The organism is Arthrobacter sp. NPDC093139, assembly GCF_044754165.1.
Taxonomy (GTDB): domain Bacteria; phylum Actinomycetota; class Actinomycetes; order Actinomycetales; family Micrococcaceae; genus Arthrobacter.
Map to the genome: position 1 here is coordinate 32,453 of NZ_JBIVOO010000004.1, position 57,177 is coordinate 89,629.

The window sequence follows — 57,177 nt, forward strand, 5'->3', positions numbered from 1 at the left end:
GCGAGGGGTGGGTAGTTGTTGCTCGGGGCGGTGGGGGGGTCCCCCATCTGGGTCCCCTGGCATATATTGGCACCCCCGGAAACCGCGCGGGGGGCTTGGTTGCCCCCCGGCCGGGGGGGGCGGGGCCCGCCGCGGCCGAATCGCTTTTCACGGCACCGGAGGGTTTGCGGGGCCCGACGGTCCTGCGTGGAACAGCCAGGTGCGTCCGGTGCATTGCGAAGGCCGGCACGAGCGTGATGGTCAGCGCCGCGGCAAGGGCCAGCGGCAGCCAAGGCGCCACCAGGCTGGCGAGCATCCCCACGAGGGCCGGCCCGAGGACAAAGGTCAGTTCGTCCGCCGTGCCTTCATACGCCAGCGCCGTATCCAGATCCTGGCCGCTGCCTTTGCGGCTTCCGCCTGACGTCAAGCCCACCCACCGGACGCGGGCCAGGGGGCCGACCTGGGGACAACTGAAACCGGCGAGCAGCGCGGCCGCAAGGACCGGCACGGCTGCGGCGGAAACCCCGGCAACAACACTGCCGGCAGCGGGACTGCCTGTGCCGGGAAGCGCATGGGCCAGGGCAATCAGCGTGAGGACAGCCACGGCATTCAGGACGGCGGCCACCAGCAGCACGGCGCGCTGACCCCGGCGGTCGGCGAGGGCGCCCAGGACAGGCGCACCGACGGCTGAGCCGATCCCCACCGCTCCTGCCGCTGCGCCGCCAGTGGCATATGAGCCGCTCACGGATGTGACCAGGGTCAGCGTTCCGACAGTCAGCATGGCAAGCGGGAGGCGCGCGAAAAGGCCGAGCGGAAGGAAGCCCTTACCGGCCAGCTGCGCCAGCCGGGCGAACCTCCCGCCAGAAGGGGCAGGTACAGGGCCCGCAGGCGCGGTGTCCGCGTGGACATTCCGGGAGTCGAAATTTTGGGAGGGGCGCTTGGGCGCTGTGGAAGTCGTCATGTTTCCGGGCTCGTTCAGTCGTGCGCACCGTCCCCCCTCCCGATGCGCGCAACCCGGTGACTATCCGATTGTACTGGACCGGCTGCGCTGGGCCGGTTGCGCCGGACCGGCTGCGCTGGGCCGGTTGACCGCGGCTGCGTCAGGCCGCCATGACGGCATCGGAGATGTGGAGGGTAGAACCGTTGCGGCCCTTCACCACCTGCAGCTGGGTGCCGATCCGCTGCTTCATTTCCGCCACGTGGCTGACAAGCCCGACCACGCGCCCGCCATCGCGCAGTCCTTCGAGGGCGTCCATGACCTGCTCAAGGGCCTGCTCATCGAGGCTGCCGAAGCCCTCGTCCACGAACAGCGTCTCAATGTCCACGCCGCCCGCCTCGTGCTGCACAACGTCTGCCAGACCCAGCGCGAGCGACAAGGAGGCCATGAAGGATTCCCCGCCCGAGAGGGTGGACGTGTCGCGCCGCTGGCCGGTCCACGCATCCACCACTTCGAGTCCCAGCCCGGATTTTGCGCCGCGCGCGGCTTTCGCATCCGTGTGCTGGAGCGTGTACCGGCCGTCGCTCATGGCGACCAGCCGCTCTGACGCAGCGACGGCAACCTGTTCCAGCCGGGCTGCCAGGACATAGCTGTTGAGGCTCATGCGGTAGCTGTTGTCGCCGCCGCCCCGGACGGAGTCCGCCAGTGCCGACAGGCGCTCTGCCCTATCACGCGGAGCCCGTCCTGATTCGGCCAGCTCCTCGTAGTCTTCCCGCAGACCGCGCAATGCTGTGCACTTCTGCGCTGCCAGCCCGGCGGCGAGCGCAAGGTCTTTCGCCTGTCCGGCTGCCCGTTCGGCCTCGGCCCGCAGACGGTCAATTTCCCCCGCCTCGGCTGTGATGCCGGCTGCGTGCTCTTCCTCGGCGAGGATCAGCTCGTCACTCGCGAACAGTTCCTCCAGCCGCGCCTGTTCGTCCCTTCCCGCCAGGACTGCCGCTTCCAGTCGCGCAGCGTCCTCCGGGTCCAGCAGGGCCTCATGGGCTTCGGCGGCGGTGCCGAAACCGGCTTCCGGCAGGGCAAGCTCGAGCTGGGCGTGCGCTTCATCCAGGCGGGCAGATGCCAGCTCCCACGCGGTGTGGGCAGAAGCAGCCCGTTCCAGAACGGCAATCGTTTCGCCGATGCCGGCGGAGCGCCGGCGCAGACTGGGGTACCCGGCCCGCAACGCGGCAAGCGCGGATTCAAGGGCTGTTGACTGCTGGTCCAGTTCGGCCAACGTGGATTCCAGCTGCGCGATGCGCGACAGGCACCCGGTTCGTGCCTGCTCTGTGGCGGTGACGCGGTCCTCGAGACCTTCGTACCGTGCCCTGGCCTCGGCCAGTTGCACCTCCGCGGCCTCCGCTTCCGCTGCCGCTGCGCGGGCAACCCTGGCGGCTTCGGCTGCGTCAGCCGGATCAGTGTCGCCGCCCTGCCCCGCCAATACGGCAACCTCCTGCCGGGCTGCAGCAAGCTCGGCATCCAAGGCAGCGAGACTCAGCTCTGCGGCATCGCAGGCCTCCCTGGCCCGTTCCTCCTCCTCGGCAAGGCCCCGGACCGAGGCTGCGGCGGGCACGGGATCCGGATGCTCGGTGCCGCCGCAGACGGGGCATGGTTCCCCGGCGTCCAGACGGGCCGCCAGTTCCGCGGCGGCGTTGGCCAGCCGCTGCTCACGTATGTCAAGCCATCGTTGACGGGACTCCTGGTATGCATCACGGCCTTTGAGGTGCCGCTCCGTGGCGGCTGCACATTTTCCGGCCGCAGCTCCGTAGCGCCGGACCACGTCCACGAGCTCGTCGGCGGCCATCGACTCCTTGGTCCGGAGCACTGCCTCACTTGCCAGCTGTGCCAGTGGCTGCAGCCCGGCATGGAGCCGCTCCATTTCAGTGCGGAGGGCGGTGAGGGTTTCGGCCTGGTTCTCGGTGGTACGCAGCAGATCCTGGCGCCGGGCGGTGAGGTCTGTGCTCCTCGCAGCCAGCGCTGTGAGCCGGTCTTCGTCGGCCGCGCGCTCGTTCACGACGGCCAGGAGCGCCCGCAGCCGGCCGAGCTCGGCGGCGGTGTCGACGTCTGCGTGATCTGTGTGCGCCAGCTCAACGTCCGTGCGGGCCGCCGCTTGAAGGTCAGCTGCAGCCCGTGCCATGGCGCTGGCTGACCGCTCCACGGCTGCCTCGGCCGCGGCCACGGCCTTGAGCTGCCCCCCGAGGGTTTCTGCTTTTCGGTGCAGGGCAAGCCGGGCAGCATTCTGTTCCAGAACGGGTGCGGCCGCGCATGCTGCTGATTTTCGGCGCATCGCTGCGGCGAGTTTCAACTGCCGGCTTTCACGGGCCAGTTCGGCTTCGAGCCGGGCGGCGTGCTCGCGGCGGAGGGCCTCGGAGGATTCTGCCGCGGTGCCCAACTCCGCTGCCCGGCGCGAGGCGGCATCCTCGAGCCAAACCAGAAGTTCCCGGGCTTTGCCGGCAGCCGGGGCATTGTCGAGCTCAAGCCCCAAGGCCTCAGCCTCGGCCCGCGCCCGCTCCACCAGAAGCGCAAGCCTGCCGTTGTGCCCGCTGACTTCCTTGGCGGCTTCCGCAGCCTTCAGGGCCAGTTCACGCTCAACGGCTTCAAACCGTTCCGTTCCAAAGAGCTTCTGCAGAAGGTCCATCCGGTCTGAGGCCTTGGATCGCAGGAACGCTGCGAAGTCTCCCTGGGGCAGCATGACCACCCGGGTAAACTGCTCCCTGTCCATGCCGAGAATCGCGGCGATCTCACCGCCGGCTTCGTCGTTTCTGCCGGACTTCTCAATCCATTCCCCGCCGACCCGCTCCCGCAGGAGCGTTTTGGCCTTCTGCGCGGTGAAGCCGTTCCGGCCGCGGGCGCTGGGCTTGTCCCACGCCGGAAAGCGCGAGACCTCGAAGCGCCGGCCCCTGGCTGTGAACTCACAGGTGACGCTGGGTTCTGTCGCTGCCTCGGCGTGGTCGCTGCGGAGTCTCTTGCCGTCCTGCCGCGCCCCGGGCACTGAGCCGTAGAGGGCGTAGCAGATCGCGTCCAGCACGCTGGTCTTCCCGGCACCGGTGGCACCGTTGAGGAGAAACAGCCCGTGGGCGCTAAGCCTGTCAAAATCGATGGTTTCCGTGCCGGCGAAGGGCCCGAAAGCACAGATTTCCAGCCGGTGAATCCTCATAGCGACACTCCTTGCAGGCGGACAGTTTCCAGCGCCTCGGCCAGCAGGCTCCGCTCGGCGTCGTCGGGCTCACGGCCCCGGACGTGCTCCAGGAACCCGCAGCAGATCGAGAGGTCGTCTTCGGCCGCGGCGAGGCGGCTGCTGTAGCTGACAGTGGCCGACGGCGGCGCGCCCTCGGGGTCAAAGCCGAGCACGAGGGTATCCGGGAACCGCGCCCTCAACCGTTCCATTGCCTGGGCCGGGCGTTGGGCGTCAGTGAGGGTCACCTGGCAGTAGGCGTCCTCGGCCCAGGCGTGGCGGCCGGACTCAAGGAGTTCGGAAATGGTTCCCCGGAGGACGGCCAGTTTTCTTGGCGCATCCCAGAGAACCGCCTCCACCGCCGTGACACCCGATTCGTCAACGTCAATGAGCCAGCCGCCCTTTTGGTGCTGTGCCTCAGAGAAGGAGTAGGCCAACGGAGATCCTGAGTAGCGCACCTCAGGCGACAGCGCCTGCCGTCCGTGCAGATGGCCCAGGGCGGTATAGCTAAAGCCTGCAAAGAGGTCCAGCGGAACGGCACCGACTCCGCCGATGCTGAGGTCCCGCTCGCTGTCCGAGCTGATTCCGCCACTGGCGAAGGTGTGCGCCAGCACCACGGAGTGGACGTCCCGCGACCTGCTGCGCCGGGCAATGTCTGCCCGGATGCGGTCGGTGGCCGCGCGGGTGACCTCGAAATGGCTGGCAGTCTCCACGCCGAGCTGGTCGGCGACGAGCCGCGGTTCCAGCCACGGTATGCCATAGATCGCCAGCGCCGGGCTCCGACCATCGTCCGGCCGGCCCCCGATCGGAAGCAGCAGCGGCGTATCCAGTTCGGCGAGCCGGGTGCGCAGATGCACGCCGCCCCGCTCCATGAGCCGAGAGGCAAAGCCGAGCCTGATGGCAGAGTCATGGTTCCCGCTGGTGAGCACTACCCGGGCTCCGGCGCCGGTCAGCCGGACCAGGGCGTCGTCGAGCAGGTTGACAACGTCCACTCCGGGCAGCGCGCGGTCGTACACGTCGCCGGCGATGAGGACGATGTCGACGGACAGTTCCTCGACGCGGGCCACCAGCTGGTCGACAAACCCGCGCTGGGCGTCGAGCATTCCAACGCCGTGGAAGGACCGGCCAAGGTGCCAATCGGAAGTGTGCAGTAACCGCATGTTTTTAAGCTATCCGTAGGGACTGACAGTTTTGCCGACCACGCCCGGGCGCGTCCGAAGCCCACGGCGGCCGCTACTGGCGGCCAGGGCCGTCGAAGAAGTCGCGGGCCTCGTCGGGTGCACTCGCAGGCCGGGCTTCAGCCGAGGCTGAACGGCCGGGTGCCTTACTGTCCGGGGTGTCCCTGTCAGGGGTGTGGCTGTCCGAGATGTCCGTGTCAGATGTGCCGCTGTCAGATGTGCCGGTGACAGTCTCCTCAGTGGCCTCTTCGCCGCTGTCCGGCCCTTCACTGTCCGTAACGTCAACACCGTCCTCCGTACCCGTTGCAGCCTTGCCGGCCGTGCTGCCGGAGAAGCCCCGGAAAACCAGACCGGCAATGGCCGCACCCACCAGCGGGGCGATCCAGAACAGCCACAGCTGCTCCAGCGACCAGCTGTTGCTGAACAGCGCTGACGCGGTGGCCCGTGCGGGGTTGAACGGAGCGTTGCCGATGGCCTGGCCGAACTGCAGGAGCACCGCCAGCGACAGGCCGACGGCGAACGGTGCCGCGGCCGCGTGGACGTTGCGGCGTGCCGTGGTGCCGAGGAAGACGGCGACCAGCAGTGCGGCGCCGAGGACCTCGGCCAGGAGGACACCTGCCATGGACGCCTGAATGACGGAGTGCTCGCCGAAGCCGGCGGTGACCGTATCGAAGGCGGCCCGGGTGTCCGGGATGTTGGGGATGGTCCGGAGAACGCCGAACAGCGCCAGCGCGCCGGCGGCGGCACCCGCCAGCTGGGCGCCGACGTAGGCAGCGGCGTGGCCGGCCCTGATCCGCCCCGCGACGAGGTTACCGAGCGTGATGGCCGGATTGAAGTGCCCGCCTGAAACATAGCCGACGGCGAGCATCGCGGCCGTCACGGCGAGACCGCCAGCCAGCGCCGCAGGAAGCGGGTTCGATTGCGGGAGGGTAAACAGCGGCACGCCCAGTCCGCCCACGACCAGGAACAGGGCTCCGAACGCTTCGGCCGCCAGCCGGGAAAGCAGTCCGGGCCGGAAGCCAGGGTCATCCGGGTGCGGCTCGGCGTCGGTCGTGGATGCGGACACAGGCGTGGTCATGTTCGGAGAATCCTTTGTTTTGTCGGCCGGGAACACCGGCATGTGCCGGGTCAGCCTCTGCAGTCTGCCAGTTGAGTCTGGACGGTTGCTGAATCCGAGCTTAGCGTCCCGCGGCCGGGGCCGTTCGGGAGTGAGGAAGACCACACAGCGGAGGGCCCGTTTGGCGGTCGGAACCATGACGTCCCGGACGGGTAAATTTACCTTCATGAGCAATGTTCCCGGCACCGCCGCCGTGCCGTCCCCGAAGTCCCGCATCCACGGCTGCCTGTTGGGCGGCGCCCTTGGAGACTCCCTCGGCTACGCCGTCGAGTTCGACTCCATCGCTGCGATCCGGAGCCGGTTCGGCCCGAAGGGGTTGCAGGACTTCGCGGCGCTCGACGGCGGCAGCCATTTTTCCGACGACACGCAGATGACGCTGTACACGGTGGACGGGCTCGTCGAGGCGCTGGAGTGGGCGAATGCCGGGGTGGGCGCCGATGCGAACGCCTGCGTGTGGCTCGCCTATCTCCGGTGGCTCAACACCCAGGGCATGTCGGCCCCGGATCCGGCACCCAGGCCGCAGCAGCGCTGGATTGACAGCCAGCAGGTGCTCAGGCACCGCAGGGCCCCCGGCGCTGCCTGCCTCAGCGGGTTGGCGACCGGAGAGATGGGCACGGTGCACCGGCCGGTCAACCCCGATTCGAAAGGCTGCGGAACGGTCATGCGGTCGGCGCCGTTCGGGCTGATCCCCCACATTCCGGCCGAATCCGTCTACAAGCTGAGCTCGGATGCTGCCTCCCTGACGCACGGACACCCGTCGGCCCGCCAGAGCGCCGGGGTCTTCAGCCTTCTGATCCATTCCCTGGTCCAGGGGCGGGGCCTGCTGGAAGCCGCACAGCTGGCCGCTGACCACGTCCGGTCCGATGCGGAAGCGGTGCCGGAACTCCGTGCTCGCCTCGACGCCGCAATCCGCTGGGCCGGCGAAGCGGCCGCGCAGGGATCGGAAACCCGCGCACTGCTCGCCCCCGAGGACCTGGTCCGCGAACTCGGCGAGGGCTGGGTGGCGGAGGAGGCACTCGCCGTCGGGCTTTACGCCGTCCTGGCCACAGCGTCAGGTGGCCCAACAGCGCCAGGTGGCCAAGCGGCAGCGCCCGCTCCGGCGGAGCACTTCAAGGCGGCCATTGCCGTGGCCATCAACCACAGCGGAGACAGCGACTCAACGGGATCGATCGCCGGAAATATCCTCGGCGCCTATTACGGCGAAGCGTGCCTCCCGGCGGACTGGCTGGAGGCGCTCGAGGCACCCGAGGTGATCCGTGGCATGGCGGACCAGCTGGTGGCTGTCACAACTGCCTGAGGGAAATGTTGTTGCAGGCTTCGCAGACGTCCTCGGGGATCATGCCCCGGCGCTGCAGGAAGCCGAAAATCGCGCAGCCAAGGCAGAAACCGGCAAAGGCCTCCAGCGAAGCAGCGGCGATGAGGACGGCGAGCAGCACCCAGGCCGCGGGTGCCAGGCCCGCGAAGAACAGCACCGCCGCCGCGGTGGAGACCGCGGCCCCGATCCCCTGGGCGAAGCGCTTGGGCGGTCCGGGGACCAGCTTGGGGCGGCCGAGCCGCGGAGCGAGCACCTTGACTGAGAGCAGCGCCAGCGGGGAGATCCGGGGGCCGAAAAGCACCCGGAGCCAGAAGCCGGCAGCAATGATGGCAAGTCCCCAGCCGAAGCCGGTGAGCAGCGTGGCGACGGCGAGCAGCACCACGAGTCCGGCCGTGATTCGCGCGGCGTACTCATTGACCGGATTGGGAAAGGCGAACACCGCCCGCCAGTCCACCCCGCCCGTTGCGGTGGCCGGGGAAACGCTGGTCTCGCTTGGTCTGCTCATGGAGCAAGGCTAGGAGCGCAGGGCCGCAACGGGGAAGCTTTGTTGCGCCACATGAATACCGGCCCCCGTGGCGTTCATCATGCCGGCATCCATCGTGCCGGCCGCCCCGCCGACCATCTGCAGGAATTCGCCCTCGGACAGCACCTCGATGGCCTGCCCCCGTTCGTGCAACTCCAGCACGCGCCTGGCCTTACCGGTGAGCCGTCCCGACCGGAGGTCCCGGGCGTCGAATCCGTCGCCCACCACAAGGACGCTGGTCCGGGCGGTGACCCGGCTTTCAGGCCGGGCCCCCATCTCGGCGGAGCGGATTTTGGCCTCCGGCCGTGGCATGGCCAGCTGTCCGGTGAACACCACGGTCTGGCCAAAGAGCGGGTTGCCGGGTTCGGCGTCGGGATTTGGCGGGGGGTTGTCGCCTTCCTGGGGCCATCCGGTCCGAAAGGGCCGGGCAGGTCCGTCACTGCCGGCGGCGGCGAGGGCCGTGAGGGTCGCCTTGGACAGGGCGTCTGCGGCCGGGTGAAAGGCCTGCTGCTGCGGTATCGACAGGCCGAGTGACAGGTAGAGCTCGGCAACGCTGTTTGCCCGGTTGCGGGCTGCGATGTCGATCAGGATGCCGGCGCAGGCCCTCGCATCCTCGGCGGCATCGTGGTGGTTGATCAGGGGCACGCCGGCCTCTTCGGCAGCGAAGGGCAGCGAGTTGGAGACCAGTGAGTAGCAGCGCCGGGACAACATGACGGTGCAGACGTAGTCGTATGCCGGCCCGGGCAGGCCGGAGACCTCCAGTCCGGAGCGGATGACGCCCAGGTCGAAGGCGGCGTTGTGCGCGGCGATGATGTCGCCGCCGATGAATGCGCCGATTTCGGCGAAAAGCTCCCCGAAGCGCGGCTGGCCGGCAACCTTTTCGGGCGTGATGCCGTGGATCCGCACGTTGTGGTAGTCGAACGTGTCGTGGTTTTCCGGCGGTCTCATCAGCCAGGACGCTTCCTCGACGATCACACCGCCGCGGACCTTGCTGAGGCCAACGGCGCACGGAGAACCGCGAAAGCCGTTGGCGGTCTCGAAGTCGATCGCCGTAAAGTCCAAACTCACGGGCTCAACATTAGCGCCGCGGGAGCAGTGGCAAGGTCAAGTACCCTTGGAAGGTGAACTTTAATGCCATCAGCGACTTTGCCGTGCCCATGTTGGGAGGAGCCGGACCGGTCCAGCCGCAGCTGGCTTCGTTCCTTCCCGACTGGCTTAATCCCCAGGTCTTCCTCGCCGACCCCGCCCTGGCTCCGTGGGTGGTGCTGCTGGTCTGCGGAATCATCTTCGCCGAAACCGGCCTGCTCATCGGGTTCTTCCTGCCCGGCGACTCCATGCTGTTCACCGCCGGCCTGCTCGTCGCGACCGACACGATCAAGTTCAACATCTGGCTCTTCGCGGCGCTCATCATCGTGGCGGCAATCATCGGAAACCAGACGGGCTACCTCATCGGCTCCAAGGCAGGCCCGGCGATCTTCAACAAGCCGGATTCGCGCCTGTTCAAGCACGAGAACGTCGAAAGCGCCCACAAATTCTTTGAGAAGCACGGCGGCAAGGCACTGATTCTGGCCCGTTTCGTCCCCATCATCCGCACCTTCGTGCCGGTCATCGTCGGCGTGGCCCAGATGGACAAGCGGAAATTCTTCCTCTTCAACGTGATCGGCGCGTTCCTGTGGGGCGGCGGCGTGACGCTCCTGGGCTACCTGCTGGGTGACAGGATTCCGTGGGTCCGCGAGAACCTGGACATCATCTTCATCGTGATCGTCCTGCTCTCCGTGATTCCGATCGGCATCGAGGTCTTCCGCGGAATGGTCGCCAAGCGTCAGGCTGCCAAGTACGGCACGGATGTGGTGGAGGAGTTCATCGAGGAGCACGAACCCGAAGAGGAACGCAAGACGCCGTAAGTCCTCACACACGCGAACGGCCGTTCCCCGCATAAGCGCTGCTGGCCAGCAACGCTTATGCGGGGAACGGCGTTTAACGGGACCTAGCCTGCGGCGAGGGCTTCGACTATGGCAGGCAGCAGTGCGCGGAAGGCCTGACCGCGGTGGCTGATGGCATTCTTCTCCTCGGGGGTGAGCTCCGCGCAGCTGCGGTCGAGACCAAGGGGCTGGAGCACGGGGTCATAGCCGAAGCCGCCCTCACCGCGCGGTTCCCGCAACAGGGTGCCGGACAGCTGGCCGTATTCCACCACCTCGCGTGCCCCGTCCCCGGACGCGGAGCCGGATGCCGACGCCGGCACTGCCAGGGCCGCTGCGCACACGAAGGCCGCGCCGCGGTGGGCATCCGGCACGTCAGCGAGCTGGGCCAGCAGCAACCGAAGATTGGCGGCATCGTCGCCGTGCCGCCCGGACCAGCGGGCAGAAAAGATGCCAGGTGCCCCGCCGAGCACGTCTACCGAAAGACCGGAGTCGTCGGCGATCGCCACCAGCCCGGTGGCCTCGGCCACGGCCCGAGCCTTGAGCAGTGAGTTCTCCGCAAACGTTACGCCGGTCTCGGCCACGTCGGGGCCCCCGACGGCGGACGCGTCCACCACCTGCGTGTCGACGTCCAGCCCGGGAACCTGCCCGCGCAGCAGCTCGCGCAGTTCCCGCAGCTTCCCCTTGTTGTGCGTGGCCAGCACGAGCCGGGGCGCGCCGGGCTGCCTGCCGGCCGTGTTTTCGTTCACGGTTCCCTTGCCGGTCACGGCGCTTCGGCCAGGGTCTCACGCTGGATGGCTGCGAGCTGCTCCGTGCCCAGAAGTGCAAGGTCGAGCAGCTTGTTGAGCTCATCCCGGTCGAACGGGGCACCCTCGGCGGTGCCCTGCACCTCGACGAACTTGCCCGAACCCGTCACCACGACGTTCATGTCGGTCTCGGCCCGGACATCCTCGATGTAGGGCAGGTCAAGCATCGGAACGCCGTCGATGATGCCAACGGACACGGCAGCGATGGTATCCACAAGCGGCTGGGCGTTGCGGGCGATCATCTTGTTCTCGCGGGCAAAGCGGATCGCTTCGGCGAGGGCCACATAGGCGCCGGTGATGGCGGCAGTCCGCGTCCCGCCGTCGGCTTGGAGGACGTCGCAGTCCAAAACGATGGTGTTTTCGCCGAGCGCCTTGGTGTCGATGATCGAACGCAGCGAGCGTCCGATCAGGCGGGAAATCTCATGGGTGCGGCCGCCGATCTTGCCTTTGACCGACTCGCGGTCGGACCGTGTGTTCGTCGCGCGCGGGAGCATGGCGTACTCGGCCGTGACCCAGCCGCGGCCTTCGCCCTTGAGCCAGCGGGGTACGCCCTCGGTCAGGGAAGCCGTGCACAGCACCCGGGTGTTGCCGAACTCGATCAGGGCGGATCCTTCCGCCTGCTTGGACCAGCCGCGGGTGATGCTGATGGGGCGGAGCTGGTCCGGGGTGCGGCCGTCGGCACGGATGACGGGGGCAGTGGTTGCTTCGGAAGTCATGCCTTTAGCTTATCGATTTATCCGCTGGCGGCTGGCCCCCGAAGCCTCAGACGGTGTAGTGAACTCCGGCGACCGCAACCGCGACATCGCCGCCGAAAGCCGGACGTGCCTCGGCCATGACCTTCGTCTGCGATGTCCAGACCGGGATGTGCGTCAGGAGCAGACGGCGGGCGCCGGCCACCGCAGCGGCCTCGCCGGCCCGCTTGCCGGTCAGATGGACGTCCTTGATGCCGTCGTCACGGCCCTCTTCGAAGGCCGCCTCGCACAGGAAAAGGTCAGCGTCCTTGGCAGCTTCTTCGAGCCCGCGGCACGAATCGGTATCGCCGGAGTAGGTCAGGACGCGCGTCACGGCAGCCCCGGCCGCGTCGGGTTCGGTCGCCTCCACGCGCAGCGCGTAGGCCTCCTCCACGGGATGGTTCACCGCGAAGGGCGTCACCGTGAAGGGCCCCACGGTGACGGACTGGCGCTCGGTCCAGTTGGTGAAGTCGAATTCCTCGTGCATGCCGGGGTCGAGTTCGAGGCCGTACGCGGTGGCCATCCTGTCGGCCGTTGCGGCAGGTCCCCAAACCGGGATGCGCCCCCGGTCCCAGCCGCCCGGTTTCCAGCGCACGGCCACGTGCAGGCCGCACAGGTCCATGCAGTGGTCCGGATGCAGGTGCGTCAGGAATATGGCATCGATGTCCTCGAGGTCCGTGTAGCGCTGGATGGCGCCGAGGGCTCCGCTGCCAAGGTCCATGACGACTTTCCAGGTGCGTTCGCCGTCGTGCGCTGTCAGCAGGTAGCAGGACGCGGGCGAGCCGGGGCCGGGGAAGGATCCGGTGCAGCCGACGATGGTGAGCTTCACAGGGCGGAACCTCCGGAAGAGGGGTTGCCGCCGGCACCCTGTCCCACAAAGTTCGAGATGCGCGGCCGGGCAGCGGCGCCCTGGGCGGCGGCAATCATTTCCGGCGTAATGCGCGCCAGGCTGCCGGTAGGATACTGTGCCGCCACATGGTCGACATGTTTGACGCTGAGGACCTCGGGCCCGAGGAACCTGCGCGCCAGCGCCTCGAACTGGCCGGCGTCGCCCGTGGCAATGAAGCTGTGTTCCGGCGCGGCGGCGGCAGTCCGTTCCAGGCCCCGGCTGGCGAGCGCGCGGTACACGTCCTTGGCCGTTTCCTCGGCGCTGGAGACGAGGGTGACGTCCTCGCCCATGACGTAGGAAATCACCCCGGTCAGCAGGGGGTAGTGCGTGCAGCCCAGCACAACGGTGTCCACTCCCGCAGCCTTCAGGGGCTCAAGGTACTCCCCCGCCACTGCCAGCAGTTCGGGCCCGGTGGTGATGCCGGCCTCCACGTAGCTGACGAACGCGGGGCAGGCCACGGAGGTGATGGAAAGATCCGGGGCCGCAGCAAACGTGTCCTCGTAGGCACGCGAACCCACGGTTGCCGAGGTGCCGATGACGCCGACGCGGCCTGTGCGGGTGGCCGCCACGGCCCGCCTGACGGCCGGCTGGATCACCTCGATCACGGGTATCCCGTAGCGGGCCGTGTACCGTTCGCGGGCGTCCCGGAGGACTGCGGCCGACGCCGAGTTGCAGGCGATGGTGAGCAGCTTGACGCCGGAATCCACGAGTTCGTCCATGACACCCAGGGCGTTGGCGCGCACCTCGGCGATGGGGAGCGGACCGTAGGGCCCGTGGGCCGTGTCACCGACGTAGAGGATCGATTCGTTCGGCAACTGGTCGATGATGGACCGTGCCACAGTGAGTCCGCCGACGCCCGAATCAAAGACCCCGATCGGCAGTGATCCCAGAGTCCCGCCGATGGCCGTTGCGGAATCCGGCGCAGCTCCTGCTGCGGGATCCGTGCTCGATGCTGAAGTCATGATTATTCGAGGATAGGTCTTCCCGGTAGGCGCGGCCATCAAATGTGGTGTCCGCCTCGTGTCGAATTTGTCACATTTGGGAACCGGCGCGCACGCCCATACGTGGAGGCCCGGCGGATGGAGTGCCCGGACGTAAAGCCTAGGGCCGGGTTTCCAGGGACTGCAGCATGGCCTGCACGAGAGACTCCTGCAGCCACGTGGTGAAGTTGTAGACGAGGGCCAGGTAGCTCTCCACGTCTTCCGCCTGGGACCAGTCCTGCATCTGGTGGACGTGGTCGGCATCGGCCTCGTCCCGGATGTCGAGCCGTTCGGCCAGGACCAGCCGGACGTCATTCAGGGCAGTGGACCAGTGCCGGGCGTCCGCCGCGGTCAGGACCAGCTCGTCCTTGTCCAGGTCCAGTGCTGCAGCGCGCAGCGCGCCGATCTTGCTTTCCCGCAGGGAACGTTCGGTGAGCTGGCGGAACTCGAGGGAGGCGGCGCCGTCGTCCTTAACAACGTCTGGCAAAAGCCTCCGGAGCGCCCGGTCCGACGGTTCCTTGACGTCCATGTCCAGCCCGATCATTGCGGCGAGCGGATCCTGCTTTCCCCGGTCTTCCGGCTCAAGCATCGAGATGACGTCGTCGAACAGGCTGCGCAGCAGCTCCCGCTCCGTGGGCTCCAGGAATCCCGTGATGCCTTTGAGCCCGTATTTGAAAGCCTTAGCCACGTTTTCCCCTGCCCTTGCCCGGGCCGCCGTTCTTTCCGCCCCCGCTGTTTCCGCCCGTGGCCTTCTCAACCGTCGCCCACAGGCCAAAGCCATGCATGGCCACCGCGTGCTGTTCCACCTGCTCCTTGCTGCCGTGGGCAACAATGGAGCGGCCCTTCCTGTGGACCTCCATCATGAGCCTGTTCGCTTTGCTTTCCGAGTAGCCGAAATAGCTCTGGAAAACGAAGCTGACATAGCTCATGAGATTGACCGGATCATTCCAGATCACGAGGTTCCAGGGGATGTCAGGGGCCGTCAGGGCGTCGGTGGACACCGCTGTTCCGGTTTCGGTGCTCTCCTGGGTGTCAGGGCCGAGCGCAACGCTTAAGGTCATCTGTCCATTCTATGGCGAGGCTGGGCCCACGCCGGCGAGGGCCCCGCGGCGAAGCGAAGCGAGACGTGGGAGCCGGTGGGTGGGCCCACGCCGGCGATGGCCCCGCGGCGAAGCGAAGCGAGACGTGGGAGCCGGTGGGTGGGCCCACGCCGGCGAGGGCCCCGCGGCGAAGCGAAGCGAGACGTGGGAGCCGGTGGGGACTAGAGTGATTTTGTGAGTACCTCCCCGGGCTGGAACCAGCCACGCACGTCCCTGTTCACCGATCACTACGAGCTGACGATGCTGCAGGCCGCACTCCATTCGGGCACCGCGCACCGCAAGTCAGTCTTCGAGGCGTTCGCACGCAGGCTGCCCGACGGCCGGCGCTACGGGATCGTGGGCGGCACCGGCCGGCTGCTGGACGGCATCGCGGCTTTCCGCTTTGGCGAGGCTGAACTGGAGTTCCTGGGCCGCACGCGGGTGGTCAACCAGAAAACCCTGGACTACCTGGCCGACTTCCGCTTCACCGGGGACATCTGGGGCTATGCGGAAGGCGAGGCCTACTTCCCGAACTCCCCCGTCCTGATCGTCGAATCGACGTTCGCCGAGGCCTGCATCCTGGAGACCTATATCCTCTCCGTGCTGAACCACGACAGCGCCATCGCCTCGGCGGCCTCCCGGATGATCACTGCTGCCGGGCACCGGCCCTGCATCGAGATGGGCTCCCGGCGGACGCAGGAGGAATCGGCCACGGCCGCTGCCCGCGCCGCTGTCATCGCCGGCTTCGACAGCACCTCCAACCTGGAGGCCGGGCTGCGCTACGGACTCAAGACGGTGGGCACCGCCGCCCACTCGTTCACCCTGCTCCACGACACCGAACGCGACGCGTTCGAGGCGCAGGTCGCCTCCCTCGGGGCGGGTACCTCGCTGCTCGTGGACACGTACGACGTCGAAACCGCCGTCCGTACGGCCGTGGACATTGCCGGGGACAAGTTGGGCGCCGTCAGGCTCGACTCGGGGGACCTGGTGGAACAGGCGCAGTGGGTGCGGCAGCTGCTCGATGAACTGGGCAATGAGAACACCCGCATCGTGGTCACCTCCGACCTCGACGAGTTCGCCATTGCGGCGCTCCAGTCCGCGCCGGTGGACGCCTACGGAGTGGGCACGTCCCTTGTCACGGGTTCCGGTGCACCCACGGCGAGCATGGTGTACAAGCTTGTTAGCCGCACGGATGACGACGGGGACTTCGTGTCCGTCGCCAAAACCGCGAAGAACAAGATCAGCAAGGGCGGGCGGAAATACGCCCTCCGCCGGCTCAACGAGCACGGCACGGCCACCCAGGAACTCATCGGCGTGGGGCACCGCCCCCTCGACGACGGCAACGACCGGCCCCTCCTGCAACAGTTCATCAAGAACGGGGAGCTGCTGCCGGGCTGGACCGGCCACGAAGGAGTGCTTCGTGCCCGCCAGCGCCACGCCGACTCAATGGCCGAACTGCCGGCGGTCGTTCACCGCCTGCAGCGCGGCGAGCCGGCCATCCCCACTCTTTACGAGGAAAACTGAGGAGAACTGATGTCACGTGCACTGATCATTGTCGACGTCCAGAACGACTTCTGCGAGGGCGGCGCGCTGCCGGTGGAAGGCGGCGCCGCAGTGGCAGGGGCCATCAGCGAATACGTTGAAGCGCACCACGGCCAGTTCGACCACATCGTGGCCACGCAGGACTGGCACATCGATCCCGGTGCGCACTTCTCGGACACCCCCGATTTCAAGGACAGCTGGCCGCCGCACTGCGTCGCGGGAACGCAGGGCGCCGAGCTTCACCCGGACCTCGAGACGGAACACATCCAGGCTTACTTCCACAAGGGGCTGCACACCGCCGCGTACTCCGGCTTTGAAGGCCTGCTCGCCCCCGAGGACGCTGTGCCCACCGGCGACCGGAAGCCCGGTTCCCTGCCCTCACCCGGTGATGCGGACTACGCGCCCGAAGAGGACAACATAGGCCTGGACGACTGGCTACAGAGCCACGACGTGGAAGACGTCGTGGTGGTGGGCCTCGCCACCGACCACTGCGTCATGGCCACCTCCCTGGATGCCGTGCAGGCGGGCTACTCAGTCACCGTGATCAAGCGGCTGACGGCGGGAATCGCCGAGGACCTGGACGACACCTACGCCGAACTGGAACTGGGAGGCGTCGACCTCGAATAGGTCGCGAACAGCGTGCCTAGAAGCTGGTCACGAGGTCACCCAGCACGGCTTCCAAGTGGTTCGGGTCAGTGGCGTCGTAGAAGTGTGCACCGCTGGCCATGGCGATGGCCCGCAGTGATTCGGTGTCGGCGTCAGCACCGTAGGCGAGGGTGAACACGAGCACCGGGGTGCTGTGGTGCTGATGGCTCAGCTGCTCCGTCAGCGACTTTAGGTCACCGGGATGGGTTGTGTCGTTCTTGCCATCGCTCAGGAGCACGATCGTGTTGATTTCGGATTCGTTGTATTCGCTGGCCTGTTCGGCGGCGAACTGCCCCACGGCTTCGTAGAGTGGTGTGGCGGCCACCGGCTGCAGGGCATCGAGTTCGGCCAGCAGATCGCCCTTGTTCGTCTTGAAGGGGGCCACCGGGCTGACCAGACCGGGAGTCAGCGGGCCATCCGCCACATGGGAGAACGCTGCCAACCCCAGTTTGTCGTCGTCGGTGAAGTGCTCCAAGGCACGGGTAACGGCGTTCTTGGCGCCCTGCAAGCGGGTTACGCCCGGGGCAATCTCCTGGCCCATGGAACCGGAGACGTCCAGCAGGAACAGCGCCCGGGCCCTTTTACGGATTTTGGGAAAGCTCTTCTGGACGTCGACCAGGACGTCCGCGCTGGGAAGCGGGACCGGCTGCAGGAACCGCGCATAGTGCCCGGTGTTGGCGACAGTGGGGTCCACCTTGTCCTGAATGGTGCGGTAGCCGGTGGTTTTGACCACTTCTTGGCCCTGCTCCGTCCGGGTGTAGGCCAGGAAGTCCTCGGCAGCGAGGCGCTGCTGGCTGCTGACCCAGTCGCCGGAGAGGGCCACAGCGGGATTGTCGGCAACCATGACGCCGTCGCTGGGGTAGATGGCCAGCAGCGGCTCCCTTGGTGCGGGGCCCGCCTGCTTCGTGACACCGTCGTTGCTCGAAATTCCCCGGTTGTAGTCCCATACGGACTTTTCATCGACGATAACGGCCGAGAGGAATTCTGAAACGTCTCCGGCGTCGTCCGCCTGCCGGGCGTGCCAGAGGAAGTGCTCCGGCGTGGCCATGTAATGGCTTGTGCTCAGCTCGCCATCCTTGACCTTGGTTATGACGGAGGGCTGGGTCAGCTGATCGTTTTGGATGTCCTTAAGGTTCCCACCGGCCACGCCGTAGGACGCCAGCAGGCCCATGAGCCCGGACGTGGAAACTGTGGGGCTGGCCTTGCCGAACTTGAATTTGCCCCAGTCCGCATGGCCAAGGCGTTCCCAGACGCCAGGGTCCTTCGACACCGCGAAGACTTCGGCCCACGTCGGTGCCTTGGTGTCCCAGCCGATCGCCTTGGCCATCGAGGCCGGCATGGCCACCACGATCCCGCTCCTCGCCACGCTGGCGCCATCCTGCCGGACGGCGTTCCCAGCGCGGTCCTCGGCTACACGCAGCCAGGCCGTGGAGTCCGGCAGCCAGACGGCGGGCCGTTCGGCGGCAGGAATGGAGGCAAATCCGTCTGCCATCCGGGTGGCCGCCACTCCTGATTTTTCCTGGTCCACCTTTACCGAGACGCACTTGCCGTCCACGCTGCGCGGCTTGGCAAGGTAGGCAGCCGCCAGCGACCGGACCATGTCGGCGTTTTCGAGTGATGCCAGGACCCTGAGGGGAATGCAAGGGGCAGCGCCTTCGCTGACAGCAGGGCGGTCCTCCGGAAGGACCGCTTCTGCCTGCGTCCCAGTGGCGGCGGACTGTGATGAGTCGATACCGCCCGGAGTGAGGAGGGGCGGCAGGACCAGAGCCGCGGCGATAAGACCCACAACCAGGGCTGCCGCCACAACTGAGGTCCGGATCCAACCGGGGTAGCTTGGCTTGGTGGGGGCACGGCGACGGCCCATGTTCGTATCCTTGACATCCAGGGATATGTCGCAGCTGCAACATACCGGCATAAACTGGCTCGCGGCGGCGCTGGCCGCCAAGTGCGCCTAGCCCCCGCCCCGATGCGGATGGCATCCGGATACGCACCTAAGAGGATATACAATGCCGGCCGTCCAGGGTGAATCGAAGTCACATCAAGGGTGAATCGAAGTCATATAGCTACTTGCGGCCGACGAACCAGTCCTGAAGCTTCTTGAGCCTGGACTGCAGCTGCTCCTCGTTGGCCTGCGCCACGGGCGGGCCGCCACAGACAGTGCGCAGCTTCGTGTGGACCACGCCGTGGGGAGTTCCGGTCCGGGCGGACCAGGCGGCCACGTTCTTGGCGAGCTCGTTCCGCAGGTCCATCAGCATCCGGTGGTCCGGAACTGCCGGCGCCGCGGGCGCCGCCGCCGGACCCTGGCGCTTTTTCCGGCTCTGCTGCTCGTGCTGCCGCTGACGCAGGAGGGTCCCCACCTGTTCGGCGTCCAGCAGGCCAGGAATGCCGAGGAAGTCCAGCTCGTCCTCGGACCCGATGTCGCCGCCCGTGCCGAATTCGCCGCCGTCGAACAACACACGGTCGAAGGACGCCTGGGAATCAAGGGCCTCGAACTTGCCCTTGGTCAGGCTGTCAGAGGCCTTGTCCTCGCGGTTGGCCTCGTCCATCAGCGAATCTTCCGGATTGAAGAGGCCGTCACCGTCCTCCTTTTCCGGCCGGTCCAGGGCGTGGTCGCGTTCCGCCTCCATGCTGTTGGCCAGCGCCATCAGCTGCGGCACGGAGGGCAGGAACACCGAGGCGGTCTCGCCGCGCTTCCGGGCGCGGACAAAGCGTCCCACCGCCTGGGCGAAGAACAGGGGCGTGGAGGTCGAGGTGGCATACACGCCCACGGAAAGACGCGGAACGTCCACACCTTCGGACACCATGCGCACGGCCACCATCCAGCGCTTTTCGTTCGCCGAGAATTCTTCGATCTTGCTCGATGCCTTGGCGTCGTCCGACAGAATGACGGTGGGCGATTCGCCGGTGATCTTCTTCAGCTGGCCAGCATACGCCCTTGCGTCCTCATGGTCCGTCGCAATCACCAGGCCGCCTGCATCGGGTACCGAGCGGCGCACTTCGCTCAGGCGCTTGTCCGCTCCGGCCAGCACTGCCGGAATCCACTCCCCGGCGGGGTTCAGGGCAGTGCGCCACGCCTGGGACGTGACATCCTTGGTCACGGCAGCCTCGCCCAGGGAAGCGGCCATTTCCTCGCCGGCGCTGGTGCGCCAGCGCATCTGGCCCGAATACGCCATGAACATGACCGGCCTCACCACGTGGTCGCGCAGCGCATTGCCGTAGCCGTAGGTGTAGTCCGCTTTGGACCGTCTGATGCCGTCGCGGTCCTCCGCATACTCCACGAACGGAATGGGCGAGGTGTCGGAGCGGAAAGGCGTACCGGTCAGCGACAGGCGACGGACCGCGGGATCGAAGGCCTCGCGCAAGCCGTCTCCCCAGGAGAGCGCCTCGCCACCGTGGTGGATCTCGTCCAGGATGACCAGTGTGCGTGCGGCCTCGGTCTTGGCGCGGTGCAGCAGGGGCTTGCTGGCCACTTGGGCATACGTGACCGCAACCCCGATGAAGCCGCGGCCGTGCTGGCCGTCGGAATTCTTGAAGTTCGGATCGATGGCGATCCCAACGCGTGCGGCAGCGTCAGCCCATTGCCTCTTCAGGTGGTCCGTGGGGGCAACGATGGTCACCCGGTTGACGGCACCGGATTCGATGAGCATGGACGCCACACGAAGGGCAAAGGTGGTCTTGCCAGCGCCGGGGGTCGCCACAGCCAGGAAGTCGCGCGGACCAGTGCTGAAGTAGCGGTCAAGGGCTTCCTGCTGCCAGGCACGGAGCTTCGGGGCGGTTCCCCAGGCTGCACGTTCCGGATAAGCCGGGGGCAGGGTGGGTCCGCCGAAGAGTGTCTCCGTCACTACTTGTTGTTGCCTGAGTCCCCGCCGGACCCCTTGCCGCCGTCATTTCCCGGGCGCAGGCCGTCATAGACCTCTTTGCACATCGGGCAGACGGGGAATTTCTGCGGGTCACGCCCGGGCGTCCAGACCTTGCCGCACAACGCGATGACGGGCTCACCGGTCAGCGCGGACTCCATGATTTTTTCCTTGCGGACGTAGTGCGAAAAGCGCTCTCGGTCGCCGGGCTCCACTTCCTGGCGCTGTTCCTCGCGCTCAATGGTGGCCGTGGACGATCCGGCTCCGGAGAGCTCACGCATGGGGTCGTTGTCGAGAGGATCCGTCATGCTAGTCATGCCATCCATCTTAGCCCGTCCCGGAACGAGGGTTGCGGACCCGGGACCCGAGCCGCGCAGCGGCGCACATCGGCAGGCCGCGGCGTCTACAGGTCCTGCCAGGCCGGCTTGTGGTCGTACGAGTGGCGGTAGTAGTCGGCCAGTTTCAGCGACGACGCCGCAGCCTCGTCAATCAGGATGGATGCGTGCGGGTGCAACTGCAGGACCGAGGCGGGGCAGACCGCCGCCAGCGGCCCCTCGACGAGATCATGGACCGCCTGGGCTTTCTGTGCCCCGGTGGCCACGAGCACCGCGTGGCGTGATTCGAGGATGGTGCCCAGTCCCTGGGTCAGCACGTGGTGGGGCACCTCGCCAAGGCTGCCGAAGAAGCGGGCGTTGTCCCGGCGTGTCTGCTCTATGAGCGTCTTGATGCGCGTCCTGGAAGCCAGCGATGAACCGGGTTCGTTGAAGCCGATGTGCCCGTCGGTTCCCAAGCCGAGCAGCTGCAGGTCCACTCCCCCGCTCTCCCTGATGGCGTCCTCGTACGCCCGGCACGCGGCGGGTATGTCCTTGGCGCTGCCGTCCGGGCCGTGGACGTTTTCCCGAGGAATGTTGACCCTGCCGGCAAAGTCCCTGCGGATGACTTCCAGGTAGGACTCCGGATGGCCGGCTTCCAGCCCCACGTACTCGTCCAGCAGAAAGCCATGGACGCGGCTGAAGTCCAGCAGGCCGCGCTCGTGGCGCGAGGCCAGTTCGTCGTAAACGGGAAGGGGCGACGAACCTGTGGCCAGCCCCAGGACCGCATTGGGCTTGCGGCGCAGCAGCGCCTGGATGGCATCCGCTGCCAGCGAGGCGATCTGCCTGTTGCCGGGAAGGATCACGACCTCCACGGTCCACCGCCTTTCATCTCTCGGTGTTGACCGGACGCGTGCGGTCCAGGCCAGCGGTCTCGTGCAAAGTCAAGCTCCTGCACGGTCAACCTCCTGCATAGTCAAACACGTGTGGAGCTGCACCGGCAGGCCCTTACCTGTTGACTGTCAGCTGCGCCAGCAGCTCGGGTCCGCGGGCGTCCAGCCAGCGTCCGCCGATGCGTACGCCTGCCACAAAGAGGGCCATGCCCAGCAGCGGCCCGACGGCAAGGCTCGCCCAGCCAAAGGCCGGGTCGCCGGTTACGGACTGGGCGATGACCAGGGCGGCCTCCGGAATCGTCAGCACGAGCAGGATGCCCATGCCGCAGAACTGAACGGCCAGGGTCTGGCCGACGTTTCCGGGCGGTTTCTTGAAGGGGCTGTCCCCGGGAAGCGGAACCGCCGCCGTATAGCGGGCCGAAACCACTGACGCGAGGCCAAGCCCGCTCAACAGCACTCCGAGGGACAGCCCCAGTATGGCGGGCAGCCACTCCCAGTCCCCGGTCAGGAAGAACGGCCCCACCGCGAGGACCAGCACGGTGGGCAAGGCAAACGTGAGGCAGGCCAGAGCGCGTCCCAGCCGGTCATGCAGGCCACGGACTCCCGCGGCGAGGTGCAGGGCGAATGCGGTGTTGTCGTAGGACACATCGGCCGAGATGGACCAGGCCAGTAGGAATGCGGTCAGCGGGCCGACGATCATGATGATGCCGAAGTTGCCCGTCTGGCTTCCCTGGAACGCGAGCACCACTGGCAGGAGCGGAATGGCCACGAGGGATCCGGAGTACCGGGGATCCCGGAACCAATATGTCAGGGAACGGGCCGCAATGGCGCCTGTGGGCGAGGCAGGAAACAGCCCGAACAGCCCCATCCGGCCGCCGGTCCGGCGGTTGCTCCCGGCGTAGGACGGCGTGACCAGGGCCCGCTCCAGCAGGAGTTTCCAGCACCAGGTCATGCCTGCGAGGGTCACCACACCGATGAGGAGCTTCAGGGCTGCATCAACGGGACGCCCCGCCGCGAGCTCCCCGCCCAGTGACCAGGCTGCGCCGAGGGGCGTCCAGGACAGAACCCGCGCAAGTTCGGTGAGAAAGTCCCGGGAGTCCGCAATCCCCTGTGCTATCGCGGCCACGATCGGACCCATCAGGATCAGGGGCACCATGAAGGCCAATGCACTGGCATCCTTGAAGCGCCGCGACGCAGCCAGGCTGGCTGTGGCAGTGGTGACCACCTTGGACAAAACAACACAGCTCAGCACGGCAAGGACGGCACCAGTGAGGGCTCCGGCAGCCGGGATGAAGCCACGCCACCAGGTGCCCACCGTCGCCAGGGCCACCAGTGCCGTAGCCAGCCCGGGAATCCCGATCAGGCCGCCCACAGCAAGGCCTGCCAGCAACTGGGGCATGGGGATGGCCGAGGTTGTGAACCGTGCGGGGTCCAGCGTCATGTCGGCCGTCGCGGCAACCACGGGCACGATCCCCCAACCGAGCAGGGCCGCCGAGCCGCCCAGCACCACAACGGTCTGGGCCAGCACCGGGTCCTGCTGGCCGAGGAAGAGCAGCGCAGCGACACACATGCCCACGGTCCCCAGGGCGTACAGCCCGCCGATTGCCAGGCCGAAGAGCTGCAATGGACTCCGCCGCAGCCCGTTCCGCAGCAGGGTGAGTTTCAGTCTCAGAAGGTGCGCAACCACTCGAGCCCCCCGGTCTGGACCTTTCCGCCCACCAGTTGAACGAACCGCTCTTCCAGGGTGAGGCCACCGCGGACGTCCGCCACCGTCCCTGCGGCCAGGAGCCGTCCTGCGGCAACGACGGCAACGTGGTCACACATCCTCTGCACCAGGTCCATGACGTGGCTGGAGACGATCACGGTTCCTCCGGTGGCGACGTATCGCTCCAGGATGTCGCGGATGTTTGCTGCGGAGACCGGGTCAACTGATTCGAAGGGCTCGTCCAGGACCAGCACTTTGGGTGCATGGATCAGGGCTGAGGCAAGGGCTATTTTCTTGGTCATGCCGGCCGAGTAGTCCACCACCAAGGTTCCGGCGTCCCCGCCAAGGTCCAGCGCAGCCAGCAGTTCCCCGACGCGGGCCGAGACCACCGCCTTGTCCATGCCGCGCAGCAGGCCCGCGTACGTGACGAGCTGTTCGCCCGTGAGCCTGTCGAAGAGCCTGATCCCGTCCGGCAGGATACCCATCAGCTTCTTGGCTTCCAGCGGCCGCGCCCAAACGTCCACGCCGTGGACCACCGCCGTGCCGAAGTCGGGCCGCAGCAGCCCGGTGGCCATGGACAGCGTGGTGGTCTTGCCTGCGCCATTCGGGCCCACAATTCCGAAGAAGGAACCGGCAGGAACCTCCAGGCTGATACCGTCGACGGCGATCTTGCTGCCGAAGCGCTTGGCAAGTCCCCTGATGGACAGGGCTGCGGAGGGAACACTCATGAACTCACCCTATCCGCGCCGCGTCCGCAGGGGGATCCCCCTCAGGGAGTAAAGCGCCGCGGGCGGCGGGTCCGTCTCAGGGAGGAGGGCCGCGCGCAGCTGCGGGGCGGTCAAAACGTGCGCCGGGGCACCGCCCGCTCGTACTGAGGTACCCACGTGAGGATCAGGGCCGCTCCCCCGGCGGCGAAGGAGCCCAGGTGCATGAGGTGCCAGTCGTTGGGCACGCCTGGCGCGGCTTCCGGGTCGCAGCTGTACTGGCACATGGGCGAAACCCAGCCCCGGTGCTGCAGCTGGAGCGAACGGAGGGACAGCGGCCTGAAGAGGGCCGGAACTGTCGCTAGAACAGCACCCGGGCCAGCGCCTGACGGGCTTTCGCGACTCGCGGGTCGGTGCTTCCAACGACGTCGAACAGCTCCAGCAGCCGCACGCGGGCTGCCTCACGCTCCGGTCCGAAGTTCCTGCCGATGAATGCCACCACGCGGTTCAGGGCATCCTCCACGTGTCCGCCGGCAACGTCGAGGTCGGCGACCCCGAGCTGGGCATCCAGGTTGTCGGGCTCCTCGGCCGCACGTTCCCGGATCGCCTCGCCGTCGGGGCCGGACAGCTTCTGGAGCCGGTCCATGAGTTCAACCTGTGCCAGGCCTGCCTTGGCCTCGGCGTCGGCCGGCATCTCCGTGAGGGCCTGCCGGTAGGCCGCCGCAGCTGCGGCATAATCCCCTGCCTCAATGGCATCGAACGCAGCCTGATGCAGCGGCGGGACCGGCGCGGGGGCAGGCTCGGCCGTGGCAGCCCCGCCGACGTTTCCGGACACGCCATTGGCTGCGGCGACCTTAAGCAGTTCGTCGAGCAGTGCGCGGATCTGCTGCTCATCCGCCCCGCCCTGGAACAGCGGAACGGGCTGGCCCTTGAGCACCGCCACCACCGTGGGCACGGCCTGCACCTGGAATGCCTGGGCAAGCTGGGGAAAGGCGTCGATGTCCGCCGTGCCGAGCACCAGCCGGCCGGCATACCCCTGCACGATCCGCTCCAGTGCATCAAGCACGCCCGCCGATTCCGGCGAGTACGCCGCCCAGAGTGCGAACACCACAGGCACCTGCGTCGAAAGCTCCACGAGGTCCTGGAAGTTGGCCTCGGTGACCTCGACCCGGAGCGCAGGCGCCTCGGAGCCGGCGGCGCCCTGCGCGCCGGCCGGGGCCGTTCCCGCCGGTCCGTTCCCGGCGGCAGTGCCTGCCGGGGCGGTGCCTGCGGCGGGAGCCGCTGGCGGCGTTTGGCGCTGCTTGAGTGCGGACAGATCGACGGCGCCGCGAAGATTGAGGTGGCTGTCGGCGGCTGAAGGGACAGGACGGGAAGCTGGCGAACTCATAGCTTCCACTCTAGCCACTCCCTGCGCCGCAGGAAGCACGTTAACGCAGCACTGTTAACGCAGAGAGCACCGTTGCCGCGGGCCGCGGCAACGGTGCTCTGTTAACAGAGAGTCCTGCGTTTACTTGAAGCTGGCTCCGACGAGTCCGCGTGTGGCGGCCACGAGCTTCATCGGGTCCTTCGATCCGGTCGGCGGAACATAGACAGCCACGGATTCAGCAAAGTTCAGCACCATGCCGGAGGTGGTTTCCTTGCCCCCGGCGAGGACTGCGGCGTCGTTTCCGATGGTGAGCTTGTCACCTTCAGCCTTGGGCGTGCCATCGAAATTGAAGGTGAGGCGGCCGAGCACCAAGGCTCCGCCATCCGCGGTGCGGAAGACCACGGTGGCGTCTGGGACGACCTTGTGGGCGAAGGCGAACTCACCGTTCACGCCCGACTTCACGACGTCGGCCTGGTAGGACAGCGTGTCCGCGATGTACGGCGAGGACTCGCCCTCCACCAGCTTGCTCTTGAACGTGGAGTTCGCGTTGGTCAGCCGGTCAGCAAGACCGGAGAGTGCTTCCTGCCCGCTGTACAGTAGACCGGACTTGTCGCCGGGGGCCAGTGACTCGGTGCCGTTCCGGGCAATCGACGGGAACGTGGTTCCGGGCTGGAGCGGGCTGGTGCCCACCAGCTTGTAGTTGTCGCGCGGGGACTTCTGGACCAGGGTCAGCAGCTGGGGCACCACATTGCCCTCACCCTGCGTTACGGCCAGCACCTGGCGCGGCCAGGCGCGGTTGCTGGTCACCACGGTGGTCAGCAGCTTGGTCGCGCGGACCGGCATGCGTGCGTCGTAGGAAGCCACGCGGGAACGGATCTTGTAGTTCTGCGTGCGTACCTCGAGCTCCGTCCCGGCAACGCGGGCGGCAAGCTTCTTGGAGTCCTTTGCTGCGTCGCCGGAGTCTGTGGCACTCGCCACCTGCTCCAGGATCCGGCGGAACTGGGCGTCCAGAAGCACTGGCGCGGCGCCGGCATCGCCGGAGGCGGCCGCCGTGGAGGACGCCCCCTGCGTCGCAGCCGGCTCCGGCGTCTGGCTGGCCTGGGCGGCAGCGCCCGTTCCGGCGAGCAGCGCGGCGGTGGACGCGGCCACGATGAGGCTCATGCGCGAGGAGGAGGAACCGGCTGCGGCCTTGGCACGCTTGGCGAACAGGTTGCCCGGACCGGCGGCGGAGCCGCCCTGCCCCGGTGTTCCGCGGTTGCTGCCCTTGGGCTTGAGCACCAGGAGCGCAGCACCGGCGAGCATGAGGAGTGCGCCCATCACCATGAACGGCACAGCCCACGGCGTGGAGGTGTCGTTGGGGAAGGTCATGGAAATCGACGACGGCGCGGGCTTCTTGCCGTCACTGGCCAGCAGGAGCGACCACTCGCCGTCTGCGGGTGGGGACCACGTGTAGTCCAGTTCGCCGCTGGCGTTTTCGCTGGAAACCCAGAGGTCCGATCCGGCCGGCGACGGGGCGGCTGCTTCACCGTCGGTGCGCTCCACCTGCAGGGACTTCTTGTCCTCGGAGAGCCCGGTGACCGTGTTGTGCGCCGTCTTGCCCACCCAGGCAGTGACGTCGTCAGGGCGGCCTGCGGCGAGGAGGAAGTTGCCCTCACCCTTGACCTTGATGGTCACTGTTCCGCCTTCGAGGGTGCGGAGCTTCTGGTCGATAACGGTCAGCGGCGCGGCTTCGGCATCGGCGGGCGCCGTGGCGGTCACCGTCTCGGCGGGGGCCCACACCGTCTTCTGTCCGATGCCGGCGAGCAGTGTCAGGAGGCCGAGCAGCACGAGTGCAACTGCAGTCTTGAAACGCAAAGGAGTCCTATCATCAGCGGGGGTTTGCCTTCAATAGTAACCGTTTTGTTACCAATCCTTCAGTTCGGGTCACCTAACCCTTCCCGGGACACTCCAATGAAACAGTGCACATCCGGCTATTCACAAGGCTGCTGATAGTGTTTGCGATGATCATCACATGCGGCCCGCAGCCGCGGAGCCATGGACGGAAAAGGCATCAAAAGCAGTGACTGAACACACGGATCCGTCGATGCACGGCCCGGAAAACCTGCCCCACGCCGGCTCCTCCAATGACGCTCCAGCCGCGAAGCACGCTCCGCATGAACACGGCAAGCCGCAACGGACCATGGCACGCCGCCCCGCCGCGATTGGAGCCATGCTGAAGCGGCTGCGGCAGCCCATCCCCGGCGCGCAGCCGAGGCTCCGTTTCGAGATGCCGCCCGAACAGCTGGACACACTCGAAGCCGAACCGTCCGAGGCCGGCGACACCGCCCGGTTCGGCGCCCCCGGCCCCCGGATCTCTGCCCAACATCCGCTGTACCTCGGCTTCATGGGCACCGTCGGCGTCGGCCTTGCCCTCCTGGTGTACTGGATCGGTTCCAACACCACGCAGCTTCTGCTGTGGATCGTGGCGGCCCTGTTCATAGCGCTGGGCCTCGATCCGGTGGTGCGCTGGCTGGAAAGCCGCAGAATTCCGAGACCTGCCGGAATCCTGGTGTCCGTCTCGGTACTGGTCGCCGCGGTGGTGGGCTTTTTCGCCACCCTCATTCCCACCATCGTGGAACAGGTCACCGAACTCGTCAGGCTGGCCCCGGTGTGGGTCCGGGACTTCATCGATTCGGAGTTCTTTCGGACGGTGGACAGCCAATTCGGCGTGCGCGACCGTATTGCCGAGGAACTGGATAAGTTCGTCAACAACCCCGCGGCCATGGGCGGCATCTTCGGCGGCGTGGTGGGGTTCGGCTCCACCGTCGCTAACAGCCTCTTCGGAACCCTGATCGTGCTCGTGCTCAGCCTGTATTTCCTGGCAGCCCTCCCGGCCATGAAGAAGTGGGGATACCGGCTCGCCCCGCGGTCCCGGCGCGACAGGGTGGAAGCGCTCTCCGAGGAAATCACCCGCTCGGTGGGCAACTACGTGATCGGACAGGCCGTGGTGGCCCTCCTGAACGCCACGTTCGCCTTCATCGTCATGTCCGTCATCGGTGTCCCGTTCGCTGTGCTGCTGGCATTCGTCGTGGCCCTCTTGGCATTCATTCCCCTGGTCGGCGGGCTGATTGCCGGTGTGCTGGTCACCCTGATCACCCTCACGCTGGGCTGGCAGTCGGCCCTGGCCTATGCCATCTGCTACTTCGCCTACCTGCAGTTCGAGGCGTACTTCATCTCGCCACGCATCATGCAAAAGGCCGTCGCGGTGCCCGGTGCCGTCGCCGTGATCTCGGTGATCGCCGGAGGCAGCCTCCTGGGCGTCCTCGGGGCCCTGATTGCGATCCCCACGGCCGCCGCCGTCCTGCTCCTCGTCAAGGAGATCTACATCGTCCGCCAGGACAAACACTAGGCCCACCGGACAGCCCCCAGGACAAACACCCAGCCGTTAGGCGGTCGCTGTAGCCGTGGGTCCGCTCCACTCCTGGGCGAGGCCGCCGGCGCCCGACCCGGCGCGCGTGACGTCATCAACGATCTCGTTGAGCACCCGGGCAGCCTGCTTCTCCCCCACCCAAAGGTGCTTTGCGCCGTCGACCCCTACAACCCGGGCCTGCGGCACGAGGCTGAAGCGGGCGGCCGCGGCGTCCGGCCGGAGGTAATCGTCGTGTTCGGGCACGAGGACAGTCAGTGGCTTGCCGGATTCCGCCCACTGCCGCAGGTGCGCGTCCGTGGCACGGTGCAGCGGCGGGGACAGCAGAATGGCGCCTTCCACCTTTGAGGCCACGGGTTCAACGGCGCCGTACATAAGGGCGAGCTCCGTGCCGAAGGACCACCCCACGAGCCAGCGGTTCGGCAGGCCCCTCTCCACCGCGAAACGGACCGCGGCTTCAACGTCATACCGTTCGCCGATGCCCTCTTCGAAGTGACCGTCGCTGGTGCCCCGGGGCGACGAGGTTCCGCGGGTGTTGAAACGCAGCACGGCCACGCCTGCGAGTGCCGGCAACCGATAGGACGCCTTCCTGTAGACGTGGGAGTCCATGAAGCCGCCGTGCGTGGGCAACGGGTGAAGCGTGATCAGCGTGGCGCTGATCTCCCCCGACTCGGGCAGGGCTAGCTCGCCAACCAGCGTGCGGCCGTCTTCGGTGTGGATCTCGATGTTCTCGCGGCGGGCGGGCAGCACCGTGGAAGCGCGGATGGCGGTGGCTTCTGCCGGCTGGCTGAAAACGTACGACGACGGGTCAAAAGTCATGCGTAACAGCTTAGCTTCCGCTACCGGTACCGAAAGTTCCGCGACGTCCAGCAGTTGGTGTGCCAGTGCCGGCGCTCGGCGAGACCCGCCGCTGCCCCGAATATATGGTCGTCGGCCCACACCACCAAGTGCGCGATCCCCGGCAGCACTGCAGTGGAGCAGCCCGGGCAGATGTAAGCCTTTTCTGCCTTGCGGGCGGTCATCGTGCGCACCATCCAGACTCCATCCGGCGCGTTCTCGCGCCGGGCAATGCCGGCGCGCGCCCGCTCAAGGTCAAGCTCGGGAACCGGCCCGGACCCGTGCTTGCCTCCGGCCGCGGCCTTCCCCGGTCCGGAGCGCCCCGCGGAGGCGCGCCCTGCTGAGGAGCGGCGGGGACGGTTCGAACGCGGCATGCTTCCATTCTGCCCCAGCCAGAACCATGCCCTGACCCCGCCGCGTGCTCCGCAGGGGCTGCACGGCCTCCAAGCGGAGATCGGCTGCCCGGCTGACGCGGTAGTGTGTACGGCGTGCGTCTAGTCATAGCCCGTTGCTCTGTTGATTACGTTGGCCGCCTCAAAGCCCATCTGCCCCTCGCCACGAGGCTGCTCCTGGTGAAGGCCGACGGCTCTGTGCTGGTCCATTCTGACGGCGGCTCCTACAAGCCGCTGAACTGGATGAGCCCGCCCGCTTCCCTGCGCATCTCCTCACCGGATGAGGCGGATGTCGAGATCGGCGTCATCGAACAGTGGACCGTGCAGTCCGCCAAGACTGACGACAGGCTGATCATCAACATCCATGAACAGCTTCACGACACGTCACATGAGCTCGGCCAGGATCCGGGGCTTATCAAGGATGGCGTCGAGGCCGACCTGCAGCGGCTGCTTGCCGAACAGATTGAAACGCTGGGATCGGGGTTCTCGCTCATTCGCCGCGAGTACTTCACGGCGATCGGCCCAGTGGACATCCTGGCCCGGGACGCTGACGGAGCCACTGTGGCCATTGAACTCAAGCGCCGCGGCGACATCGACGGCGTGGAACAACTGACCAGATATCTCGAACTGCTGAACCGGGATCCCCTGCTCGCTCCGGTCCGCGGGATCTTCGCCGCCCAGCAGATCAAGCCGCAGGCCCGCGTCCTCGCGGCCGACCGCGGCATCGACTGCATCACGCTGGACTACGACGCCATGCGCGGTGTGGACGACATCGAGTCACGGCTTTTCTGACCACTGACTTCGGCAGTGGGGAACCCGGGCAGGCGTTTACTTTCGTTTTACCCAAAATTTATCGGATTCTGTGTTTTGCCCGTTGACCAGACCGTGCTGTCATGAAATTCTTAGACGAGTCTTTGTGTAGGTGTTTTTCATGCTCGCAAGACCATGTTGCGAGCGCGAAGCTCCTGCAATGCTTTCCGGCCCGGCCGGAGCTGCAAGCCAGGATTCTTCTCGCAGAGTGACCAAGACCAGTACGAAGTGTGCTGGCCTTAAATTAGTTCCATAATGAGGAGAAATAAATGGCACAGGGAACCGTCAAGTGGTTCAACGCTGAAAAGGGCTTCGGCTTCATCACCCCGGACGACTCCGATGGCGATGTCTTCGTTCACTACTCTGAGATCCAGACGGGCGGCTTCAAGACCCTCGACGAGAACCAGCGCGTTCAGTTCGAGATCGGTCAGGGTGCCAAGGGCCCCCAGGCCACCGGTGTAACGCTGGTCTAATAGCAGCATCTGCTAATAATGATCCCCGGTATTAAATACCGGGGATCATTTTTGGTTGCGTTGCTCTGCAATTGCAGATCATTGAATTTTCTAACGCACGAGTGTCCTCAGCAGACGCGCGCTTTGCCGAATGGAAAGTCCCGGCAGATAAGCGCGGCTCAGGGCGCGGCCTATGGCGGGCAACTGCAGCGGGTCCTGGTAGTACAGATAGAGAGTTCTGTACTCGGGCTTGAAACGTGACTTGAACGTCGCCAGAGACCTGAATCCATAGATCGGTTCGAGTGCCCGCCCCACGACGTCAAGGATGCCGGCCAGCACTTCAGTCTCCTGCGCCCGTCCGCCGCTGCCCCCGGGAACAGCAGGGTCCTGAGCCAGCGGCGAACCGGAGAGCGAGATGACCTCGACTGTTTTCCGTAACTCCAGGACGGCGGATGCAATCAGGAACTCCATCACTCCGGGGAAGGCTTCGCCGCGCCGCCGCATGAAGTCCAGGGTCCAGCTCACCACGTGCCCGCCTTCGTACGTCGGCAGCCAGCTCGTCACTCCGTGCACAAGTCCCTGCTCGTCGACGGCGAGGCAGCACAACACGTCGTCGTCCATCAGCTCGTCGACGCCGCCCAGGGTGAAGCCCATCTCCGGAACGGTTTTCTGTGCTGCCCACTCCTCGGAAACTTCACTTAGCTGGGTCCGCAGGGACTGCGGGAGGCTGCTGTAGTTGCCCCATCGCGCGTTCACCCCGAGTTTCTTGGCACGGTTAAGCGCAGTGCGGACGTTTTGCCATTCCTTGCCCTTGAACTCCAGTTCGCGCACCGACAGCCTCGTCTCCTGGGCTACCGAAACCCGTGAGAAACCACGGTCGCTCAACATTGGCCATAATCCGTCGGTGCAGGAATAGAAGCATGGAATCAAGGCATGGTCGGCGCAGAAGCGCAGAAAGCCTTCAGCAGCCGCCTCACGCCGGAGAGGGTCGCCGAAGGGTCCGGCAAGGGTCAAGGCGACGCTGCCGTGCTGTTGGTACGCGATCCCGGCACCTCCGCCCGGCAGAAACCAGTACTTGTTGGGCTCCCACAAGGCCATCCACGAGAGAGAATCGCCGCCTCGCCTAACCAGCTCCCGCGCCGCCTCCCGGTCGTCCGCCCCCGCGTCGGAATGATCATGGCTCCCCAGCAGGACCATCCAGACACCTGCGAGTGCAACAATCCAGAAGATGACGCCCGAATAGGCAAACAGGACGGTTTCCAGGGCACTGTGGTTCTCGAAAACCCGCCGGTAGAGTCCGGGCAGGGGTACCGGCAGGTATTGCCGTGCCAGTTCGCCGGCCAGGACCAGCAGCCCTCCGTCCCTCCGCGGGCCACCGGCGGCGTACCAGGATGCGGTATACAGCGAGGCCAGTGCCAGCCAGGTTCCTCCGACCGTAACCGCCAGCGCCCTCAGGGCCCGGGATGAGGTTTGGATGCGGAAGTGACGGCGGTACGCCAGCAGCAGCACCACCAGCAGTACCGGCACAGCGACCAGCGGCAGAACGTGCACGAACTTTGATTCCAGCGCCGAGGTGTCCTGAAGGGATACGGAACCGGCCATCTGGGCGAAGAGCGCCAGGTACACAGCGGACAGGGCGGCCACTGTCAGCTGGACGACTATGGCAATCCAGAGCGCCAGTTTCCGGCCGCGGCGCATCCCGTCGGCGCAGATCAGCAGCAGGATCACCGGTACGACGGCGAGAGCCAGGCCCAGCGGCCCCCCGAGGCCCTGCCTGTCCAGTTCCAGGCAGCCTGCGTCCAGCGTGCCGCCGCAGTTCTCCTCAAGCTGGCTCAGGGTGGGCAGCGGGTTGAGGACAACGTTGCGCAACTGGGCGAGCGGCCCGGCGGGACTCCGTGCCGCGGCGGTGAGCATTGGCCCGATGGCGAAGATGGCGACCGTCAAGGCGAGGAGGTTGCGGGTTTCGCGGCCGGTGGAACGGTGCCGGTGCAGAACTCCCTGGTCACTTTGAATCCACCATCCTGCGGCCAGCCCCAGCAGCGCCCCGAGCAGCCCCACCACGGCTTCGGGGTGTCCCACGTAGAGCACCAGCAGCAGCGCCGTGGACAGCACTGCAGTGCGCAGCCGCCGCTGCCACAGCGCCGGGAACAGGCCGCTGGCTGCGAGGGACGCGGCGAGGACAGGGGCATACGGCCCCATCAGCAGTGTATTTTCCATGGACCCGAGCCACGGGTCACCGGCCTGCTCGGCAACCTGGGTAATCAGGAGGAAGAGTGTCACTGAGGCGAACTGTCCTCCGAAATAAAAGACGGCCGTGCGCACGGGGCCGAGCTTCCTCTCGGCAAACCCCAGCAAAAGCAGAATCATGAGCCCCGCGGCCAGGTATGCCGCGGGATTGCTGGCGAAGAACATGGAGGTGAACAGCGACCACCAGCGCCCGGCTTTGACGCCCTCCGCGTTTACGGCCGCGAACTCAAGCATTGATTCGGGCGGCCCCGCCAGAAAACTGCCGGTGACAGCACCGGCCGTGACGAAAGCCGTCAGCACGGCAAGTGTCAGTGGAGTGGTCCTAAAGTGCTGCAGGCACACCTTCGCAGTCTGCCGGAGCACCTTGGTGAGAGTATCACCGGCGCCGGCTTGGGATACTGCCGTCAAGGCGCGATGCCCCAGCGCGGGGCGAAGAAATCGAGCGCATCCTGCATGCCCCTGGACACGGTCTCCCAGGAGTGGCCGGAGTTGGCGATGCGGCGGACTTCAACCTCGAATCCTGCTTCGCGCGCGGCAACCGAAAGCACGTCCATGTAGCCCGTAAACTCGGGGTCGGCGGCTCCGGCAGCGAAGTAGACCGCGTTGCCGGTGAAGTTGTGCTGTTTCATCAGATATAAAGGCGTCTGCGCTTCGAAGGCCTTCGCGTCTCCACCGAAAGAAGCCTCCACTGTCTTCTCCCGTTCCTTGGCCAGCGCTGGTTCCTGTTCACTGGCAAAAGCGAGGATGGACCTGTAGAGCTCCGGATGCCTGGTGCCCAGTTGCATGGCGCATGTGCCACCGAACGAAAACCCTCCGACGCCCCAGTTTCTCCGCTCCGCACCGACGTCGAGGGTCTCACTGATCCAGCGGGGAACATCGACGGACAGGTACGTGTCCGCCTTGGCGATACGGCTGTCCATGCAGAGCGAGTTCCCGGAAGAAGAGCCGTTGGGATCCACCACCACCACTACCGGGGCGACTCCATGGTGCCGGGCGGAGAACCTGTCCATGTGGCTGCGCAGGGCTCCCCCTGTCAGCCAGTCGGCCGGCCCGCCGGGCTGACCGGAAAACAGCACCAGCACAGGAAGTGCGGGGCGTTCCGGGCTCTGGTACGCGGGCGGCAGATAGATATAGGCCTCGCGGGCGTCGAAACCCGAGCTAGTGCCCGGAATGTCCGCTTTCCGGAGCACGCCTTCGGAGGGCAGGCCTTCAGGCTTCACCCATTCTGCGAGCTGTACCGGCACGGCCCCTCCGGCTTGGCGGGTCAACCCGGCCTCGAGCGGAGGAATGCGGGCAACGGCTGTTCCCAGAAGGTCCCCCACTGTGCGGTTCAGCCCGAAGTAGGCATTCATTTGCACCGAGGACAGCAGGACGACCCCCAGCATGGCTGCGGTGGCGGCGGCCCTGCCTTTCCAGCCGGCAGGGGCGAGCCGTGTGATCCAGAGCAGCACGCCGGCTACTGCCGGGACGGACCACCCGAGCACCTCGCGCGGGAGCTCTTCGGGGAACGTGGAGAAAACGTAAATGAGCAGCCAGTGAACGGCTGCCACGAGGAGGGCGGCCGAGGCCACGGCAAGAACGGGCACCAGGGGCCAGAGTCTGCCGCGCCGCCAGAGCAGGTGAACTGCACCCACGGCTCCCACAGCGCAGGCGGCCCAAAAAAAGGGCCCATCCACGAGCCGGATATCGGCAAGGGCGTCCATGCCGGCTAGCGCCAGGTGCCGATGCCAATAACCGGGCCGGCCTCCAGCCAGGAGGATAGCCCGGTATATGCGTCGAACTTCATCGCGAGCAACACATCCTGACCCTCGTACTTGAGTTCGACGATCACGACGTCCGGCTGTACTTTGACCAGTTCGGCCTCGGTAGGCTGCCGCCTCCCCACCAGCTCCAGCGAACTGCGCCTGAAGCGGTGCTTGGGCCGCACGCTGAGCGAGAGCAGCCTGAACCACTCCAGCTCCGTGTCCTGATAACGACAAACCCCCATCTGCCAGCTGTTTCCAGCCGTGCAAATGGAGGCGTCAACCGTGCCGAGGGCGCGCCGCAGGTTGTAGCGGCGCACCCCCAAAAGGCACAGCGTAAAAACCAGCAACCCGAACGCGGCTGCTATGGCGATGAACGGAAAACCAGTAACGTCCATCAAGGTCGTGCTAGCGGATCCCCGCAGTGGCCGCGTCGCCCAGCTGGGCGTTGTCAGCAACAATAACCACCCGGTTGTTGTCGACGGAGAAGAATCCCCCGTCAACAACTACAGCGATACGGTCACCGGAAACCGGCTCGATTGCCATTTCACCTTCGGCCAGAATCGCCAGCAGGGGCGAGTGGCCGGGCAGGATTCCGATTTCACCATCGCTGGTGCGGGCCTTGACCATCTTGGCCGCTCCGGACCACACGAAGTGGTCCGCTGCGACAATCTCAACCTCAAGCTCAGCCATATTACTTGGTCTGTTCCTGGATCTTGGCCCACTGGCGCTCAACGTCATCGAGGCCGCCGACGTTGAAGAACGCCTGCTCCGCAACGTGGTCGAGGTCGCCGTCGCAGATGGCGGTGAAGCCCTCAACGGTGTCCTTGATGGACACGGTGGAACCCTCGACGCCGGTGAACTGCTTGGCGGTGTAGGTGTTCTGCGACAGGAACTGCTGGATGCGGCGTGCACGCGACACCACGATCTTGTCTTCCTCGGAGAGTTCGTCGACGCCGAGGATGGCGATGATGTCCTGGAGTTCCTTGTTCTTCTGCAGGATCTGCTTCACACGGACAGCCGTGTTGTAGTGGTCCTTGCCGATGTACTGGGGGTCCAGGATTCGGGAGGTCGACGTCAGCGGGTCAACGGCCGGGTACAGACCACGGGAGGCGATTTCACGGGAAAGTTCCGTGGTCGCGTCGAGGTGTGCGAAGGTCGTGGCCGGGGCCGGGTCGGTGTAGTCATCCGCGGGAACGTAGATGGCCTGCATCGAGGTGATGGAGTGGCCCTTGGTGGACGTGATGCGCTCCTGGAGGAGACCCATCTCGTCGGCCAGGTTCGGCTGGTACCCCACGGCGGAAGGCATGCGGCCGAGAAGGGTGGAGACCTCGGAACCTGCCTGCGTGAAGCGGAAGATGTTGTCGATGAAGAGCAGCACGTCCTGGTTCTGGACATCGCGGAAGTACTCCGCCATGGTCAGGGCCGACAGGGCGACGCGCAGACGCGTTCCCGGCGGCTCGTCCATCTGGCCGAATACAAGGGCGGTGTCCTTCAGAACGCCGGCTTCTTCCATTTCGACCCAGAGGTCGTTACCTTCACGGGTGCGCTCGCCAACACCGGCGAACACGGACGTACCACCGAAGTTGCGGGCAACACGGGTGATCATTTCCTGGATCAGAACGGTCTTGCCCACGCCGGCGCCGCCGAACAGGCCGATCTTTCCACCCTTGATGTACGGGGTGAGAAGGTCGATGACCTTGATGCCCGTTTCGAGCATCTCGGTGGAACCCTCGAGGGAAGCGAAGGACGGTGCCTTGCGGTGGATCGGCCAGTAGTCCGAGGCCTGGATTTCGGACTCGGCAACGTCGAGCGGCTTGCCCAGAACGTTGAAGATGTGGCCCTTGACTCCGTCGCCCACAGGCACGGAGATGGGGGCGCCGCTGTCAATAACAGACGTGCCGCGGACGAGTCCGTCGGTGGCCTGCAGGGCGATAGCGCGGACGAGGTTGTCGCCCAGGTGCTGGGAGGTCTCGAACGTGATGGTCTTGGTCTCACCGTTGAGTGTGATCTCGGTGGTGAGTGCGTTGTAAATCGAGGGGATTGCGTCAGCCGGGAATTCGACGTCGACAACCGGGCCAATGACACGTGCAATACGGCCGGTGGCACCGGACGTTGCGGCTACGTGTTCGGTAGCGGTGGCAGTCATCTCTCTCACTTCACTCAGTAGATGGCGTGGGGGTTAAGTTTATCTGTGATGCAGGTCGGCCTGGACCCGAAACCCGGCAGGCTAGGACGCGAGGGCGTCGGCGCCGGCCACGATTTCGGAGAGCTCCTGCGTAATTTCCGCCTGGCGGGCGGTGTTGCGCAAACGCGTGTACTTCTTGATGAGGTCCGTGGCGTTGTCGCCTGCGGACTTCATGGCCCGCTGGCGGGCTGCGAGCTCCGAAGCCGCCGCCTGCAACATGGCTGCGAAAATTCGGGATTCGATGTACCGCGGCAGCAGAGCATCGAGAACCTGCTCTGACTCCGGTTCGAACTCGTACAAGGGCAGCAGGTCCGATTCGGAGGCAGGCTGCTCATCTACAACTTCGAGCGGAAGAAGACGGATGACCGTCGGCTCCTGGGTCACCATGGACTTAAAGCGGGTGTACACAACGTGGATCTCGTCCACGCCGCCCTCTTCGTAGTCCGTTGCGAATTCCTTCAGCAGTGTCGCTCCGATTTCCTGCGCCGTAGCGAACTCCGGTGCGTCGGTGCCGCCGGTCCAGACCCCTCCGTAGGAGCGGCCACGGAAGTCGAAGTACGCCTGTGCCTTGCGGCCCACCACGTAGGTCTTGACTTCCTTGCCCTCGGCACGGAGAAGCTCGTTGAGGCCCTCGGCCTGCTTGAGCACACTTGCCGAGTAGGATCCTGCCAGGCCGCGGTCAGAGGTGATGACCAGCACTGCGGCGCGGCGGATGTTCTCCGGCTCGGTTGTTAGAGGGTGGTCGATTTCGCTCTGGCTTGCAACGGCAGAAACGGCGCGCGTGATCGCGTTTGCGTAAGGCAGTGAAGCTGCTACGCGTGCGCGGGCCTTGCCGATGCGCGAGGTAGCGATCAGTTCCATCGCCTTGAAGATCTTCCGCATCGACGTCGTCGAGGCGATCTTCTGGCGGTAGACCCGAATCTGGGCTCCCATACTTATCCTTTCCTAAGATCCCGATGGCCGGGACTGCCGGAACCCCTCGGGGTTCCGGCAGTCCCTGCCAACGAAACTAGCGCTTCTGCCTGACGATTTTTTCCTGGTCGACCTGGCCCTCGGAGATGGCTTCATGCTCCTCGTGGCCGGCGCCTACCAGATGGTTGTCGCCTTCGCCGAAGAAGCCCTTCTTGAAGTCGACGATCGCGTCCTTCAGCGCTGCTGCGGTGTCATCATCCAGGACGTTGGTCTGAGCCAGCGTGGTAAGGATGGACGACTTGTGCTTCAGGTGCTCAAGGAACTCGGACTCGAAGCGGCTGATGTCCTCGACGGGAACGTCGTCCAGGTGGCCCTGGGTTCCTGCCCAGATGGACACAACCTGGTCCTCGACCGGGAACGGCGAGTACTGGCCCTGCTTGAGCAGTTCCATCAGGCGTGCGCCACGGGTCAGCTGCTGGCGGGAAGCGGCGTCCAGGTCGGATGCGAACATCGCAAACGCCTGCATGTCGCGGTACTGGGCAAGATCCAGCTTCAAGGTACCGGAGACCTTCTTCATGGACTTGACCTGTGCCGCACCGCCGACGCGGGACACGGAGACACCCACGTCAACAGCGGGGCGCTGGTTGGCGTTGAAGAGGTCCGACTGCAGGAAGATCTGGCCATCGGTAATGGAGATCACGTTGGTCGGGATGTAGGCCGAAACGTCGTTTGCCTTGGTCTCGATCAGCGGCAGGCCGGTCATCGAGCCGGCACCGAGCTCGTCGGAGAGCTTGGCACAACGCTCGAGAAGGCGGGAGTGCAGGTAGAACACGTCGCCCGGGTAGGCTTCGCGTCCCGGCGGGCGGCGGAGCAGCAGCGACACTGCACGGTAGGCCTCGGCCTGCTTGGAGAGGTCATCGAACACGATGAGGACGTGCTTGCCGCCGTACATCCAGTGCTGGCCGATGGCAGACCCGGCGTAGGGAGCCAGGTACTTGAAGCCGGCGGGGTCAGAAGCCGGTGAGGCGACGATCGTGGTGTATTCCAGTGCGCCGTTGTCTTCCAGCGTCTGGCGGATGGCCGCGATGGTGGACGCCTTCTGGCCGATTGCCACGTACACGCAGCGAACCTGCTTGGTCACATCGCCGGAAGCCCAGTTGGCCTTCTGGTTGATGATCGTGTCGATGGCGATGGCGGACTTACCGGTCTGGCGGTCGCCAATGATCAGCTGGCGCTGGCCGCGGCCGATCGGAATCATGGCGTCGATGGCCTTCAGGCCGGTCTGCATCGGCTCGTGCACCGACTTGCGCTGGGTCACGCCGGGAGCCTGGAGCTCCAGTGCGCGGGTGGTCTCAGCCTTGATCTCGCCGAGGTCGTCGATGGGCACGCCCAGCGGGTCAACGACGCGGCCGAGGAACGCGTCGCCAACCGGCACGGACAGAACCTGTCCGGTGCGGTGGACTTCCTGGCCTTCTTCGATCCCGGTGAAGTCACCGAGGACGATGACACCGATCTCGCGGACGTCGAGGTTCTGGGCCAGGCCCAGGGTGCCGTCTTCGAAGCGAAGCAGCTCGTTCGCCATGACCGAGGGAAGGCCCTCAACACGGGCGATGCCGTCACTTGCGGTGGTAACACGGCCGACCTCTACGCGCTCTGCGTTTCCGGGTTCGTAGGACGCCGCGAACTCGTTCAACGCATTACGGACGTCGTCGGCGTTGATGGTCAATTCGGCCATCTGCAGTCCCTGCTCTCCTGTTTTCGTGATCATCGTTGCTCACGATGACCGGGGTTTCTATCAGTTAAGTTGTGCTTGTCCGGCTAGCCGGCCAGTTGGCGTTGCAGCTCGCCCAGACGGGTGAGGACAGAAGCATCGAGCACTTCGTCGCCCACCTGTACGCGGATGCCGCCGATCAGCAAAGGATCAACCTTGACGTTGATCTTGAGCTCGCGTCCGTAGAGGGAGTTGAGCCCCGCCTGCAGACGATTGGCCTGCGTCTCCGTCAAGGGACGCGTGACACTGACCGTTGCAATCCAGCGCTGCTGGCGCTTTGCGGCGAGCTCGGCAAACCGGGCGACGAGCCTGGTTGCCTTGATGCCGCGCGGCTGCGACACTGCCTGGCCAATCAGGACCTTTGCTTCCTCGCCTACGCCAGGAACGATCCTCTCGGCCAGGGTGATCTTTGCTGCGGCGCTGGCCTGCGGTTCAGACAGAGCACGCTGCACCTCGTGGCTGGAAGCCACGGCCTGGTTGAATGAGAACAAATCGTTCTCGAGCTCTTCCAGTCCGGTGATGCCGGAGGCAGAAACGGCCGACTTGTTTTCTGCAACGGCGATTACCACCGTTGCGGCAAGCGTCTCGAGTGCATCGCCGATGTCTCGCGCCGATGCCCAGCGTGAGCTGGCCAGTCCGGCCGCGATCTCCGCAGCCTCAGTGGAGACCTTCCCGCTGAACAGCTGCCTGATCAGCGCTGACTTTTCCTCACCGCTGCGGGACGGGTCCGTCAGGGCCCGGCGCAAGCCAGCCGAGCTGTCCACCGTTCCCAGGATTGCGAAGAGTTCCTTTGCCAACTGCAGCGATGCAAATGGAAGCCTGGCTTCCAGCCCGGTCAGCGCTTTGGTCAGCGATTCGCTCGATACACCTGCCATTACTTTGCTACACCTGCGTTCTGGTTCTCCAGATCAGCCAGGAAGCGGTCAACAACACGTGCCGCGCGCTCGTCGTCGCTCAGCGACTCACCGACGATGCGGCCAGCCAGCGTGGTGGCAAGGGTGCCCACCTCTGAACGCAGGGAGACCACGGCCGCCTGACGCTCGGATTCGATCTGTACGTGTGCCTGCGCCGTGATGCGCGCAGACTCGGCAGCAGCCTTCTCCTTCAGCTCCGCAAGGATCAGGGCGCCTTCGGCACGGGCCTCCTCGCGGATGCGGTTGGCCTCTGCGCGCGCGTCGGTGAGCTGCTGCTTGTACTCCTCGAGCGCTGCGGAAGCCTCGGCCTGGGCCTTCTCAGCCTTGGCGATGCCGCCTTCGATGGCCTCAGCACGCTCTGCGAACGTCTTCTCGAACATCGGGACAACAAACTTGACCACGATGAAAAAGAGGACAGCAAAGCCGGCGAGGACGACGCCCATTTCCCAGACATTGGGAACGAGCGGGTTAGCCGCCGCTGCGCCTTCTGTGGCGGCTGAGATGATCAGCTGATTCATATTTCACCCGTCCTTATCTACTCGGTTCTGAATGTTCGCTAGTTCTGCTGGACTAGCTAAGAACGAATGCGAAGACCAGACCCAGGATGGCGAGGGCTTCAGTCAGCGCGAGGCCGAGGAATGCGATCGGCTGCAGGACGCGCTGGGCTTCCGGCTGACGTGCCACACCGTTGATGTAAGCAGCGAACACGAGACCCACACCGATACCACCGCCGATGGCGGAGAGGCCGTAGCCGATGAGGTTGAGGGAGCCGTTGATGGAGCCTTCCATTTTTCTTCCTTTCAAGATGCCAACTCTGTGGCAGGTTGTTTGGGTTGCTTCATCCCCGCGAGGGGGAAGTTTAGGGGTGCCTAGTGGCTGTCGGCGTGAATGGCGCCTTCGATGTAGATAGCCGTCAGCAGGGTGAAGACGTAGGCCTGCAGTGCCATGATCAGCGCTTCGAGCATGTACATGGCGATTGCACCGGCCAGGACCAGAACAGAGGTCCCCTTCAGAAGAACGTTTTCCTGCATGACGAGGAACTCAATCCCCGAGCCGGCGATCATGACGATCAGGTGGCCTGCCAGCATGGTGGCGAACAGACGGAGGCTGTGCGTGACAGGACGGACCAGGAAGTTGGAGATGATCTCGATCGGGATGACGATCGGCAGGATGTAGACCGGGACTCCGGAGGGAACCGTGGCGAGCTTGAAGTAACGCAGGCCGTTCTTCTTGACGCCGATGCCGATCCAGGTGATGTACACGATGGCGGCCAGGACGTAGGCACCGCCCACGTGGGAGAAACTCGGCAGCTGGATCAGCGGGATCGCGCCGTAGATGTTGTTCACCAGGATGAAGAAGAACAGCGTGAACAGCAGCGGGACGTACTTCATGAAGTCCCTGCCGCCGATGATGTCCTTGGCGATGCTGTTGCGGACGAAGCCGTAGGCCATCTCGCCGGCGAACTGCAGCTTGCCAGGAACCATCTGCTGCTTCCGCGCAGCTAGCATAAAGAACGTAGCGATAATGACGACGGACAGGATTACCAGCAGCATCTGCTTGGAGAATCCGTCATGCGCACCGAACGGCAGGATCGCCGGCAGGTGCATTTCTTCAATTCCGGGAGGCGTGAAGACTCCTGAATTTTGGGCCGGGAGCGCAAGCGCGATCAACGCGTTTCCTCTCTGCAGTGTCCATCGTTGGGCGTTGGTTGGGTTCCGGCGTGACTCATGCTCGCCCTCCCCCTTGTAAAGTTATTTGGCATTACTGGTCCCGTCCTCGGACGGGCCGCTGGCTGCACCATTCCCACCAGTCGGTTTCTTCGAACTGGTGAGGCCGTGCATATGGGATAAATAGAATCCTCCCGCAGCTCCAAGCAGAGCGCCTGCGAGCACGATCCAGCGGGTTCCCCACAGATAATCCAGACCCCACCCTATCAAACTCCAGACCATGATTCCGCCAATAATGTAGCTAAACACGGCGATTCCAGCGTTGTAACCGCCGTCACCATATCCGGCGGAGTCGCCAGGGGTGCCGGCCGGTTTGCGGGCGTCGTCGGCAGGGTTGTTTTCGGAGTGGTGCGGCTTAGACATCAGTGGTTCCGCCATCCGATTGTGGGTTTGGCCGGGGGTCATTGAAGATCTGCAGGCGCGCCTTGCTGAAGCCATAGATTTCGGCAGCCTGCCAGAAGACCACAGCCACGACAGCTCCGATGAGGAACCAGCGTTCGTGCAGCCATGCCGGCGCGCCGAGAATGAAAAGCACGACCGCAAAGCCAATGACTTTTACGAAGTAAGTCGCGACGAACAGGCCGACGGCGCCGGAGGGATTGTTTTGGCCGACAAAGTGGCCAATCAGGAGGCTGATGGCAAAAAATGCCATCACCAGCAGGCCGCCGAACGTGCTCGAAAGCAGCCCGATCCAGCCGTTCAGAATCAGGGCAACGATGCCCGCGAGCAGCAGCGCTCCGCCGGCTGTTGCCGAGCTCAGGCCCAGCAGACCGAGCCACAGCGACTGCCTGGGACCGGATGCGCCAACGGATCCGTTGCCGGACAGAGGTCCGGGCTCGGCGTCGGAGGTCATGCGGTCCCAATCGTCGGAGGCAGGGGTGAATTCGGTGCAGGACACACCTGCCCCTGAATTCTACACGAGATAGAAATTATTACGGAAACCACCGGCTACTGTGTATCAGCGCTGCGGCGGCTCAAATACGGCCAGGCAGTGATGAGCCCCATGCCCAGTGTTGCCATGAGATCGAGGGCCAGCACAATCTGCCAGGGGTAGACAGCAAACGCGAGGCCGCCAAACGATAGAACGGCTGCCCACAGGTAAAGCAGCATCACCGCGGTGCGGTGGGAGTAGCCGATATCCATGAGTTTGTGGTGAAGATGCCCCCGGTCCGCGGACCAGGGCGAACGGCCGACGGCGGTGCGCCGGACCACGGCGAGGCCCAGGTCGAGCAGAGGCAGGAAGAGGACGGCGAACGGCAGCAGGATGGGGATGATCGTGGGGATACCGTTGACGCGGTCATAGAGGCCCGAGGTGATCTGTCCCGTTGAGACCACGCCGGCGGACGCCATCAGCAGGCCTATCAGCATGGCTCCGGAGTCGCCCATAAAAATCTTCGAGGGAAACCAGTTGTGCGGCAGGAAGCCCAGGCAGCTGCCCACCAGGACTGCCGTGAGGAGGGTTGCCAGGTCGGAGCGGTCCAGGATCGGCGCGTTCCGGTGGACCCAGTAGGCGGTCAGGAAGAACGCGGACCCGCCGATAATCGCAACCCCTGCCGCGAGCCCGTCCAGACCGTCGATGAAGTTGAATGCGTTCATCGTGACGACGATGAGACCTGTGGTGAGAAGGATGTTCACAGGGTCCGAGTTAAAACTGATCGGCTCCGGAACGAATGGAATGACGGTCATCCGCACGCCCCAGACCGCCACGACGAGAGCCGCCAGGCTCTGCCCGATCAGCTTGATCCACCAGCGCAGGTCCAGGAGGTCGTCAGCGACACCGACGAGCACGATGACGGCCGCACCCGCCAAGACACCCCAGGGCGCCGCATTTCCCCGGAAGATGTCCTTGACGAAGAAGGACTGGCTGGCCACAACCAGGGCCACGAGCACACCGGCAAAGATCCCCAGCCCGCCCAGTCGCGAGACCGGGCTCGAATGCATGTCCCGGCTGCGGATCGGTGCGAACAGCTCAAGCCGGTTGCCGACCAGCCGCGCGCCCCAGGTTGCCGCATAGGACACGATGGCCGCTGTCAGCATCATGCTCAGGTACATGATCATGGGGTCTCCCCCGGCCGGTCGGCGCTCAGGGAGCCTGAGCGGCGAGTGTGGCGGCCGCTCCTGCCGAGGGGGCGCGCAGCGGCGCTGTGCTGCATTTTATGCCGACGCAGATTCGGGGTCCGGCTGGGTGGACTGTAGGGGCTCGATAGCTGTGGATCTGACGTGCAATAAATGAAACTTCTCCGTCGCCATGCGCACAGACAGGCACTGCATGAGTGCCTGACAGGGCTGTATTACAGTGGACTCTAGTCAAGATACTAATGCCAACGGGTACATCGCTTCGCGTCACACGGCCTTATGCCGGCGGGAAACTTGCCGACGGCCGCGCTGAAAGGATCCCGTAATGCCAGTGTCCGTCGCCGTTGCTGCCGTAACGTTTGACCGTCCCCGTGAACTCGCCGTCCTCCTTAACGCCATCAACAGCCAGACGGCTCAGGTGGCGTCGATCTGCCTTGTGGACAGCGGCACCGTTCCCGCCAGGGAGGTAGCCGAGGGGCACCACAACGTGGACTACATCCGCTCGGAGGCGAACCTCGGCGGAGCCGGCGGGTTTTCGCTGGCCGTCCTGAAGGCCGTGGCCAGCGGTGCTGACTGGATCTGGATGATGGACGACGACGCCGAGCCGGCCGACACCGAATGCCTGGCCACCCTGATCCGGGAGGCCGAGGCCCGGGACCTTGAGGCCGTGGTTCCGCTGGTCGTGGCGCCCGGGCACCCCGACCGGCTGTCCTTCTTCTTCCGGCTGGACGGCAAAGTGACCCACGACCGCGCCGCGCTGGAAAAGGTGGGTTTCCTTCCCCAGGACGGGCATTTCTTCAACGGGGCACTGATCCGTTCAGACGTCTTCTTTAAAGTTGGCCTGCCCGACATGCGCCTTTTTATCCGGGGTGACGAGGTGGACTTCACCATCCGTCTGCGCAAGGCGGGGATCCGGTTCGGCACCGTCACCACGGCGGCGATCAGCCATCCCCACGCGTTCTCCGAAACCCAGCACGTCTTTGGCCCCCGGTGGCACGTCATCGTTCCGGAATCGGCGTTCAAGCGTTACTACTACTACCGCAACCGCGGCTACCTGATCCGCCGTTACTTCCGCATCAAGTCCCTGACTGCCGACGTCGGCGGCTACCTGGGATACTTCCTGCGCCGCGGTGACTTCCGGGGCCTGGCCGACTGGTTCAGGGCATTTTCGACGGGCCTTCGAGGCAAGGGTTTCGGCCCGCTCAAGGACCAGAAGTTCTAGAGCTCCCGTGGCTGCCCGCTGCCGTCCGGCGTTGCAGGCGGCGCCGGACCAGCAGGCCGAGCAGCACCCACGGTTCACCGAGAACGCGATACGCAACGCGCCGCGGGTGAAGCACGAGCCGCCACGCCCACTCGAGACCAAGCCTGCCGAGCCAGCGCGGCGCCAGCTTTTGAATGCCGGCAATCTGCTCGATGGCACCGCCCACGGCGCAGTAGACCGCCGGAGGCAGCGAGCCAAGGCGGCGCAGCAGCACTTCTTCCTGCAGGGGCATGCCCAGGCCAACGAGCACCAGCTGGGGCCGCTGCTCCGCAAGCCACTCCACCGCAGCCTCTTCAATGTCGTCGTTCCAGCCATCGCCGGGCATGCCGGAGACGGTAGCCCCGGGAACGATGCCCTGCAGCTTTGCCACAGCGCGCGCATTGGCCACAGGCCCTGCCCCTAGGATCGCGATCCGCTCCAGTCCGCGGACCTCCCCCAGCGCCGGGATCCAGTCGGTCGATCCCAACCGGTAGTCCATGACGGGCACAGCGTGGTGCTTTCCCCGCCCCCACAGCCACAGCACAGGGGCGCCGTCGATCAGGACAACATCGCTGTCCTCATAGAATTTGCGGAATTCAGGTTCGGAATGGAACAGCGTGACGCTGTGGAGGTTGTGTCCGACGACGGTCCGCGTGGTGCCGTCAGCAACGAACCTGTTGAGCACGCCGGTAAGTCCGGCCACGTCCAGCGGCGTGGCTTCGACTCCCAGGACGGGTACCGCCTGGCGCTGGAGCATCATTCAGCACGGGGCGCTTTGCCGCCCTCGGATTCATCGGCGACAGGATCCACCGCGGGCTCAACATCGGCAGGCTCATCGCCGGCGGGCTCGTCGTCGGCGGGTGCGGCCGCAGCGTCCGCACCGGCAGCATGACCGTTGATGTCGAGCAGCCCGGGCACCACCTCCCTGAGCCGTTCCAGGCTGACGGCGCCTTCCCGCACCACGCGCAGCGGCCGGGATGTGGCGTCCACGATCGTGGAGGGCAGGGCGTCGGTTCCCTCAACGGGACGGAATCCGCCTTCCAGATAGACCTCCACGGACTCGGCAAGCTGGGAGCGTGCTTCAAAGGCGGTCTGCGCTGGTGCCTGCCCGGTCCTGTTGGCGGACGAGACGGCCAGCGGACCGGTCAGGGTCAGCAGCTCCTGCGCCACTTCATCGGCCGGAATCCTGAGCGCCACGGTTCCCTTGGTGTCACCCAGGTCCCAGTCCAGCGAGGGCTGCGCGTGCAGGATAAGCGTCAGTCCGCCGGGCCAGAAGGCCTCCGCCAGCTTGCGTGCCTCAGGAAAGACATCCGTGGCCAGACCGTCCAAGGCGTTAAGACGCGGCATCAGCACGGGGGGCGGCATGCTCCGGCTGCGGCCCTTCGACACCAGCAGCATGGTGACGGCCTGCGGCGAAAACGCGTCCGCGGCGATCCCGTAGACGGTGTCCGTGGGAAACACCACGCACTTCTTCTCGAGGATGGCACGCCGTGCGTGAGCCAGTCCTGCGGTACGCTCATCGTCGGCCATGCAGTTATAGGTAGTGGTCACTGCCTTATTCTTTCATTACTCCGCGCCTGCCGTGGCGAGGACGGCGCTGGTAGCGCGTTCCTTGCCGTTGAGATCCACGTGCGTGGTGACTTCCGTCCACCGGCCCGTCCGGGACAGCATGGCCGCGATCCAGGCGGCCTGGACTTCGGCGTGTTCCATCACGAAGTACCCGCCGGGAACCAGCAGCCGCGCCGCAGAGGCGGCAGCCGCCGTCGGCAGTTCCATGCCGTCCGCTCCCCCGCCGTAAAGCGCTTCGGGCGGGTCGTGGAGCGCCACTTCGGGTTCGTTCGGGATAGCTTCGGCGGGGATGTAGGGCGGGTTGGACACCACGACGTCGAAGGTCCCGTTGAGTTCCTTCAATGCGTCCCTCAGGTCCCCGCGGATGAGTCGGACGTTGAGGGGCCGGAGGTTTTTTGCCGCCCAGGCGTGCGCGAACTCGCTGTACTCCACAGCATGGACCTCGGCCTCGGGCACCTCGTGGGCCACGGAGCCCGCAATGGCCCCCGAACCGGTGCCCAAATCCACCACTTTGGGGTGGCGCGCCCCAGCACGGATCAGTGCGTGGAGCCGGTCGATGACCAGCTGGACCACCGATTCCGTTTCCGGGCGGGGAATGAAGACCCCAGGGCCCACGGCCAGCTGAAGGTAGCGGAAATGTGCGACGCCCGTAATGTGCTGCAGCGGAATGCGCCGGGCACGCTCGGCCACCAGTTCCGCATAGCCGGCCGGCGCCGGCGTATCTCCGAGCATCATGGCCCGCAGCCTTCCCAGGCCCACGCCTAGCAGGTGGTCGGCCAGCAGTTCGGCGTCAACCCGGGGGCTCGGAACTCCGGCAGCGGCCAGGAGTCCGGTGGCCTCGCGGACGGCATCGCCAAGGGACAGCCCCGACTGGGCCGGATCATGCTCGGTCGTCATCTGGTTTTGGCGGTCCGGCTAGTCGCCGATGGCGTCCAGGCGTGCCTGCTCGTCCATCTCGATGGCGGACTGGATCACCGGTTCAAGGTCGCCGTTCATGACCTGGTCCAGGTTGTACGCCTTGTAGCCGGTGCGGTGGTCAGCGATCCGGTTTTCCGGATAGTTGTAGGTGCGGATCCGCTCGGAACGGTCCATGGTGCGGATCTGCGACTTCCGCTGGGCCGAGTTTTCGGCGTCGATCTGTTCCTGCTGGTGCGCCAGGATGCGGGCACGGAGAACGCGCATGCCGGCCTCGCGGTTCTGCAGCTGCGACTTCTCGTTCTGCATGGCCACGACGATCCCGGTCGGAAGGTGGGTGATGCGCACCGCCGAGTCGGTGGTGTTGACGGACTGGCCGCCGGGTCCCGACGACCGGTAGACGTCGATCTTGAGGTCGTTCTGGTTGATTTCGAGCTCTTCAGGCTCGTCCACCTCGGGAAGGACCAGCACGCCGGCAGCCGAGGTGTGGATGCGGCCCTGCGATTCGGTGACGGGCACGCGCTGCACGCGGTGCACGCCGCCCTCGAACTTCAGCCGCGCATAAACGCCTTCGGCGGGGTCGTTCGAGCTGCCCTTGACGGCCATCTGGACATCCTTGTACCCGCCCAGATCCGACTCGGTTGCGGAAATGATTTCGGTCTTCCAGCCGCGCGACTCCGCATAGCGGGTGTACATGCGCAGGAGGTCACCGGCGAACAGCGCAGCCTCGTCGCCGCCTTCACCGCCCTTGACCTCGAGGATCACGTTGCGGGCATCGTCCGGGTCGCGCGGAATGAGGAGCCGGCGAAGCTTTGCAGCGGTAGTCTCGAGGGCGGCCTCAAGCTCGGGCACCTCGGCAGCGAACTCAGGATCCTCGGCAGCCATTTCCTTGGCTGCCGCCAGGTCATCCTGGAGCCCGTGCCACTTGTGATAGGTCTCCACGATGCCGTTAAGCTGCGCGGACCGCCGCCCCAACTTCCGCGCCAGCTTCTGGTCAGCATAGACAGCCGGATCGCCCAGCTGAGCCTGAATAGCATCATGCTCATCAAGCAGGCCCTGTACGGACTCAAACATTTTCAAAACCTCTTTCGACTCTTTCAAGTCTAGTAATGCGGCGGCGTTAGGTGAGAGGACAGCAAGACGTTCGGGGGGACAAAAAGCCGTACGACAAAGGGGTGGGGCCCGCGAGAATACGCGACGGCCCCACCCCCAGCTCAGCTACTTGTCGTTGTCCGACTTAGCACCAAGCGTCGTCTTCTGAACCTGCATGAGGAACTCGACGTTGCTCTGCGTCTCCCGGATCTTGTTGGTCAGGAGTTCAAGGCTCTGCTGGGTTTCGAGTCCGGAGAGGACGCGGCGCAGCTTCCACATGATCTTGACCTCTTCAGGCGAGAGGAGGTTCTCTTCGCGCCGGGTACCGGACGCGTTGACGTCCACGGCCGGGAAGATGCGCTTGTCAGCCAGCTGGCGGGACAGGCGGAGTTCCATGTTGCCGGTGCCCTTGAACTCTTCGAAAATGACCTCATCCATCTTGGAGCCGGTCTCGACGAGCGCGGTGGCCAGAATGGTCAGCGAGCCGCCGTTTTCGATGTTGCGGGCAGCACCGAAGAAGCGCTTCGGCGGGTACAGGGCTGCGGAGTCGACACCACCGGACAGGATGCGGCCAGAAGCCGGTGCTGCCAGGTTGTAGGCGCGGCCCAGGCGGGTCATGGAGTCGAGGAGCACCACGACGTCCATGCCCATTTCCACGAGCCGCTTGGCGCGTTCAATGGAGAGCTCGGCCACGGTGGTGTGGTCGTCGGCGGGACGGTCGAAGGTGGAGGCGATAACCTCGCCCTTGACTGTGCGCTGCATGTCCGTGACTTCTTCGGGGCGTTCGTCAACGAGCACCATCATGAGGTGGACCTCAGGATTGTTGGTGGTGATGGCGTTGGCGATGGACTGCAGGATGAGGGTCTTGCCGGCCTTCGGCGGCGAGACGATGAGGCCGCGCTGTCCCTTGCCGATCGGGGCAACCAGGTCGATGACGCGGGGCCCGATCTTCTTGGGGTCCGTCTCGAGGCGGAGGCGCTCGGACGGGTACAGCGGAACCAGCTTGGCGAACTCAACGCGGTCCTTGAGGTCCTCGGAGGTCTTGCCGTTGACCGAGGTCACGCGCACCAGGGCATTGAACTTCTGGCGTGCGGACTGCTGGCCGCGGTCCTCCCCGTCGCGCGGAGCGCGGATGGCACCGACGACGGCGTCACCCTTGCGCAGGTTGTACTTCTTGACCTGGGCGAGGGACACGTAGACATCGTTCGGGCCCGGCAGGTAGCCGGAAGTGCGGATGAAGGCGTAGTTCTCCAGGACATCCAGGATGCCTGCCACGGGCAGCAGGACGTCATCGTCAGTGACCTCGACGTCGTCGACGTCGGGTCCCTGGCTGCGTCCCCGGCGGCGGTCGTTGCGGTCGCGGAAGCGGTCGTTGCGGTTGCCGTCCCGGCTGTCGGACCGGTTGTCGGACCGTTCGTTGCGGTCGCGGCGGTTGCGGCGGTTCCTGCGGCTGCCGCCATCGGTGTCGTCGCCGTCGCGGCTGTCATCGCGACGGTTGTCACGGCCGCCTGCGCTTTCAGCAGAGTCGCGGCCACCACGGGTGCGGCCGGCTTCGCGGCGGTCCGTGCGCTGTGCGCCCTCGCCGGCGTCGCCACCCTGCTCGCGGGTCTCAGCACCGCGGGTCTCAGCACCGCGGGTCTCAGCACCGCGCGTTTCCGCCGGAGCGGCTTCGGCCGGGGCCTCGGCAGTTTCGGCCTGCGGGGCCGCTGCGGCGGCCTCGCCGCGGCGGCGGTTCCGAGTGCGCGGCGGGCGGCGTTCGCCGGCGCCTTCGCCGGCTGCGGCTTCGGGGGCCTCGGCGGCTGCCGGGGCAGCCGGTGCTTCGACGGCGGCGGGCTCGGCGGCAGGTTCAGCGGCTGGAGTGGAGACTACACCGTCGCTGACGGCGCGGCGGCTGCGGCCACGGCCCCGGGCACGGGTGCCTTCCTGGGCCGGGGCTTCCGTCGCTGCAGCAGGGGCGGCCGGAGCCGTTACGTCTGCAGCAGCGCTGCTGTCACCGGTGGTCTTCGCAGCACCCCGGGCTGGAGCCGTGGGTGCTGAAGTACCCGCACGATGCGCCGAGATGGCAGAGACGAGGTCTCCCTTGCGCATACGGGAGCCGCCGGAAATACCAAGCTGGCTGGCAAGAGCCTGCAGCTGGGCGAGCTTGAGGCCGGCGAGGCCGCTGCTCTTGGCGGGTGCTTCCGTCAACGATCCGGAAGCTGAAGATGGTGTGTCCACAGCTGGCGACAGCTCAGTGGTTTCGGTCACGAAGGATCCTTCCCCCTCGACGGCGTCCAGACTGGGAGCTGGACGCGATGATTTGATCTGGGCTGCAGTTCAGATCTGCAGCCGGGATTTCGGCCTTGCCGGATGGAATTCGCGGCAGGGCCGGATACTGATCGCCTTCAACGCTCCGTAATTCAGCGGGACGTCGGACTGACGGTTCAGGGAACAGAATGCTTTCTGTAAGCCCGTCAGGCCAAGGAGGCGGCACCGGAAAATACTGCGCATTACGAAGACGAAGCAGCAGCAGAACTGAGCAGGTCAGGACCGGAATAGGCAACATGGCCGATAATCAGGTTCTTGACTGCACGGTCTTTGGCTGCAGGGCCCCTTGACTGCAGAGTCGCTGTCTGACTGCATAACTGCGATGACTGAATGCGGGTTTACCGCCGGTGCACTCCCACTTTAGCACCTTCAACGTCCACTGCCAGCTTCATCACTCGCCAGTTGATATCAGGCGTGTTCTCCGCCGTGAACGTATTGATGAACTGCAGCACATCCGCGGCTTCCGCCTCGCCGTTGGCAAGCACCAGGACGGTGGGCCCGGCGCCGGAAACGACGGCGGCGTGCCCGGTTTGGCGCAGCGCCTTGATGAGGGCGGCGCTGGGCCGCATCGCCTCCGCGCGGTAGCTCTGGTGCAGGAAGTCTTCGGTACCGGCGAGCAGAAGTTCCGGCTTGTTTGTCAGGGCGTGGATGAGGAGTGCGGCGCGGCCGGAGTTCATGGCTGCTGCGTGGTGGCCCACGGAGGCCGGCAGCAGGGCACGCGCGGCTTCCGTGGACAGCTCATAATCGGGCACGGCCACGATGGGGATAACGGCTTCGTTCACTGCGGCGCAGGTGCTGCTGTACTGGTCACTGTCCTGCCACGACAGCGCCAGCCCACCGAAAATCGCCGGGGCGACGTTGTCCGGGTGCCCCTCCATTTCACTGGTCAGCTGGAGGATCCAGTTCCGGTCCTGCTGCTCCCCCGAGGGGAGCAGGGCGTTTGCTGCCGTAACGGCGGCCACCACCGCGGCTGCAGACGAACCCAGGCCGCGGCCGTGCGGGTTGACGTTCTCTGCCGTGATCTTCAGGCCGTTGTGGCGGTAGCCCAGGCGCGAGAACGCCGCATTCATGGCCCTGACCACGAGGTGGCTGGCATCGCGGGGCAGGGACGCGGCTCCCTCACCGCTGAGCTCGAAAACCAGCTCCCCGCTCTCGAGGCTCTCGACCGTCAGGGTGTCGTGCAGCGTCAGGGCGAGGCCGAGGCTGTCATAGCCGGGCCCGAGGTTCGCGCTGGTGGCAGGCACCCGGACGGTAACCTGCTGCCCGCTTTGAATCGCGGGCAGCTGGTGGGTTTGGGGCAGCATGGTTTCCAAGGTTACTTGTCTTCCAGTCCCAGTTCGGCGGCGACCGTGACAACGTCGTTGGACACCTTGACGGGCTGGACATCGCTGCCGTCGTCCGTCCGCAGGGCCCACTGGGGGTCCTTCAGACCGTGGCCGGTGACGGTGATGACGATCGTCTTGCCCGAAGGAACCTCGCCGGCCTCATGCTTCTTGAGGAGCCCCGCGACGCCTGCGGCCGAGCCGGGCTCCACGAAGACACCCTCCTTGGAGGAGAGCCAGCGGTGGGCTGCGAGGATTTCGTCGTCCGTCACGGCGTCAATGAAGCCGCCCGACTCGTCACGGGCGGCAATCGCACCGTCCCAGGAGGCAGGGTTGCCGATGCGGATCGCCGTGGCGATGGTGTCCGGCTCAGTGATGGGGTGACCGGCTACAAACGGGGCGGCACCCGCGGCCTGGAAGCCCCACATCCGGGGAGTGCGGGTGGAAACAGCGGGAAGGGTGCCGGCTGTCGCGGATTCGAACGGCGCCGAGTACTCCTTGTAGCCCTTCCAGTACGCGGTGATGTTCCCCGCGTTGCCGACGGGCAGCACGTGGATGTCCGGGGCATCGCCGAGGGCGTCCACGATTTCGAAGGCTCCGGTCTTCTGTCCCTGGATACGGGCAGGGTTGACGGAATTCACCAGGAAGACCGGGTAGGACTCGCCAAGCTTGCGGGCGATGTCCAGGCAGTTGTCGAAGTTGCCGTCGACCTGCAGCAGGGTGGCGCCGTGGGCGATCGCCTGGCTGAGCTTGCCCATGGAGATCTTGCCTTCCGGCACCAGCACCGCGCACTTCAGGCCGGCGGCCGTGGCGTACGCGGCAGCCGAAGCGGAGGTGTTGCCGGTGGAGGCGCACACCACGGCCTTCGCTCCGGACTCCACGGCGGCGGTCATGGCCATGGTCATCCCGCGGTCCTTGAAGGAACCGGTGGGGTTCATGCCTTCGACCTTGAGGTACACCTCTGACCCGGTCAGCTCCGAGAGCTTCTGCGCGTGGACGAGCGGCGTGCCGCCCTCACCGAGGGTAATGACCCTGGTTTTCTCCGTGACTGGCAAACGGTCAGCGTATTCGCGGATGACCCCGCGCCATTGGTGAGCCACTTAGACTCCTTCTACCCGAAGTACGGATGTAACGGAATTGATAACGTCAAGGCCCTTCACTGCCTCGACGGTTGCTGCCAGTGCAGCTTCGCTTGCCCGGTGCGTGACGATCCGCAGTTCCGCCGATTCCACGTTGGACTCGGCGTCACGGTGGATGGTCTGGCGCATGGTCTCGATCGAAACGCCGTGCTCGGCGAACAGCTGGGCGATCTTCGCCAGGACGCCGGGCTGGTCGGCAACGTCCAACCCGATGTAGTAGCTGGTGTTGACGGCGTCGATGGGCAGAGCCGGAACGTGGCCGGTGGTGGATTCGATGCGGCCCGGGCCGCCCAGGACGATCCTGCGGGCTGCCGAGACGAGGTCGCCCAGCACGGCAGAGGCGGTCGGCGTTCCGCCGGCGCCCTGGCCGTAGAACATCAGCTCACCGGCGTTCTCCGCCTCAACGAAGACCGCGTTGAAGGCTCCGCGGACGGCAGCCAGGGGATGTTCCCGGGGAAGCAGGGTGGGGTGCACGCGCACCGAGACGCCGTCGCCGCCGTCGGAATCTGTCAGCTGCTCGGCGATAGCCAGCAGCTTGATGACGAACCCCGCTTCTTTGGCCGCGGCGATATCGGCAGCGGTGACACCGGTGATGCCCTCGCAGTGGACGTTCGCGAGGTCGAACCGCGTGTGGAAGGAGAGCGATGCGAGGATGGCAGCCTTTGCTGCCGCGTCCAGGCCTTCGATGTCGGCGGCGGGGTCGGCCTCGGCATAGCCCAGCCGCTGGGCCTCGGCAAGAGCGTCGGCGAACTGGGCGCCCGTGCTGTCCATCTGGTCAAGGATGAAGTTGGTGGTGCCGTTCACGATGCCCAGGACGCGGGTGATGCGGTCTCCGGACAGGCTGTCGCGGATGGGGCGCAGGATCGGGATGGCGCCTGCCACTGCCGCCTCGTAGGACAGCTCGACGCCGGCCTTGTCCGCCTCTTCGTACAGGGCGGGGCCGTCGGCGGCAAGCAGGGCCTTGTTTCCCGTGACGACGCTGGCGCCGTTCTGGAGGGCCGCAACGATCAGGGAACGGGCCGGCTCGAGGCCGCCCATCAGCTCGATGACGAGGTCGGCGTCCTTGACCAGGGTTTCGGCATCCGTGGTGAACAGTTCGCGCGGAAGGTCCACCTCACGCTCGGCGTCGACGTTGCGCACGGCGATGCCCGTGAGCTGCAGGTGGGCACCCGTGCGGGGGGCCAGGGTGTCGGCGTCGTCCATGAGAATCCGCGCCACCTGAGCCCCGACGTTGCCACAGCCCAGCAGGGCCACTTTCAGGGTTCGCAATTCAGTCATTCAGGCTCCCATGTCGCGGTTCAGCAGATCTTCTTCAGTTTCCCCGCGGACAATCAGCCGGGGAGACCCGTCGCGCACAGCGACAACGCCCGGCCGGGCCAGATAGTTGTAGTTGCTTGACAGGGCCCAGCAGTAGGCGCCGGTCCCCGGTACAGCGAGCAGATCACCGGCTGCCACGTCCTCGGGCAGATATACATCTCTAACAACTATGTCGCCGCTCTCGCAATGTTTGCCCACTACTCGGGACAGCTGCGGAGCCGCTGCGGAGGTTCTCGAGGCGAGGATCGCGGAATAATCCGCGTCGTAGAGCACCGGGCGGGCATTGTCGCTCATGCCTCCGTCCACCGACACATAACGGCGGGCGTGCGTAACGTTTTTTCCGGCGGCTTCGGCGCCACCGGTGGCGGGGGCGTCCACGCGGACGGTCTTCCGGGTGCCCACTTCGTACAGGGTGAAGGTGCTGGGGCCCACGATGGCACGTCCCGGTTCGATCGAGATCCGCGGTGCTGAAATGCCCAGTCCAGCGCATTCGGAGCGGACGACGGCGGCCATCGCCTGCGCGATGTCGGCAGGCGGGCGCGGGGTGTCCACCGCCGTGTACGCGATGCCGTAGCCGCCGCCAAGATCAAGCTCGGGAAGGTGGATCGAGTACTTTTCCTGCATCTCCGCCAGGAAACCCAGGAGCTTCACTGCGGCCAGGGCAAAGCCGTCGGGTTCGAAGATCTGCGAACCGATGTGGCAGTGCAGGCCGAGCAGTTCGATGCCAGAGTAGCTTGTTGCCGCGGCAACGGCTTCCTCGGCCGCAGAAAGGCCGGCCTGCTCAGTGGAGTCTCCGGCCATGGACAGGCCGAACTTCTGGTCTTCGTGGGCCGTGGCGATGAATTCGTGGGTGTGGGCGTGCACGCCCGGGGTCAGGCGCAGCATGACCTTGGCCGTTTCGCCCCGTTCGGACGCTATTTTGGCCACCCGCTCCAGCTCGTCCAGGCTGTCCACCACGATGCGGCCGAGCTTCATGTCCAGTGCACGGTTGATCTCGGCGTCGGACTTGTTGTTGCCGTGCAGGCTGAGGATGGCACCGTCAATGCCGGCACGCGCGGCCACGGCAAGTTCACCGCCGGAACAGGTGTCCAGGCGCAGGCCCTCCTCAGCCACCC

General features: G+C 65.8%; 52 protein-coding genes and 2 pseudogenes (1 of these 54 running past the window's edge). 8 read left to right on the forward strand and 46 right to left on the reverse strand.

Annotated elements, in window-relative coordinates:
* The 4 genes and pseudogenes from ACIP90_RS08025 to ACIP90_RS08040 all read right to left on the reverse strand — a co-directional run.
* Window positions 1-940 (reverse strand): annotated as a pseudogene (locus tag ACIP90_RS08025) (hypothetical protein); the annotation flags it as partial.
* A 139-nt stretch (window positions 941-1,079) separates the two neighbouring features.
* The gene (locus tag ACIP90_RS08030) at window positions 1,080-4,109 is read right to left on the reverse strand and encodes an AAA family ATPase (RefSeq protein WP_400578378.1); all 3,030 of its coding nucleotides are present in this window, start codon (window positions 4,107-4,109) and stop codon (window positions 1,080-1,082) included.
* Complete coding sequence (locus ACIP90_RS08035; protein WP_400578380.1) at window positions 4,106-5,287, reverse strand: exonuclease SbcCD subunit D; 1,182 nt, start codon at window positions 5,285-5,287, stop codon at window positions 4,106-4,108. The genes ACIP90_RS08030 and ACIP90_RS08035 overlap by 4 nt, the downstream gene beginning before the upstream one ends.
* 73 nt (window positions 5,288-5,360) lie before the next feature.
* Entirely contained in the window at window positions 5,361-6,383 is a 1,023-nt protein-coding gene (locus tag ACIP90_RS08040; protein WP_400578382.1) for an MIP/aquaporin family protein, read from the reverse strand.
* A 205-nt stretch (window positions 6,384-6,588) separates the two neighbouring features.
* Here ACIP90_RS08040 and ACIP90_RS08045 point away from each other — a divergent pair, with 205 nt between their 5' ends.
* Window positions 6,589-7,719: an ADP-ribosylglycohydrolase family protein gene (locus ACIP90_RS08045; protein ID WP_400578383.1), complete on the forward strand. Its 1,131-nt coding sequence runs from the start codon at window positions 6,589-6,591 to the stop codon at window positions 7,717-7,719.
* Here the strand turns inward: ACIP90_RS08045 and ACIP90_RS08050 are convergent.
* Together ACIP90_RS08050 and ACIP90_RS08055 are read right to left on the reverse strand one after the other, a co-directional pair.
* A complete protein-coding gene (locus ACIP90_RS08050; protein ID WP_400578385.1) occupies window positions 7,706-8,242 on the reverse strand; it encodes a DUF4395 domain-containing protein in 537 nt (178 codons plus the stop codon). The genes ACIP90_RS08045 and ACIP90_RS08050 overlap by 14 nt on opposite strands.
* Window positions 8,243-8,251: 9 nt before the next feature.
* Complete coding sequence (locus tag ACIP90_RS08055; RefSeq protein ID WP_400578386.1) at window positions 8,252-9,328, reverse strand: exonuclease domain-containing protein; 1,077 nt, start codon at window positions 9,326-9,328, stop codon at window positions 8,252-8,254.
* Window positions 9,329-9,396: 68 nt separating this feature from the next.
* On the opposite strand from ACIP90_RS08055, the gene ACIP90_RS08060 reads away from it, so the two are divergent.
* Window positions 9,397-10,164: a DedA family protein gene (locus ACIP90_RS08060; RefSeq protein WP_400578915.1), complete on the forward strand. Its 768-nt coding sequence runs from the start codon at window positions 9,397-9,399 to the stop codon at window positions 10,162-10,164.
* A gap of 83 nt (window positions 10,165-10,247) precedes the next feature.
* Here ACIP90_RS08060 and rdgB read toward each other — a convergent pair whose 3' ends face one another.
* The 6 genes from rdgB to clpS all read right to left on the reverse strand — a co-directional run bounded on the left by rdgB (window position 10,248) and on the right by clpS (window position 14,646).
* On the reverse strand, window positions 10,248-10,928 hold the full coding sequence (rdgB, locus tag ACIP90_RS08065) for an RdgB/HAM1 family non-canonical purine NTP pyrophosphatase (protein WP_400578388.1): 681 nt from the start codon (window positions 10,926-10,928) through the stop codon (window positions 10,248-10,250).
* 14 nt (window positions 10,929-10,942) lie between these two features.
* Window positions 10,943-11,701 (reverse strand): ribonuclease PH, encoded by a 759-nt coding sequence (gene rph / locus ACIP90_RS08070; protein ID WP_240460304.1) that lies wholly within the window; start codon window positions 11,699-11,701, stop codon window positions 10,943-10,945.
* 46 nt (window positions 11,702-11,747) lie between these two features.
* On the reverse strand, window positions 11,748-12,545 hold the full coding sequence (locus ACIP90_RS08075) for an MBL fold metallo-hydrolase (protein ID WP_400578389.1): 798 nt from the start codon (window positions 12,543-12,545) through the stop codon (window positions 11,748-11,750).
* Entirely contained in the window at window positions 12,542-13,567 is a 1,026-nt protein-coding gene (gene murI, locus ACIP90_RS08080) for a glutamate racemase (protein WP_400578391.1), read from the reverse strand. The genes ACIP90_RS08075 and murI overlap by 4 nt, the downstream gene beginning before the upstream one ends.
* Window positions 13,568-13,706: 139 nt before the next feature.
* Entirely contained in the window at window positions 13,707-14,273 is a 567-nt protein-coding gene (locus ACIP90_RS08085; RefSeq protein ID WP_400578392.1) for a DUF2017 domain-containing protein, read from the reverse strand.
* Window positions 14,266-14,646, reverse strand: coding sequence for an ATP-dependent Clp protease adapter ClpS (gene clpS, locus ACIP90_RS08090; protein ID WP_400578395.1), 381 nt, complete (start codon window positions 14,644-14,646; stop codon window positions 14,266-14,268). Before clpS ends, ACIP90_RS08085 begins: the two co-directional genes overlap by 8 nt.
* A 213-nt stretch (window positions 14,647-14,859) precedes the next feature.
* Between clpS and ACIP90_RS08095 the strand changes: the two genes are divergently transcribed.
* Window positions 14,860-16,188, forward strand: a complete 1,329-nt coding sequence (locus tag ACIP90_RS08095; protein ID WP_400578396.1) for a nicotinate phosphoribosyltransferase — start codon at window positions 14,860-14,862, stop codon at window positions 16,186-16,188.
* A gap of 9 nt (window positions 16,189-16,197) precedes the next feature.
* Entirely contained in the window at window positions 16,198-16,833 is a 636-nt protein-coding gene (locus ACIP90_RS08100) for an isochorismatase family protein (RefSeq protein ID WP_400578398.1), read from the forward strand.
* A gap of 16 nt (window positions 16,834-16,849) precedes the next feature.
* On the opposite strand, the gene ACIP90_RS08105 is transcribed toward ACIP90_RS08100, so the two are convergent.
* From ACIP90_RS08105 to ACIP90_RS08145, 9 genes and pseudogenes are all read right to left on the reverse strand, one after another.
* Window positions 16,850-18,715: a substrate-binding domain-containing protein gene (locus ACIP90_RS08105; RefSeq protein WP_400578399.1), complete on the reverse strand. Its 1,866-nt coding sequence runs from the start codon at window positions 18,713-18,715 to the stop codon at window positions 16,850-16,852.
* A 199-nt stretch (window positions 18,716-18,914) separates the two neighbouring features.
* Window positions 18,915-20,693: a DEAD/DEAH box helicase gene (locus tag ACIP90_RS08110; RefSeq protein WP_400578400.1), complete on the reverse strand. Its 1,779-nt coding sequence runs from the start codon at window positions 20,691-20,693 to the stop codon at window positions 18,915-18,917.
* Window positions 20,693-21,034 carry a DUF3039 domain-containing protein gene (locus ACIP90_RS08115; RefSeq protein ID WP_400578402.1) on the reverse strand — a complete coding sequence of 114 codons (342 nt, stop codon included), beginning with the start codon at window positions 21,032-21,034 and terminating at the stop codon, window positions 20,693-20,695. Before ACIP90_RS08115 ends, ACIP90_RS08110 begins: the two co-directional genes overlap by 1 nt.
* 77 nt (window positions 21,035-21,111) lie before the next feature.
* On the reverse strand, window positions 21,112-21,894 hold the full coding sequence (gene nagB / locus ACIP90_RS08120) for a glucosamine-6-phosphate deaminase (protein ID WP_400578403.1): 783 nt from the start codon (window positions 21,892-21,894) through the stop codon (window positions 21,112-21,114).
* A gap of 133 nt (window positions 21,895-22,027) precedes the next feature.
* Entirely contained in the window at window positions 22,028-23,599 is a 1,572-nt protein-coding gene (locus ACIP90_RS08125; protein WP_400578404.1) for a transporter, read from the reverse strand.
* The gene (locus ACIP90_RS08130) at window positions 23,581-24,345 is read right to left on the reverse strand and encodes an ABC transporter ATP-binding protein (protein WP_400578406.1); all 765 of its coding nucleotides are present in this window, start codon (window positions 24,343-24,345) and stop codon (window positions 23,581-23,583) included. Before ACIP90_RS08130 ends, ACIP90_RS08125 begins: the two co-directional genes overlap by 19 nt.
* 155 nt (window positions 24,346-24,500) lie before the next feature.
* A pseudogene (locus ACIP90_RS08135) lies at window positions 24,501-24,656 on the reverse strand (NADH:flavin oxidoreductase/NADH oxidase); the annotation flags it as partial.
* Between the two features lie 26 nt (window positions 24,657-24,682).
* A complete protein-coding gene (locus ACIP90_RS08140; RefSeq protein ID WP_400578408.1) occupies window positions 24,683-25,708 on the reverse strand; it encodes a co-chaperone YbbN in 1,026 nt (341 codons plus the stop codon).
* A gap of 120 nt (window positions 25,709-25,828) precedes the next feature.
* Window positions 25,829-27,541, reverse strand: coding sequence for a hypothetical protein (locus ACIP90_RS08145; RefSeq protein WP_400578410.1), 1,713 nt, complete (start codon window positions 27,539-27,541; stop codon window positions 25,829-25,831).
* 205 nt (window positions 27,542-27,746) lie between these two features.
* Between ACIP90_RS08145 and ACIP90_RS08150 the strand changes: the two genes are divergently transcribed.
* A complete protein-coding gene (locus tag ACIP90_RS08150) occupies window positions 27,747-29,075 on the forward strand; it encodes an AI-2E family transporter (protein ID WP_400578412.1) in 1,329 nt (442 codons plus the stop codon).
* A 36-nt stretch (window positions 29,076-29,111) separates the two neighbouring features.
* Here ACIP90_RS08150 and ACIP90_RS08155 read toward each other — a convergent pair whose 3' ends face one another.
* Window positions 29,112-29,912, reverse strand: a complete 801-nt coding sequence (locus ACIP90_RS08155) for an alpha/beta hydrolase (RefSeq protein ID WP_400578413.1) — start codon at window positions 29,910-29,912, stop codon at window positions 29,112-29,114.
* 20 nt (window positions 29,913-29,932) lie between these two features.
* Window positions 29,933-30,304: an ATP/GTP-binding protein gene (locus ACIP90_RS08160; protein WP_400578414.1), complete on the reverse strand. Its 372-nt coding sequence runs from the start codon at window positions 30,302-30,304 to the stop codon at window positions 29,933-29,935.
* 114 nt (window positions 30,305-30,418) lie between these two features.
* Here ACIP90_RS08160 and nucS point away from each other — a divergent pair, with 114 nt between their 5' ends.
* Window positions 30,419-31,114: an endonuclease NucS gene (gene nucS / locus ACIP90_RS08165; protein WP_400578416.1), complete on the forward strand. Its 696-nt coding sequence runs from the start codon at window positions 30,419-30,421 to the stop codon at window positions 31,112-31,114.
* A 287-nt stretch (window positions 31,115-31,401) separates the two neighbouring features.
* Window positions 31,402-31,605 (forward strand): cold-shock protein, encoded by a 204-nt coding sequence (locus ACIP90_RS08170; RefSeq protein WP_011692441.1) that lies wholly within the window; start codon window positions 31,402-31,404, stop codon window positions 31,603-31,605.
* Window positions 31,606-31,695: 90 nt separating this feature from the next.
* On the opposite strand, the gene ACIP90_RS08175 is transcribed toward ACIP90_RS08170, so the two are convergent.
* The 14 genes from ACIP90_RS08175 to ACIP90_RS08240 form a co-directional block, all read right to left on the reverse strand.
* A complete protein-coding gene (locus tag ACIP90_RS08175; RefSeq protein ID WP_400578417.1) occupies window positions 31,696-34,194 on the reverse strand; it encodes a phosphatidylglycerol lysyltransferase domain-containing protein in 2,499 nt (832 codons plus the stop codon).
* Between the two features lie 41 nt (window positions 34,195-34,235).
* The gene (locus ACIP90_RS08180) at window positions 34,236-35,534 is read right to left on the reverse strand and encodes an alpha/beta hydrolase (RefSeq protein ID WP_400578418.1); all 1,299 of its coding nucleotides are present in this window, start codon (window positions 35,532-35,534) and stop codon (window positions 34,236-34,238) included.
* A gap of 5 nt (window positions 35,535-35,539) precedes the next feature.
* On the reverse strand, window positions 35,540-35,971 hold the full coding sequence (locus tag ACIP90_RS08185) for a DUF2550 domain-containing protein (protein WP_400578420.1): 432 nt from the start codon (window positions 35,969-35,971) through the stop codon (window positions 35,540-35,542).
* Window positions 35,972-35,981: 10 nt separating this feature from the next.
* Window positions 35,982-36,266: a F0F1 ATP synthase subunit epsilon gene (locus ACIP90_RS08190; protein WP_205653639.1), complete on the reverse strand. Its 285-nt coding sequence runs from the start codon at window positions 36,264-36,266 to the stop codon at window positions 35,982-35,984.
* A 1-nt stretch (window position 36,267) separates the two neighbouring features.
* Entirely contained in the window at window positions 36,268-37,722 is a 1,455-nt protein-coding gene (gene atpD, locus ACIP90_RS08195) for a F0F1 ATP synthase subunit beta (protein ID WP_400578422.1), read from the reverse strand.
* 81 nt (window positions 37,723-37,803) lie between these two features.
* The gene (locus tag ACIP90_RS08200) at window positions 37,804-38,694 is read right to left on the reverse strand and encodes a F0F1 ATP synthase subunit gamma (RefSeq protein ID WP_400578424.1); all 891 of its coding nucleotides are present in this window, start codon (window positions 38,692-38,694) and stop codon (window positions 37,804-37,806) included.
* Between the two features lie 76 nt (window positions 38,695-38,770).
* Window positions 38,771-40,408, reverse strand: a complete 1,638-nt coding sequence (gene atpA / locus ACIP90_RS08205) for a F0F1 ATP synthase subunit alpha (RefSeq protein ID WP_400578917.1) — start codon at window positions 40,406-40,408, stop codon at window positions 38,771-38,773.
* Between the two features lie 83 nt (window positions 40,409-40,491).
* Window positions 40,492-41,319, reverse strand: a complete 828-nt coding sequence (locus ACIP90_RS08210) for a F0F1 ATP synthase subunit delta (protein ID WP_400578425.1) — start codon at window positions 41,317-41,319, stop codon at window positions 40,492-40,494.
* On the reverse strand, window positions 41,319-41,876 hold the full coding sequence (locus ACIP90_RS08215) for a F0F1 ATP synthase subunit B (protein WP_400578427.1): 558 nt from the start codon (window positions 41,874-41,876) through the stop codon (window positions 41,319-41,321). The genes ACIP90_RS08210 and ACIP90_RS08215 overlap by 1 nt, the downstream gene beginning before the upstream one ends.
* A gap of 52 nt (window positions 41,877-41,928) precedes the next feature.
* On the reverse strand, window positions 41,929-42,147 hold the full coding sequence (gene atpE, locus ACIP90_RS08220) for an ATP synthase F0 subunit C (protein WP_011692451.1): 219 nt from the start codon (window positions 42,145-42,147) through the stop codon (window positions 41,929-41,931).
* A gap of 80 nt (window positions 42,148-42,227) precedes the next feature.
* Window positions 42,228-43,028, reverse strand: a complete 801-nt coding sequence (gene atpB / locus ACIP90_RS08225; protein WP_400578428.1) for a F0F1 ATP synthase subunit A — start codon at window positions 43,026-43,028, stop codon at window positions 42,228-42,230.
* A gap of 81 nt (window positions 43,029-43,109) precedes the next feature.
* Window positions 43,110-43,448 (reverse strand): hypothetical protein, encoded by a 339-nt coding sequence (locus ACIP90_RS08230; protein WP_400578429.1) that lies wholly within the window; start codon window positions 43,446-43,448, stop codon window positions 43,110-43,112.
* Window positions 43,441-43,938 carry a hypothetical protein gene (locus ACIP90_RS08235; protein ID WP_400578919.1) on the reverse strand — a complete coding sequence of 166 codons (498 nt, stop codon included), beginning with the start codon at window positions 43,936-43,938 and terminating at the stop codon, window positions 43,441-43,443. Before ACIP90_RS08235 ends, ACIP90_RS08230 begins: the two co-directional genes overlap by 8 nt.
* A gap of 95 nt (window positions 43,939-44,033) precedes the next feature.
* Complete coding sequence (locus tag ACIP90_RS08240) at window positions 44,034-45,143, reverse strand: MraY family glycosyltransferase (RefSeq protein ID WP_400578431.1); 1,110 nt, start codon at window positions 45,141-45,143, stop codon at window positions 44,034-44,036.
* 343 nt (window positions 45,144-45,486) lie between these two features.
* On the opposite strand from ACIP90_RS08240, the gene ACIP90_RS08245 reads away from it, so the two are divergent.
* On the forward strand, window positions 45,487-46,383 hold the full coding sequence (locus ACIP90_RS08245; RefSeq protein ID WP_400578433.1) for a glycosyltransferase: 897 nt from the start codon (window positions 45,487-45,489) through the stop codon (window positions 46,381-46,383).
* On the opposite strand, the gene ACIP90_RS08250 is transcribed toward ACIP90_RS08245, so the two are convergent.
* The 9 genes from ACIP90_RS08250 to lysA all read right to left on the reverse strand — a co-directional run.
* Window positions 46,364-47,161, reverse strand: coding sequence for a WecB/TagA/CpsF family glycosyltransferase (locus ACIP90_RS08250; RefSeq protein ID WP_400578435.1), 798 nt, complete (start codon window positions 47,159-47,161; stop codon window positions 46,364-46,366). The two genes, ACIP90_RS08245 and ACIP90_RS08250, sit on opposite strands and share 20 nt — an antisense overlap.
* Window positions 47,158-47,952, reverse strand: coding sequence for an L-threonylcarbamoyladenylate synthase (locus ACIP90_RS08255; protein ID WP_400578437.1), 795 nt, complete (start codon window positions 47,950-47,952; stop codon window positions 47,158-47,160). The genes ACIP90_RS08250 and ACIP90_RS08255 overlap by 4 nt, the downstream gene beginning before the upstream one ends.
* Window positions 47,953-47,967: 15 nt before the next feature.
* Window positions 47,968-48,867, reverse strand: a complete 900-nt coding sequence (gene prmC, locus ACIP90_RS08260; protein WP_400578438.1) for a peptide chain release factor N(5)-glutamine methyltransferase — start codon at window positions 48,865-48,867, stop codon at window positions 47,968-47,970.
* 18 nt (window positions 48,868-48,885) lie between these two features.
* Window positions 48,886-49,959 (reverse strand): peptide chain release factor 1, encoded by a 1,074-nt coding sequence (prfA, locus tag ACIP90_RS08265; RefSeq protein WP_400578440.1) that lies wholly within the window; start codon window positions 49,957-49,959, stop codon window positions 48,886-48,888.
* A gap of 144 nt (window positions 49,960-50,103) precedes the next feature.
* Window positions 50,104-52,224: a transcription termination factor Rho gene (gene rho, locus ACIP90_RS08270; RefSeq protein ID WP_400578442.1), complete on the reverse strand. Its 2,121-nt coding sequence runs from the start codon at window positions 52,222-52,224 to the stop codon at window positions 50,104-50,106.
* 398 nt (window positions 52,225-52,622) lie between these two features.
* On the reverse strand, window positions 52,623-53,588 hold the full coding sequence (thrB, locus tag ACIP90_RS08275) for a homoserine kinase (protein WP_400578444.1): 966 nt from the start codon (window positions 53,586-53,588) through the stop codon (window positions 52,623-52,625).
* Window positions 53,589-53,599: 11 nt separating this feature from the next.
* Window positions 53,600-54,706, reverse strand: coding sequence for a threonine synthase (gene thrC, locus ACIP90_RS08280; RefSeq protein ID WP_400578446.1), 1,107 nt, complete (start codon window positions 54,704-54,706; stop codon window positions 53,600-53,602).
* Window positions 54,707-56,023 (reverse strand): homoserine dehydrogenase, encoded by a 1,317-nt coding sequence (locus ACIP90_RS08285; protein WP_400578448.1) that lies wholly within the window; start codon window positions 56,021-56,023, stop codon window positions 54,707-54,709.
* Window positions 56,024-57,177, reverse strand: partial view of a diaminopimelate decarboxylase gene (gene lysA / locus ACIP90_RS08290; protein WP_400578450.1) — the 3' portion only. It continues 313 nt past the right edge of the window; 1,154 of the gene's 1,467 nt are visible here — the last part of the coding sequence; its start codon lies off the right edge, out of view; its stop codon occupies window positions 56,024-56,026. It abuts the gene before it with no gap.

What these genes read in the sequence shown, in the direction of transcription:
- ACIP90_RS08030 (WP_400578378.1), bottom strand. Translation starts at nt 4,109, where the DNA reads ATGAGGATTCACCGGCTGGAAATCTGTGCTTTCGGGCCCTTCGCCGGC.
- ACIP90_RS08035 (WP_400578380.1), bottom strand. Translation starts at nt 5,287, where the DNA reads ATGCGGTTACTGCACACTTCCGATTGGCACCTTGGCCGGTCCTTCCAC.
- ACIP90_RS08040 (WP_400578382.1), bottom strand. Translation starts at nt 6,383, where the DNA reads ATGACCACGCCTGTGTCCGCATCCACGACCGACGCCGAGCCGCACCCG.
- ACIP90_RS08045 (WP_400578383.1), top strand. Translation starts at nt 6,589, where the DNA reads ATGAGCAATGTTCCCGGCACCGCCGCCGTGCCGTCCCCGAAGTCCCGC.
- ACIP90_RS08050 (WP_400578385.1), bottom strand. Translation starts at nt 8,242, where the DNA reads ATGAGCAGACCAAGCGAGACCAGCGTTTCCCCGGCCACCGCAACGGGC.
- rph (WP_240460304.1), bottom strand. Translation starts at nt 11,701, where the DNA reads ATGACTTCCGAAGCAACCACTGCCCCCGTCATCCGTGCCGACGGCCGC.
- murI (WP_400578391.1), bottom strand. Translation starts at nt 13,567, where the DNA reads ATGACTTCAGCATCGAGCACGGATCCCGCAGCAGGAGCTGCGCCGGAT.
- clpS (WP_400578395.1), bottom strand. Translation starts at nt 14,646, where the DNA reads ATGACCTTAAGCGTTGCGCTCGGCCCTGACACCCAGGAGAGCACCGAA.
- ACIP90_RS08100 (WP_400578398.1), top strand. Translation starts at nt 16,198, where the DNA reads ATGTCACGTGCACTGATCATTGTCGACGTCCAGAACGACTTCTGCGAG.
- ACIP90_RS08105 (WP_400578399.1), bottom strand. Translation starts at nt 18,715, where the DNA reads ATGGGCCGTCGCCGTGCCCCCACCAAGCCAAGCTACCCCGGTTGGATC.
- ACIP90_RS08115 (WP_400578402.1), bottom strand. Translation starts at nt 21,034, where the DNA reads ATGGATGGCATGACTAGCATGACGGATCCTCTCGACAACGACCCCATG.
- ACIP90_RS08130 (WP_400578406.1), bottom strand. Translation starts at nt 24,345, where the DNA reads ATGAGTGTTCCCTCCGCAGCCCTGTCCATCAGGGGACTTGCCAAGCGC.
- ACIP90_RS08140 (WP_400578408.1), bottom strand. Translation starts at nt 25,708, where the DNA reads ATGAGTTCGCCAGCTTCCCGTCCTGTCCCTTCAGCCGCCGACAGCCAC.
- ACIP90_RS08155 (WP_400578413.1), bottom strand. Translation starts at nt 29,912, where the DNA reads ATGACTTTTGACCCGTCGTCGTACGTTTTCAGCCAGCCGGCAGAAGCC.
- ACIP90_RS08160 (WP_400578414.1), bottom strand. Translation starts at nt 30,304, where the DNA reads ATGCCGCGTTCGAACCGTCCCCGCCGCTCCTCAGCAGGGCGCGCCTCC.
- ACIP90_RS08170 (WP_011692441.1), top strand. Translation starts at nt 31,402, where the DNA reads ATGGCACAGGGAACCGTCAAGTGGTTCAACGCTGAAAAGGGCTTCGGC.
- ACIP90_RS08180 (WP_400578418.1), bottom strand. Translation starts at nt 35,534, where the DNA reads ATGGACGCCCTTGCCGATATCCGGCTCGTGGATGGGCCCTTTTTTTGG.
- ACIP90_RS08185 (WP_400578420.1), bottom strand. Translation starts at nt 35,971, where the DNA reads ATGGACGTTACTGGTTTTCCGTTCATCGCCATAGCAGCCGCGTTCGGG.
- ACIP90_RS08190 (WP_205653639.1), bottom strand. Translation starts at nt 36,266, where the DNA reads ATGGCTGAGCTTGAGGTTGAGATTGTCGCAGCGGACCACTTCGTGTGG.
- atpD (WP_400578422.1), bottom strand. Translation starts at nt 37,722, where the DNA reads ATGACTGCCACCGCTACCGAACACGTAGCCGCAACGTCCGGTGCCACC.
- ACIP90_RS08200 (WP_400578424.1), bottom strand. Translation starts at nt 38,694, where the DNA reads ATGGGAGCCCAGATTCGGGTCTACCGCCAGAAGATCGCCTCGACGACG.
- atpA (WP_400578917.1), bottom strand. Translation starts at nt 40,408, where the DNA reads ATGGCCGAATTGACCATCAACGCCGACGACGTCCGTAATGCGTTGAAC.
- ACIP90_RS08210 (WP_400578425.1), bottom strand. Translation starts at nt 41,319, where the DNA reads ATGGCAGGTGTATCGAGCGAATCGCTGACCAAAGCGCTGACCGGGCTG.
- ACIP90_RS08215 (WP_400578427.1), bottom strand. Translation starts at nt 41,876, where the DNA reads ATGAATCAGCTGATCATCTCAGCCGCCACAGAAGGCGCAGCGGCGGCT.
- atpE (WP_011692451.1), bottom strand. Translation starts at nt 42,147, where the DNA reads ATGGAAGGCTCCATCAACGGCTCCCTCAACCTCATCGGCTACGGCCTC.
- ACIP90_RS08230 (WP_400578429.1), bottom strand. Translation starts at nt 43,448, where the DNA reads ATGTCTAAGCCGCACCACTCCGAAAACAACCCTGCCGACGACGCCCGC.
- ACIP90_RS08235 (WP_400578919.1), bottom strand. Translation starts at nt 43,938, where the DNA reads ATGACCTCCGACGCCGAGCCCGGACCTCTGTCCGGCAACGGATCCGTT.
- ACIP90_RS08240 (WP_400578431.1), bottom strand. Translation starts at nt 45,143, where the DNA reads ATGATCATGTACCTGAGCATGATGCTGACAGCGGCCATCGTGTCCTAT.
- ACIP90_RS08245 (WP_400578433.1), top strand. Translation starts at nt 45,487, where the DNA reads ATGCCAGTGTCCGTCGCCGTTGCTGCCGTAACGTTTGACCGTCCCCGT.
- ACIP90_RS08250 (WP_400578435.1), bottom strand. Translation starts at nt 47,161, where the DNA reads ATGATGCTCCAGCGCCAGGCGGTACCCGTCCTGGGAGTCGAAGCCACG.
- prmC (WP_400578438.1), bottom strand. Translation starts at nt 48,867, where the DNA reads ATGACGACCGAGCATGATCCGGCCCAGTCGGGGCTGTCCCTTGGCGAT.
- prfA (WP_400578440.1), bottom strand. Translation starts at nt 49,959, where the DNA reads ATGTTTGAGTCCGTACAGGGCCTGCTTGATGAGCATGATGCTATTCAG.
- thrB (WP_400578444.1), bottom strand. Translation starts at nt 53,588, where the DNA reads ATGCTGCCCCAAACCCACCAGCTGCCCGCGATTCAAAGCGGGCAGCAG.
- ACIP90_RS08285 (WP_400578448.1), bottom strand. Translation starts at nt 56,023, where the DNA reads ATGACTGAATTGCGAACCCTGAAAGTGGCCCTGCTGGGCTGTGGCAAC.